Here is a 57,671-nt window from a genome sequence, read left to right on the forward strand (position 1 = left end):
TAAGTTGACGATATCAATACCAAGCTCAGGGTCAATTACATTTTCTAATGCACTTAGCATGCTGTCTTTCATATCTTGATCCATTTGTATTTCTCCTTCCAACATAGTGTTAACTTAATCATAGCAGATGCTTCTTATTATGCCAAATGCTGTGCAAGCCATTCCGTTGCTGCTAGCATACCATCACGTGTCACGGCATGACCAGCATGTTTATCTGCAATAAATTTTAAATTGCTCGGATTTTCTTCATAATATGCACGTAATGAACAATAAAAATCATACGTATCCTGAAATGGTACGGTTTTATCTTGCTCACCATGCCAAAAGAACACAGGTCGTCCAGCAAACTGTTCCGGTGTTAAACTAATATCATACGTTGCGAGAAGTGCGTTTGTTTTTTGTACTTCTTGTTCTGACATCGGCCACTTTACACCACTTTTAGCCAATTGCTGTAATTGATAGGCTCCTAGTTTAATAAAAGTTGGACTACCCATACATATTGCCGCAGTTTGTATCCAATCATAAAGCTTTAAACAGCCAGATGTAACGATGGCTCCCATTGAAGTACCGGCTACACCAATTTTATCGCTAGCTACAAGTTGCTTATTCTTTAATTCTTTATATAATTGTTTTACTTCATGAATAGAATTTAAGACAATGTCCCAAAAATGTAAATTCATTTGAGTCTCTGTTAATCCTTCACTACGTGCACCATGGAATTTTGCATCTGGTAGTAGGACACGCACCCCTTTATTTACCAACTGATAAGCATAATGTAAATTATGTTCTTTTGCACTCATAAAGCCATGTAAGAAAATAACTACTGGGGTTTTTTCATTCATATTGTCTGTATATATATGTAACAAAGGAATCTGTCCCCATATTTCAGTCTTTACAAACATTCTTGTCACTCCCAACTTTTGTCTGACATTTTTATGTTAGCAAACTTTTTTCAATGTGACAAAATTTTGACGAACCGATAACAAAGCGATACTATTCAAACATATAGGAAAGGGGCAACAAGCTATGAAACAGCATTTAATCGTTTTAGATTTAGACGGTACGTTATTAACGGACCAACAACAAATTTCTTCAAAAACTAAAAAAACATTATTGCAGGCTAAGGAACAAGGGCATCAAGTTATGATTGCCACAGGTCGTCCATATCGTGCAAGTGACATCTACTATCATGAGCTTGGTTTAACAACACCGATTGTTAATTTTAATGGAGCCTATGTCCACCACCCTAAAAATGCTGCTTGGCAAACCATGCATACACCGATTGATTTAAGCGTTGTAAAAGAAGTGGTTGGTTCGGTCAATCACTATGAGTATGAAAATATAATTGCTGAAGTGAAGGACGACATCTATGTGCACACGGAGGATGATCGGATTTTAAATATTTTTAACATGGGCAATCCCAAAATTACATTGGGTGATATTTCGACAAATCTATTAGTCAATCCAACGAGTCTACTAATTCAAGCAAACGAAGTAAATTCTATGATTATTCGCGACCATTTACAAGCTGTCCATGCTGAAGTGATTGAACATCGTCGTTGGGGTGCTCCACTTCACATTATTGAAATTGTTCGCCGTGGCTTAAATAAAGCAGTGGGTATTTCACATGTAGCGAAAGATTTAGGTATTCCACGTGAACGTATTATCGCTTTTGGCGATGAGGACAATGATCTAGAAATGATTGATTATGCAGGTATTGGAGTCGCTATGGGGAATGGAATCCCTAGCTTAAAAAACATTGCCAACGAAATTACAACAACAAATAATGAAGATGGCATTGCTAAAATACTTATTGAACGCTTAAAATTATCATAGTTAAAGTATCATTTCCAGTTATTCAAACTTTATTCTGTAGAAGCTTTTCATCTCTAATGCTTGTAAAATTTGATTTTTATTTGTACACTTGAATGCTTATACGTCTAGTAAATAAAGTTATAGCTTTTGGCAAGCTTCTAGATTTAGAAAAGCGAATCTAATGCTATTATTGTAAATCAGGACGAAATAGATAATACCAGCATGTCTAGTAAATACAGTTTTTTAGGAGGTCAAGATGATGAAAATTTTTACTGATAGTGGCTGTGATTTACCAAAGTCATACTACGAAGAGAATGATGTCATTCTACTTCCGCTACGTGTACAAGTAAATAACCATGAATATGATGATGTCTTGTCGATTGATTCGAAAGAAGTTTATGATGCTATTCGCCAAGGGGCTCATCCAAAAACATCGCAAGTTTCACCAGAGCTCTTTCTGCAACAGTTCGAAAGCTTAGCAAAAAGCGGAGAGCCAGGTATCTATATCGCCTTTTCATCTGAATTATCAGGTACGTATAGTACAGCTTTAATGATTCGCAACCAAGTACTTGAACAATATCCAACATTACAGCTCGCAATAGTCGATTCGAAATGTGCCTCATTAGGCTATGGCTTAGTCGTTGAAGAAGCTGTGCAACTTCGAAAAGCAGGTACTTCGCTTGATGAAATCGAAACAAAAATACAATTACTCGCTTCACAGATGGAGCACCTGTTTACAGTGGAAGATTTAGATTACCTTGCAAAAGGAGGTCGTGTTTCGAAAGCGAGTGCCTTTCTTGGTGGACTACTTAGCATAAAGCCTATTTTGAACGTAGAGGACGGTAAACTCGTACCGATTGAAAAATCACGTGGTCGTAAAAAAGCCATTGCGCGTATGTTGGATTTAATGCAAGAGCGTGGTGGCAATTTTGCAGATAAAATTGTCGGAATTAGCCATAGTGATGACTTGGCCTTTGCTAACGAAGTAAAAGCATCCATACAAGAAAGATTTGCACCAAAAGCAGTCCAAATGACAATGATTGGCTCTGTTATCGGCTCCCATGTTGGGCCTGGTACAATTGCAATTTTCTTTACGAATAAAAGTTATCAAGCGTAGTGTGAAGCTGGTAGAAGTCTACTTAGACAAATCGCCATTGCAGGCAACTACGCGCACAGCAAAAAAGTGTTAGATTGATTGCAATCAATCTAACACTTTTTCAATTAGTTATTTTCACTGGCAGCGTCTTGTTGTTGACGACGTTTTTTTCCACGTTTAATAATAATAATAACGAAGCCAATAAATACAACATAGACCAATCCAAGCGCAACCATGTAAGGAACATTTAGCCCCTCATCGTCCTTCACTTGATAAATTTCTACGATTTCACGGTCTAGTATTACTGGATAAACATTTTTTTCATTAATTCGCACCTTTTCTTCTTGTAAAATACCGTTTAGCATTTTACCCTCACCAATTTGATCTGGTGTTAAATCGACACGTTGTGTTTTTCCTGTATTGTTCACCATAATAATCCATTGCTCTTCATCGGATTTTCTCGTAAACACAAGTAAACCATTGTCATTTGTAATAACTTCGAAATCACCTTTTCGTAATGTCGCTGATTGGTTACGTAATGACTGTACGTTTTTAATATAGTCAATTAACTCTTCATCTGTTTTGAAATTGTATAATTGATGCGTGTCAGGTTTCTCTTCCCCATTCATGGCAATTTCGGTACCATACTGAACAACCGGAATACCAGGCAGCATAAATAACGCACCCATCGCCATTTTCAATCGTGTTGGTGGGAACATATTTTCAGAAGCAGAATCAAATGTAAAGCGATATGTTTGTAATGAATCAATCATAATTTGCGTTGGCTTTTCACTAGCAAAAGGCTCCATTAGCTTTGAAGAGTCCTGATCTACATTTTTGAAAATATTACGGTAAATCTCTGCTGTAGCTGGTGAGAAGGATGCATCAAAATTCGCATCACTTTCTTCATTCGAAATCACATATAACGATTTGTTGGTACTTTTTAACGCCTTAATCATGTCATTAATAAATGCTGTGTCAGCATCCGCAATATTCGTTAAACGTAAGCCACCCACATCATATGTAGAAACAAATTCTGTTGCTGATTCGATTAAAGCAGCTTGAACATCTTTATTCGTTAAATCCCATTGAATGTGCCCATTATTTGTTGAGGCAATCCAGTTTTGGTTTGTTGCATCTTTTGCCCACTCATGATTAGGACTTACATTATTTAAAGGAAAGTCCACCATCATTGACATATTTTTTTCTTTATAGGCCTTCACCACACTTTGGAATTCTTCTGCTGTTCCAAAATGCTCTTCGATTGTACTATAGCTCGTTGGCATAGAACCATCGTATACTTCTGTGTCAAAAATTGTCCCAATGGATACGATTGTATAGCCCATTTCGCCAATAAATTTTAGTTTATCTAGTAGACCGGTGAAGTCGCCACCTGCAAATTTCGTTGGGTCTTGCGTATTTGTATCATAATCGTTAGTGCCTGAGCCATTAAAGAAACGGTCAACGAGTAAATCAAAAATGCTTTCTTCAGCAATCGTTCTTTTTTGTACTTCATCCGCGTGTGCAGGTGTTGTGCCTATTAATGAAGTTGCCAGTAAAAGCGATGCAGCTGTCGCGCTTATCCACTTCTTAAATTTCACTTTTATTCCCTCTCTTTCAAACCAATCCAACGTCATTTTACCAAATAAAACAGTAACGTTGCTATCATTTCAAAATATTTTACCGAAATGCAAAATGAATTACGACAAAAAGGTGTCAAATTAAGTTAACCTAAAAATACAGAAATTTCAGAATAGTTATAGTGTCTGGCACTTCAAGAAAATAAAAGAGCCGTGAAGCAACAACTTCACGGCTTTTATTAAACATTATGCAAAGAAATTCATTGGTCCCATTGGTAGCTTGAATCCTAAGAACATTGTAATGAGTAAAAATACTGCAAATAAAATCCAGAACATTGTTGTTGGCTTTTTTTTCTTTTGACGAACTAACACCATTTCCATCATGCCAATAACGAAAATACCGCCTAAAAATTTAAAGCCATAAAGCATTCCTTGGCCGTAATCCATGCCTTTAATAAATAATGCCCCGCCAGTAATAATAATTAAAATGTAGAATAAACGTAATAACATATGTAAGCCTTTGGACTGCTTACCACTAAGTGCTGCAATTAAAAAGATTACGATGCCGACTACCCAAGTTGTAATGTGCAAATGTGTTTGGTTAGTTAAAAAATCCATTTTTGTCCCACCTCATTTTTTTTCTATCAAACTCTATCCTATCATGCAGTGGTAATGGTTTCAAATATTACAAGTTGTGTTCACAAAATTGAATGAATTTACGTCTAAACGTCATGGATTCCAGACTTTCGAACTTGCTTAATAAAAAAATCTATGACAGCTACCAGTGCTTGATTTAAGGGAGCTTTCTGTTAGTTATTTGCTATTCGTCCACCTTAGAAAAGTGATGAGCTGTGCTGAGTCAATTTAAAAAATCCGCGGAGCTTACACTCACGCGGACTAGCTATATTATTCAAAATGATTAACTAACGTTCCGATACCTTGAATGGATACTTTCACGGTATCACCCGCTTTTAAATATTGCGGAGGATTCATCCCTTTACCAACGCCTGCTGGTGTACCCGTTAAAATCACATCACCTGGCTCTAGCGTTACATGTTGCGATAAAATCGATACGAGCGATTCGACCGTAAACATCATATCTTTCGTTGTACCATTTTGACGTACCTCATCATTTACTTTTGTAACAACTGTTAACTCTTGCGGATTTGGAATTTCATCCTTTGTTACAAGGTATGGTCCTAATGGGCATGTGCCTTCTAGGCTTTTACCTAAGAAAAATTGTTTATGTTTATCTTGAAGGTCACGTGCTGTAATATCATTGGCAATTGTGTAGCCAAATACATAGTCAAAGGCTAAGTTTTTCGGAATGTTTTTCCCACGTTTACCAATGACTACTGCAAGTTCCCCTTCATAATCCATTTTTGAAGAAAGATCTGCATGGATTGATAGTGTTTGACCATCAGCCGCAATAGCAGTTGGCGATTTTGTAAATACCATTAAATCGATTGGTGCTGCTTCTGCACCCATTTCTTTTGCATGCTCATCATAGTTTTTGCCAATACACATAATATTTTTTGGTGTGCGCGGAATTGGAGATAACCATTCAATCACTGTAAATTCACGCTTGAAGCTATTCGCACGGTCTGATTTTTCCGCTGCTTCTACTAATTTACGAATTTGTTCAACAAAATCGAAGCCTAAAGCAATGCCATCAACAATTGAACTTGAAAAAGAAGGGAGAACTTGTAATTCGTTTTGAATAGCGAGTACATCCCATACCGCTTCTTCTTTTTTTACTTTTGGTCCAAAACTTACATGTCCACCTAATTTAAATGATAAAATTTTCATGATTTTAAGAGCTCCTTCTTTTTTCTACATGATACAACAATATGATATAAATTACCTTACTTTTACGATAACAATTTTTAATGTTGCTAATTCTCTATTAATTAAGCATGTTACGCACAAAATTTAGCTTGATTCAGTTTTCGTCTTATATGTTAACTTACGCCAAATTGCTTCTAATGGGCCTTGCTTCCATTTTGTAAGCCAAATTTCTGCAAAAATCATTTGCACGACAATAATACCGATAGCAATTAATACACCTGTAGCTACACTTACTTTCCCATACCAACCTAATCCAAATTGATAAAATATAAATGTGCCAATCATGGATTGCAGTATGTACATCGTTAACGACATGCGTCCAATTTTTGCAAAAGGACTAAGTATTTTTGGTATGACTGGAATCAGACAAAGTAAAACAACAAGGCCAATATAGCCAACTGATAAAATCGGCCCACCGATATAGACCTTTATATAATCAAGTAAATACGTACGTGTAAATAGGATGGGTACACTCTTCAAGAATATACCAAGTGCCAACCCAGCTATCGCAAGTGCTAGCCACAGCCATTTCAGCTCTTTTGCACGTTCTACTAAATGCCATTTGGAGGCAGCTGCACCTATTAGCATATACGGTAATATCGTAAATAATGACGCAATCCACATCCCGATTCCCGCTTGAATAGATAAGTCAGATAAACGCTGTAAAAAGGCATCCATCCAACTACCTGTGCCATAGGCTGTGATTGCCTTTTCCACCCCAGTAATATCCAAGTACGTTTCAATCTCCGTATTAAAGTTAATATAACCTACTACAAGCAACATAAAAACATGCATAAATCCATTGATAAGAATACCCGTTACGAATAGCCAGATGGGATGTAAACGTAAAAGCAACAGCAGAAAAACGCCACAGAAGGCATACATCATTAAGATATCTCCCCACCAAATAAGGAGCGCATGCAGCAAACCGAACATAAATAAAACAGTTAACCTTCGGAGTCCTGTTCCATAAAAGTTTTGTTCACGACTTTGAGCTTTTTGCCATTGTAGCGCTAATCCATAACCAAATAATAAGGAAAATAAAGGATAAAAACTACTTTGCACATAAATATCTAAATTTTGTTGCCAAACAATATCTGACGGTGTTGTAAACCATGACGCTAAATCAATGTGTGGCATTGGCAAATAAAAAGCATACATATTGACGACTAGTATACCTAGCAAGCTAATTCCACGTAAAATATCTAATGTTGCGATTCGTTCCTGCAACATCGTCGGTTTCAAATTCACAAAATAGCCTCCTCTTCTTTCTAAGTCGTTAAACTACAATGCGCATCCTTCTGCGCTTTCAGTAAACTTCGAAGAAGCTTACTTTCCACGCAGAAGTTTGCCTATTGTTTTTAACATTGCTGAAAGGAATACTTCATTTTACAGGCAAAGGATAGTGACCCTACGCATAAATCGCCTGCTCAATATCAAATAAGTACAACACTTTCTCATATACTTGTATGTGTAAAATCGACTCAAGTGCCTCGCTATAAACACGTAGTTGCACCCCATAGCGACCTAAAAGTTCCTTCGATAACGCCGGCTCCTCTGCAAATTGCCGCCCAATGCGGTCGGTTTTATAATCGAGTAATATCCAGTGACCGTAGACATCCTCAAACAAGCAATCGACAATCCCTTGCACAATTTGAGCGTCGCCATCCTCATCCACGCGGCTTATCGTAAATGGCATTTCTCTTCGAATTTGCTTCGCATTTTTAAAACGTTGGCCAATATCGGTTGTAAAGAAACGGTAAATTTTCTCACACGGAACAATCTTGCTCTCTGCCTCTGTTAGCAGTTGTTTTACCACTAACTCAGTGACAAATTGCTCCACTTTTTGCACTGTGCTAAAGCCACATTGTGGTACATGCTGCATGACCGTATGAATGGCTGTCCCCATTTCCGCACCTGTAAGCTGCTTATCCTGTAAAAAGGTTGGTCGTGGGGCAATCGTACCCTTATTCTTTTTAGGAGCGGTAAAATAGTATTCTGGCTCCTCTAGACGTTGTAAGCTTTCTAGACGTTTAATTTCACTAACAGATGTTTTCGAACGCTTCTGTGTCGATTTTTGATATGCATATTGAGCTTGGAAGCGAGCTGTAATTTCTGCAAGCAGAGCTGCGTCCTCTGGCGTTGTGAACATCTGTTGCACATCTTCATCTAACGCTTGCGTTTCATACATAAAATGATGTGTTGAAATGGCTCTTACCCACCAATGCGAGAGATCTTGTCTTGCTTTATACGAAGTACTTGTAATAGCTGCAAAATCAGCATGTCTCGCAACAGCTGGCCCAACCCAGTCAAAATAACTATTTGCACGCGCGCGTAAATAATCTTGCAAAGGAGCATCCACAGGCAAGTTTTGCGCGTCCAGCCAGGAATCAAGTGTTTTATCCCAATTTTTTACGGAGCCAATTAAAATAAGTCGTTCCTTTGCACGCGTCATTGCTACGTACAACACCCGCATTTCTTCGGCTCTCATCTCCAGCTCTTTTTTCTCCTTCATCGCTAGAAATGGTAAAGAAGTATAGGTAATCCGATTTTCAGGGTCAATTGCTTTAACTGCAAGCCCATAATCTTGGTCAAATAAATACGGATTGTGGAAGTCCATTTTGTTAAAAGGTCGTCCCATTCCTGCAACAAAAACAACTGGGTACTCTAAACCTTTGGATGAGTGAATTGTTACAAGTCTCACTACATCGTCTTTTTCACCAATCGACTTTGCTGTTCCTAAATCATCCCCACGCGTTCGCATTCTATCTATAAAGCGTAAAAAGCGGAACAACCCTCGAAACGCCGTCTTTTCATACATTAATGCGCGATCGTGTAAAATGCGTAAATTTGCTTGTCGTTGTTTACCATTCGGCATGGCACCAACCATTTCATAATAATGTGTATCCAAGTAAATTTTCCAAATTAAATCCGACAAAGAGCCACGACGTGCTAAATCTCGCCAGTTTTCAAATGCCAACATAAAACGTTGAAGCTTCTCAAATGTTTCGGATTGCACACCATGTCCTTCACTGCGTATAAATTGCCTTAATGCATCATAAAACGGTGTTTTAGTATCTGCTAAACGAATTTTTGCGAGCTCATTTTCTGTTAAGCCAACAAACGGTGCACGTAATACAGAAGCTAATGGTATATCTTGATATGGATTATCGACAACTTTTAGTGTGTTCAGCATAATCATCACTTCTAAGGCATCGAAATAACCTTTAGATGACTCTGCATAAAGAGGAATGCCTGCCAACTTAAATTCCTCGACCAAATCTGTAGACCACGTCATAGAGCGCATTAAAATGACAATATCACTGTATTTTAAAGGACGTTCTGTTTGTGTTTTCGTATCGTATACCGTTGTTTCCTCTTCCATCAATTGTCGAATGCGATCAATTATAAAACGTGCCTCATATTGTGATTTCTTCAGTTCCTCAAGCTCTGATGCTTCACTTATACTTTCTTCCATTTCTTCATCCGCTGCCTCTTCCTCTGGCGGATGTAAAATTACGAGCTCAACAGGTACCTCTTTCGCATCATACGGCGCTGCTGGCTTCAATGAAGCATTGTCATCATATTGTATTTCACCGACACGTTCATCCATAATTTGTGCAAACACAAAATTGGTTGCGTTTAAAACTTCACTACGACTACGGAAATTGGCATTCAAATCGATGCGCATCCCCGTCGTATCAGGATTTTCTACAAACTCCCCATACTTCCGCATAAAAAGTTTGGGTTCCGCTAAACGGAAGCGATAGATACTTTGTTTTACGTCACCAACCATAAAAAGGTTGCCATCGTGCTCATCGCCTAGCTTGACCAATTGTAAAATGGTTTCCTGTAGCATATTCGTATCTTGGTATTCATCCACCAGCACTTCTTTAAAACGTCTTTGTAAATCTAATGCAACGGGCGATGGCTGTAATTCGCCCTCTACCTCTTCCGTTAAGATTTGCAGGGCATAATGCTCTAAGTCGGAGAAATCGATAATACCTCGCTCTAATTTCGCAAGACGGAATTGCTGGCTAAAAATAGACGTCAAGTCAACTAATGTTGCAATCGTTGGCGCCATCAGTCTAATTTCTTCCAGCAAACGTGCAGGTGTACGAACAAAATAAGTATCTTTTAACTTATTCATTATTTTTTTAGCAGCCTCACGCTTTTTCTTCGCTAGCTCTTGAAGCTCCACATCGACTAAAGCATCCTTGGATACCCGTTTTAATGTCGACCACTTGACTGTTGAAAAATAATCAAATAGCTGTTGCCATGTGCCCTCTTGACTGATACGAATCCCTTCCTGAATCACTGCAAAATCAATTTCAGCGGTTTCAGCATATGGAGCCGGTCCATCTGGTTGAAGCGTTATTGCACGCATTTCAGAAATGAGAACGAATGCTTCTTCAAGGCTATGTTTTACAGTTAACTTTACATATTTAGATAAATCTAAATCATCTATTGTCACATCGTCCGCTAGCTGATAGCTTTCTGGTAAGCTCGTTAACCATTTTTGTGGTTCAGCATGGACACGCGACGTATCATAAAGCTTACTTATTAATGTTTCAATCGCTTGATCATCACGATCGGATGTAAAACTATCGACAAGTTGATAGATTGCATGAATTCGCGCTTCGTCATCTGTATCATAGGCAGATTCTAGCACGTCAGCTAATATATCATCTCGGAGCAAGGCGATTTCTGCCTCATTAGCAATTCGGAAACCTGGGTCTATATCGAGCAAATAAGCATACTGCTTAACAATCGCTAAACAAAAAGAATGCAATGTCGAGATTTGCGCTTTATTGACTAGGCTCAACTGACGTCGCAAATGGCTCGACGTCGGATTTGCTGCAATTGCTTTTTCAAGCGCCTCTGCCATACGATGACGCATTTCAGCTGCGGAAGCATTCGTAAACGTTACGACAAGAAGTTCATCCACATTCATTGGATTTTCTGTTGCCACAACCTTTTCAATCATGCGATTAATCAAGACCGCCGTTTTACCAGAGCCTGCAGCTGCTGAAACAAGTGTATCTTGCCCACTTGCATAAATCGCTTTCCACTGATCATCCGTCCAAGTGACATTCGCTGGTTTGACAGGTATTGGCTGCACCATGTTAGTTCATCTCCTTGCGAATTTTTTCGACAACTTCTACTGGCTTTACTTGCTGTAGTTGACGATAACTTTGTTTGCCATCAGATGGGTCAAATTGGCATACTGCTGCAAATTGACAGTAATCACACGCTGTTTTTGCTTTTAGCTTATAAGGGCTTATAGCCGTATCCCCTGCTAAAACGCCGTTGCCAGCCTCTTGATGCTTACGGCGGACAAAATGCTGGAGATTTTTCATATCATTAACGGGCACGATGCGTGATTGTGATTCAGAAGGGGTACCATCCTTTTTCATATAAACTGGAATAATTTGCGAATGCCCGCTCGCTTCCTCTAGCTGCTCATCCATCGAGTAAATAGCCTCAGGATTTTCAGTTAAAAGTCCCTTCATTTTGTATTGCTTTAACCGATCTTCTTCAATCTCACTGTCACTCAAGTCCTTATCCAGTTTTAACATCGGATTATGGACATGGACATAAAGCACACCAGCAGGCTCTGCATCGCCAGATAACCAATAGGATGCATTCTCCATCGCTACATCTAAATATGTTAGCACCTGCAATGATAGGCCATGATACACTTCATTTAAATCTAAGTCACGAGCAGACGATTTATAATCGACTATTCGTAAATACGAGCGATCATCAATCGATGCACTATCCACACGGTCAATACGACCGCGCATGTACATTTTTTTGCCACCTTGCAAATCAATTTCCAATGGCGGTAGCTGTTCATGCTGCCCTGGCCCGAACGATGCTTCAATAGCAATTGGTTTAAAGTGTGACACATTGGCATGCTGTGTCAGTGCCATCATCGTGCGCTCTACAATGCGAATCAGTTTGCGTTGAATATAACGATAACGTGCACTAGATAATAAAATTTGGTGAGAGAAAACGGGCACAATTTGCTCTACTGCCTGTCGTGCAAGTTGTTGAATTTGCTGTTTTGATAAACGAATCCACGACAGTTGTAAACGGTGCGTCTCTTCGGTAATCCATTTCAATGCTTCATGGAACAAATCACCCATTGCAAATGTCTCTAAACGATATTCTGCTCGTTCCTCTAAACGAAGCCCATACGTCGTGAAGTGAGAAAACGGACAACGGAAGTATTTTTCTATACGTGACACACTTGAAGTGAGCTTGCGACCATATAATTCTTGTGTAATATAACCTTCTAGCGGTTCTGCCTCATTTTTATGTGTCATTGGATGCATCAGGCGACGTAAAATTAATGCCCAGTATGGATCTTGTTCATAATATTTTTGTAAAGCAACCCATTCTGGTGCAAGTTCACGACTATGCTCCGCTTGCCTTAATTGCAGCATTAAATGAGCTAACGCTGTACGAGGATGGCGAATATAAGGCAATACATTATCATCAAGTAATTCTATCGGATCAATGACAACACGCTCGACGTTTACCCCACTTAAAAGACCTGCCGTTTTTTCATTTCCTATAATTTTCTTTATATATAACGAGGATAATAAAGCTTTCCCCTCTTCATCCGCCGTTGGATAAGTCATATAAAGCTTGTCAGATGGCGTAGTTATTGCACGATACAATAAAAAGTTTTCCTGTAATAGCCGATTTTTAGATGTCGGTGCTAATTCATAGCCAATATGCGTAAACCATTCACGTTCTACATCAGACAATAGACCTTCATAATCCAGACGTGTAGGATAGACGCCATCGTTCATTCCTAGAACAAAGGCAACCTTTATTTGCGATAGGCGCGCTAAATCGACCGTTGCCACCATCACTTCATCTAAAGTTGGAGGAATACGCGCGAATTCTAATGTATCAAAACCTTCATCTAAAATCTTTGCCGCTTCCTGTACCGACATTTCTTGCTCGCCAAACATGTAAACAAACTGATCGAGTACGGCGATCCATTCTTTCCACGCTTGATCATGCTCACTTGCGGCTAACGCCTCTCCTCTATCCAATTCACGATCTTTCATGATTTGAAGCTTGTCATATACTTGTACTTCTTCTACTAGCTCAAATAACGCTGTTGCCACATCTCTACCCGTTTTCGCCAGTATAAGCTTGTCCTGTAACGCTTTTAATGGTGTGCGAATTTCGTCGCGAATGGCCTCAATTTCTGTCTGCATCGCACGTTCTTCGTCTGTTTGCACACGAGAATGGAATTCAAGCCCGCGATATTTTTTATAAAACCAACGAGATTCGTCAAACCAACGCTCTCCGTAAATTCCTTGCGCTAAACAGTAATTTTCAAGACGGTCAGCACGTTCACGCCAAACACTGTTATCAGCATGTAATGGGAAAAATAAATCTGTTTTCACACTTCTGAAAAGCGGTTCATATTTCCAATTTGAAATAACAACTTCCAATGCAGATCGACTAAATTCAATTAACGGATGGTGAAGCATCGTTTTTTTTGTATTCACAAAAATAGGAATGTCGTATTGCTGAAAAATTGTTGAAATTAGCGGATCGTATACATCTGCTTGCCTATACAGCAACACTATATCTTGATAACGATAGCCCTCCTGCCTCGTCAGCTTCGTTATTTCCCGGGCAATGGCATGGATTTCAGCCCGACGATTTGAGGCTTCAAAAACTTTCACATCACCTGTGGATTTTTCTGTTTGGGGCACCATATCCGCAAATGTTGCTTCTACATGCTGTAAGTCTTTTGACTGAAATCGATGGGTTTTGATAAAATGCAACGGTGCTTCGACTTCAATGCCATTGTCATATGCTATATCATGCAAGCGTTGACTTGTAGTTGCCGCTTCATTGAATAATGCCTGCTCATCTTTAGCTTCTTCCATATGATCATACGGTAGCACAACCGTTACTTGCTTCGTCACCTTTAGTAATTCTTTTACAAGCTCTAGCTCTCTTACAGTAAAAGCAGTAAAGCCATCTATATAAATTGTTGCCTGTTTCATCGTCTCAGAAAATTTTAAGTGCTCGGTTAAAATCGGGTAATAGCCTTCACTATCGACATAAGTTGTACCGAGTCGAGCTTCTAATGCTTGTAAAACAATGTATAAATCATTGATTTTCGCCTGTAGTGTATGAGGTGCATCAATAGCCTTTAAAGAGGTTGTTACATCACTTAAAACTGAACTGTTCACGCTATAACGGCTAAATTCGCGTAACAACGTTTCAATTTCCTCTGTAAAGCCCCGCTTACCAGCAGCTTGTCGAAATAACGAAAAATCACTCTTCTGCTCTTCTAGCAATTTTCGAATAAGCATTCGATAACCATAGCCATTTACTTCTTGGCGAGCAATACCCCCTGTTTCTTGAAGTACAAGCCAAGCTAAGCGTTTAAACGTCATCACTTGTGCACGTATGAGCCCGTGCAAACCATGTCTATTTGTCAGTTCATATTCAGTTGAATAAGACATTTGGTCAGGGACAATGATAAAAATAGGGTGACCTAATGGATCGGTATTTAATTGTTCGACTATTTCTCTATGAATATAAGCCGATTTTCCGGTACCTGCACGTCCTGATACAATTCGTAATGTCATTCATGCTTCCCCCTATTCATTAAAAAATTATATTCTATCTTCAGAAACTTGTAGTGAGCGTTCCCTAGTAATCGCCAATATAAAACGACTAAAGAAATAAAATAAAAAGACCCTCCTACCATTTTACATGATACAAGGGACCGCATGTGCAGATTCAGCCTAGAAGATTATTCATTTTTCGTCATTTTTCGCCCACGTTTCAAATCTCTTTCTACACGAGCATTCAATCGCTTCTCCATTAGCTTGCCAATCCACCATAGTAAGACGATAGCTACACCCGCACTAATTAGTCGTACCGGACTCGTGATAAGCGATTTTAAATCATAGCCCAATACACTCATGCCAAAAATCATGACGAATTTTCCGGCTAATAAAACAATTAGATAGTATTTTTTATGAATATGTGATAAGCCCGCTACTATATTCACTATTACAGAAGGCGTAAACGGAAAGCATAGTAAGACAAACAATGGGCTAATACCATTCATATCCACCCATTTAATAAACTTTTGTACCTTTTTACTGCCTGTTACAAAACGGAGCTTCGGATGCTTTCCAAAGTGACGTACAAGCAAAAAAACAGCATATGAACCAGCTACTGAACCTAACCACGATAACAAAAACCCTATCCATAACCCAAATGCACTCGCATTCGCCACGACGAACACAACCAATGGTAAAAAAGGTAAAAACGCTTCTAAAAAGGGCAGTAATATCCCCATTATTGGTCCAAGTGTTCGATATTGTGCCGCAATATGTTCCATATTTTCTACAGTAAACCATTCATTCACTATTGCCACCTCTATTTATATTGCAAGATTACATGTAAAACCGTAAGTTCTTCTGATATATTTTGATATTCATGTGCTTGATGTCCCGAAAATACCAATGTTTCCCCTTCGGTTATCGTTTCATGCATAACCCCAGCCGAAATAACAGCTTGTCCATGAATCACTGTTACCGTTTCTTCTACCCCTTCTGTATGGGCTTCACTCCTACTCCTTGCACCAGGCTCCATTTCCACTTTATAAAATTCCCAACCTCGTTCAGGATCATAAGGAATAATGGAATAGACCCGATAGCGCCCTTCGTCTTCATCGACATGTGGTGCATTTTTACTGCTAAATTTCATAAAATGGGCAATCGGCGGCTGTAAAAGTGATGAAAAAGAGATGCGTAAACCCGCGGCTATTTTCCAAATCGTTGAAACAGTAGGATTCGCTTCACCTTTTTCAATTTGGGCAAGCTGTGCCTTACTAACCCCCGTTGCTTTCGCTACATCATCTAAACTTACACTACGTTGTTGCCGTATTTTCTTTAATTGGAAAGCTAAATTTCGACTCATTTGTTCCATTACGACTCACCATTTCCTGTTGTTTATTTTATCAGACATATGTATACTTTAATAAACATGTGTGAATGTTCTAACTATTCTATTTTAAGTATACATGGAAACTTTTTTGAAAGGATGACCTTTTTATGACAAGCACAACAGATCTTCATAATGAACCAACAACTGCTTCCGAAGATAGCTTTATACAAGGAGTTAAAGATTGTGTACCTACTTTACTCGGTTATATTAGTATAGGACTGGCATTCGGGGTTGTAGGTTCCGCTTCTGGCCTATCTTTAGTAGAAATTGCATTACTAACAATACTCGTTTATGCAGGCTCTGCACAATTTATTTTTTGTGCACTCTTGTTAACAAGCAGTCCTACCTCTGCTATCATTGTAACCATTTTTGTCGTAAATCTACGTCACTTATTAATGAGTTTAACATTAGCTCCACATTTTACGCGCTATTCGATGCTTCGGAATGTTGGATTCGGTACATTATTAACAGACGAAACGTTTGGTGTGGCCGTAACCAAACAAATGCAAAACGGTAAATTATATGGTCGTTGGATGGATGGTCTAAATATAACAGCGTATGCATTTTGGATTCTATCTTGTATTGCAGGTGCCTTTCTAGGACAATGGGTGGCTAATCCTGAAAAGTGGGGCTTAGACTTTGCACTAATTGCCATGTTTATTGCTCTACTTGTGCTACAACTTAGTAGCGTGGGCAAACATAAAATTATGCATTACCTGATGTTAATTGGCTATATGGTTGTAATTATGTATGGCTTATCATACGTCGTTCCTTCGCATCTAGCAGTGCTTCTTGCCACTGTTATCGTCGCAACGATTGGGGTGGTGACAGACAAATGACGACAACAGCTTCGATGGTGTGGCTAATCATTGGTTGTGCACTAGTGACTTGGTTACCACGCATTATTCCATTTATGTTCGTACGTAGTGTGAAACTACCAGATGTTGTTTTAAAATGGCTAAGCTTCATTCCTGTTTGTATTCTCAGTGCGCTTGTTATTGAAAATTTATTGGATACTGAAAGCAAAAATTTCGTTACATTGGATTGGCCTGTCTTTATTACATTTGTGCCTACCCTTATCATTGCACTTGTCACAAAAAGCTTATCAATTACAGTTGTAGCAGGTGTTATTATCATGGCCTCCGTCAGATTCTTCATGTAAAGAAACTGTTATATGTGTACCTTTTCACTATAAAAAACCCGCTTAGACGCTTGCGAAAATAGCACAAGATGTAAGACGAAACCATCCACTTTAGGAAAGTTACGTCTTACACAGTGCCCGCAAAATCGGAGCGGATTTTAATAGTGAAGGCAGCAACACAGCCCTCCTTATTTTTTGTGCATTTTGCTCGCTAGCCAAAAGCCAAGCGTTAACGAAAAAGCATCAACAACAAAAATAATAGGTGGGGAAGTATAACCTGCATATACTGAAGCGGCAATAAGTGCAATAGCCAAACTTAACGCTACATAGCGGTTATACGTAATACGAGTAAACAATAACACGAGCAATGCTGGTAAAAATAATGCTAGCATCATTTTCCCATATAAATCGATCATAGTTCTTTCGGCTCCGCCAACAATAAACCAATTCGATAATGGTCATTGCTGTAAATAACATGCTGCGTTAGGCGAATTTCATTATTCCGATCCAATACCTCTAAACGGCAATGTGCAGCATTTAATTGTAAAGCTTCATATAATTCAACCTCTGTTGTAATCGTGCGTCCGTTTACTTTACGAATACATTCCCCTGCGAGTAAGCCCATTTTTTCTGCTGGTGAATCAGGCAGCACAGCAGCGATTACCGCACCCTTAGTGCTTGGTGCAACCGCATATGACTCTGTCTTATCTTGCCAAGCATAATAAACTGCCATAATAATCCGAATTAATACCCCTAACGCTAACGTTATAAAGCCAATTAACGGTTCAAAATATGATGCAAGTCCACCTACTAAAATCAGCTGTCCTAATAATAAGACAGAGCGTCCTATTTTCGGCAACTGAACAACAGGCAGTTCTTTCCTTAACAATTTTGAAAATCCGATAACGACTGGGAATAATACGAGTGCAAAGTGACTATCGCCCAATGTAAATTGCGGCCAATAAGGCAATGCCGACGGAATACTATTACCTGGTATGATAAAAAATATAGGTAACACCCAAACATTTCTTGAGCGATATACGATAGCTTGCATTCCGCGCTTCGTATTTTCGATTCTAGGCGTTATTACTTGTTTAGCAGTACGACGAATTAACATACCTTCCACTACTACACTTAGACCTGTTAAAATCGTAATTGTCACAATAGCCCCTTCTAATAAATCGATGCCTTCCAACGAAATCTTCCACCAGGAGAACGACCAGTTGTACTGGTACATCGCCCATAATGCTAACGTTGCCATTGCCATTGTGTAGATGGGTGACAATACATTGATGAAAAACAACAAGAGACCAAGGAAAGATATAGCGGTTAAAATCAATAAGTATGCTTTGGGTACTGTCAGCCCGACACCAAGACTTATTAGTGAAATAACTAAGGCATAAGGCCATCCTCGTTTCCATTGCCCTATCAGCTCGGTCCAACCCCAAATAATACGTCTGTTAAAAAATTTACGCTCTTGCTTTACACGTCTATACCCTAAAAAGATAGCAACTACTATTGCAATATAAACTACTGGGTTCAGTAAAAAGCGGCCAATCGCTGTTACAATTTCTATTAATATATTACTAACCATACGAACACCCGCCGTTTCTATCATGAATACTATGCATTCATTGTATCAAACGACTACTGTCTTGCGTAGTAGTAACTGGTAGAAAGCTTGGTATTTCCCATCATTTTTATTAGTTTGAGTATTTCTATTGTTCGATATTGTGCAGTAGGAAGCTCGTCGCCATTTGGAATTGTAAGTCATTTTGGCGATCTTCTTTATAAGCCTTTAACGTGCCATTTAAACTATTGAAAAAGGTAGAATCGACATACATATCATTATCAGGCTGCGCTAATTTTTGTTGTTCGCGATAGAGTTTTACTGCCTCTTGTGTAGTCTCATCTAAGTAACCATCTAATCGGTCAATCTGATAACCTAGCTTTTGCAAGGCTTTTTGCGTATAAGCAATTTCTTCGCTCATATCACCTACTTTGAATTGTCCTGTTAACGGATGCAATTGGAATGCAAATAATTCATTTTGTTCAATCACTAATCCAGCTTCAATTCCTTTCCCATGGATCCATTCACGTTTTGGCGTCAGCCATTTATTTGTTGATAGCTTCAGTTCTCCCCCATTGGCTAGAGACCAAGATTCCTGTACTGTGCCTTTCCCAAAGCTTTTAACGCCGACAATGGAAGCACGATTCCAGCCCTTTAACGCACCACTCAGCACTTCACTAGCAGAAGCACTACCGCCATTTTGAATAATAACAATCGGAATTTTATTCATCGTACTTAAATAATTTTCATCAAAGCTTTTCGATTCAGTTTTTAATGGTTCCATGGCACCCTCTGCATTTTGCATATAGGCAAATACTTTGCCATTTTCCAATAGTGTACTTAGTAGCGCTGCGACGCTATGTAAATAGCCTCCAGGATTATCACGAACATCAACAACGAGCCCTTCTATATCTTTGCGTAGTAATTTACTCGTTTCTGTCACCCATTCATTTGCTGTCTTCTCTCCAAATAACGAGATTTGAATATAGCCTATTGGCGTATCCTCAATCTTTACTACCTCACTCGTTACTGTTTTATTGGAAATCGCAGCCCGTTCCATCGTCATTTTAATATGTTTATCCTCGCTAGGACGATAGACAACAATTGTAATCTTTGATCCTTTTTCTCCTTGAATCAAATGCATTAATTCACTCATTGTTTTGCCATCTACTTTTACCCCATCAACTTGTACAATTTCATCAAGAGAGCGCATCCCAGCCTTTTCTGCTGGCGACGAACGAACAGGTGATACGACAATGAACTTCCCTTTGTTTTCTGTCAGTTCAATACCAATACCAACACGTTCTTCTGCTAGCATTTGTCGATGTTGCTCGGCTTCTTCCTTCGTGTAATAAGTACTATACGGGTCCTTAATAGCATCAGCCATGCCGCGCAGAGCCCCTTCTACTAATTCTTCCTTTTTAGTACTATACACAGATTTTTTTTCGATTAATTGTAATGCTTCATTAATCGAATCAACCTCAGTCACTTGCACTTTTTTCTCTGCTCCATCTCCATCAAACCAGTCAAAATAAAATCCACTACCTATCAATAAACTGCTGACAAGTACGCCGACTCCTGCCGTAATTTTGCGCAAACCTTCCCTCCTCTGTCTCTTTACTGTATGAATTATATTTTTCAAACATACAAAATAATGTTTTGGTTTTCAGAATTGTTTAGGTGTCTGGCACTAATTGTTTGGGTGTCTGGCACCCAAACAATAAAAAAACACGAAGATTTCAACGGTCACAACGGAAGCCGCAGAATTCTTCGTGGATTTTACTTAGCTATTTTGAATAATCTTCTGACAAAATTCAGAATTGTTTGGGTGTCTGGCACGCACATACTTAATGACTTAATCTAATGCATTTACAGTGTTTTTTAACATCTCTAAATTCATTGGACCCTCTATCGCTTGCTGAATGGTGCCCGTTGAATCAATAAAATACGTTGTTGGAATCGTAATGACTTGATATTCTGAACCAGCTGCATTTTCAGGGTCCAGTAAAATAGGGAATGTCAGTTCAAAGCCATCTCTAAATGTCATAACTGTATCAATTTTAGCATCGGCTGTGACATCTCGTTCAGCTGATGTTAAGTTGACAGCTAATATTTCAACATTATCTTCCTTGGCATATTGGTCGTAATAATTTTGCATATGCGGCATTTCAGCTTTACAAGGTGGACACCATGTTGCCCAAAAATTGAGTACAACTTTTTTTCCACGCAATTCACTTAATGTCACTTCTTCACCATCTAAGTTTGTTAATGTGAAATCTGGCGGTATATCACCTTTATTTAACCCGACTGTCCGTTCTTCTACTTCTTTACCGAGGGATGCAGATTCAATTTCACGTTCTTTATCAATTTGCTGTTTAACATATGTACCAATCATCGCAACTATTAACAACACGACAATAAGTAACCCAATATTTTTTTTCATTCTTTTCCTCCTATTCGTTGAATTCCTATACCTAATAGAAGTAGTAGGAAGCTTACCCCAACAGCCGTTTGCCAAAAACCAAGTGGCTGTAATGCAGCTACGATACAATAGCCAACGGTATACAGGAATAACGCTGTCTTAGTTGTTGGTACTTTCCATAATATGAAAATCGTTAGCACGCTTAGCACTACTAAAGTGATGAGTTCGCTTTGAAGTGGATTGTCATTCAATAATACCACGAACCATTGATAAATGGATTGCGTTAACATAATTGCCCAACCACACGCCATTATACCCTCAGTATCAAACTGTAGCTGTTGACGCTTCCGCCAAAATTGTAACAGTATAGCAGCTACCCCTAGTAACACTCCAACTGTTCCTCCATTAAAGTAAAGAAGCGCTAGCGGTTGATTAATGACCGATTGGAAGTCCGTAATAATAAGACTAAATTTCCAAACGAGTATAAAAGTAAAGATGGCATCTCCATATACCCCTGACCATATTTTCGGAAATTGTATTCGCAAAACAAGCCATACGATGAAAAACGCTAGTAATAAAGCAACAGCTGTTGCTGGTAATGTTAATGCACGAATTGAAAACCACTCAGTATTAATCACCTAAACAAATCCTCCATCAATATAGATACTTTTAGCATAGCATAGATGCTTTTACGAAAACTGTTATTTCACACTGTGTTCAAAAAAACTACTAATGGATATATAGAATGTAAATTTTTTTAGTACTTTATTTTAAAATACCCCATATCGTATTTTATTGCAATGAACAGATGAAATTCCGTCCACTTTTTTTCGAACGAGTTGGCGCAAATAAAAAAAGAGAGCCGCCTTAAACATAAGACGACTCTGTTAATTCTTTATTATAATGGAATATATTTTAGTGGATTCACACTACCAACTGCTTGTCCTTGCCAAGAGCCGATATGAATTTCAAAATGCAAGTGCGGTCCAGTAGAACGACCTGTACTACCCATTGCTGCAATTTGCTGTCCTTGGTTCACTACATCCCCTACACTAACGTTAAAGGCACTAAGATGTGCATAAACCGTTGTATAAATTTGTCCATTGATAGAGTGTGTTAAAATAACAACATTTCCATAAGAACTTAGTGGTGCTGCATAGGATACAACTCCGTCAGCAGATGCCCAAATTGGTGTACCTGTTTTGTTGGCAAGGTCAACACCATAATGGAATTCTGGACCGGCTCCAAGGTTACGCCAGCCGTACGGTGATGTTAAACGACCATTTGTCGGCTTAATCCAAGTACCTTCTGATGCTGGTGCATTCACCGTAGAACCAGAGCTTGAACCCGAGTTCCCAGCCGCCGCAGCAGCTGCCGCTGCAGCTTTACGTTTTGCCTCTTGTTGACGGGCAATTTCCGCTAAACGGTTTTGCTCGGAAATGATTTTTTGCTGTAATTCTGCACTAATTTCCAGTGCCTCTGAATACTCTTTTTCAAGTAATACTTTTTCAGACTTTAGTTTCTCTTGTTCTTTTTCTAGCTGATCAACTAATGTGTTTTTCTCTTTTTTCTGTCCATCTAATGATGCTTTTAAACCTTCTAGCTTTGCTTTCTGTTCTTCAAGCTTTTGGCGTTTGCCTTCTAGAACTTGTTTTTGCTCTTCTAAAGTTTGCTTATCTTGTTTTTGATCGCGAATAATTTGACGATCTGCTTCAAGTAATGAATTGACAGCAGAGAAACGATCGATAAAGTCTACGAAACTATTTGAACCGAGTAGTACATCTAAGTAGCTAACTGAGCCCCCAGCTTGAATTGCTCGTGCACGATCTTGTAACAATAAATCACGCTCTTCAATTTTGCGAAGAAGTTCTTCGATAGTTCCTTCTAATGCTTTTATCTCATCATTTGTAGCATTTATTTCAGCCAATATATTTTTAATATCACTATTTGTTTTGTCAATTTCAGCATTTAACGCTTGAATTTGATCTAATAGTTTTTGTTGCTTTTCTTTATTTTCATTAATGGCGTTTTCTTTACCACTAATAGAAGAATTCAATTGATTTTTCTTTGTTTCTACTTGATTTTTCTCTTCTTTTAAATCCGATAAACTATTTGCATACGCTGATGGAGTTTGGATAAAAAGAAGTAGTGCAGTTGTTGCCGCAAATGCTTTTATAGAGTTTTTCGCTATACTTTTCATCTAATGGACTCCCCTTCGATATTTAATTCCCATAAACTTTGCCGTTTTAAAAGCCTTTAAATTGTGGTGCAAATTTAGCTAAGTTTACGCGTCGGCAGAATCTGCTTTTGAAATCTGTGACATTCTTTGGCACCGTTACTACCTGATTTGGCCCTACAAAACGAATGACTATTGCCACAAAGCAAGTTAAATTTTTAAAAACTTACGTACAGACATGAAACTTCCCCATATACCAATTAACACACCAATAAGAAGTATCAGAGCGCTCACTTGGTAAACAAGTGGTGAGAAATCTAATAGTTGCACGAGCTCACCTTGTAAACGAGGTGCAATAATTTTATAAACATTGTGGTAAAGTGTTGCGACAACCGCAATCGGAATAATAGAGCCTAAAATTCCAAGCCACATACCTTCTAAAAGGAATGGAATACGCACGAATGAATTTGTTGCCCCTACTAGTTTCATAATTTCTATTTCATCACGACGCGCGATAATCGTAATACGAATCGTATTAGAGATTAAGAAAATCGCAGTGAATAATAACCCTAAAATCAGCACAAGCCCCACATTACGACTAATATTTAGGAAGTTGAAAAGTTTTTCTACTTTACCTTCGCCGTACTTAACATCGTATGTATATTCATACTTATTAATTGTCTTTGCAACTTTTGCTGTTTGTTGTGGATCTGCCGCCTTTACATAAATGACATTTCGTAACGGGTTACTTTGCTCAAAAAGCTTAAAGTCATCCCCAAAATCTTTTACTAACTTTGTTAATTCATCCTCTTTTGTGGAATATGTCATTTCCGCAACATCTGGCAATTTTTTAATCTTTGCTAATAACGCTTTTTCAGCAGCTTCATCTGCCGTTTCGTCGATTAACACTTTTATTTCAACGTCGTTCTCTAAATCAGATGCAACTTTGTTTAAGTTCATCATAATGAGTGAGAATACACCTACTAATATTAAAGTCACCGTAACTGCGCTGACAGAAGCAATTGTCATCCAGCTATTACGTCCAAGTGATTTAATACTTTCTCGAAAATGGCGTTTTACCGTATTAAATTTCATAGCCGTAGTCACCTCCGTGCTCATCACGGACAATCATACCGCCTTCAATCGCTATAACCCGTCGACGAATAGTGTTCACTATTTCACGGTTATGGGTTGCCATTACGATTGTTGTACCCCGTGCATTAATCTCTTCAAATAAATTCATAATCTCCCAAGATGTCTCGGGATCTAGATTTCCTGTTGGTTCATCTGCAATCACAACTTTTGGTACATTGACGATGGAACGTGCAATGGAGACACGTTGCTGCTCACCACCAGAAAGTTCATTTGGGAACATTCTTGCCTTATGTTTTAAGCCAACAAGTTCTAAAACTTCCATAACCCGTCTACGAATTTCTACGGGCTCCTCTTCAATTACCTCTAGAGCAAATGCTACGTTCTCATAGACGTTCAACCTTGGTAATAATTTGAAATCTTGGAAAACAACACCAAGTTGACGACGCAAAAAAGGTACCTTTTTATTTTTCAAACTGCCCAAATCAATACCATTAACAGTAATTTCACCTGAAGTTGCTTTTTCCTCGCGGTACATTAACTTGATAAATGTCGATTTACCTGCACCACTTGGACCAACAACATAGACAAACTCACCTTGTTTTATATTAACCGAAATGCCATTTGTCGCAACTACACCATTCGGGTACTTCTTTGTCACATTTTTCATTTCTATCATAATTTTTTAAACCACCTAAACCTCTTATATATGTAAGATGTATTCCTTTTTCTATTATAGCACTCAATCTATGATTTTTTATTACAGTTTTATTTCATTCGTTGGAATATTTTCCTAGTTAATTAATATTTTTTGGAATATTTTATATAAATCTATCAAACACCAACAAAATAAAACAGGAATCGATGGAAAGTTCTAGTCGATTCCTGTTTATTGCTTCATTTGAAAATACAAAAGAGCATTCAAGCTGTTTCATCTCTTTGCTTGAATGCTCCTTATTTTACATTTCTTGCTCGTCAGTCGTTGTATAACGTACTAAAACTGCACCTGTTTTCGACTCGCCTTCAATAAATAGACGGTTGGCATCTTCCACTTCTTTATCAAAACGGACTACTTTAGATAAAAATTGATCTTGTGTCTCAATTTTCGACGCATCTTGAATACCGACATCTACTTTACCAAAATTCGTTACAATTTTACCGCTTAACGACATTGTACGTGGTACATATATTTCTACAGCACCTGCAACAGTATGTGCTTTAATTTTTGAAGATTTACTAGAGCATGTTGTCACTACAACATGTCCATTTATAGATTTTGCTTCTACTTCATCTAATGCACCATCTAAATATACGCGCCCATTCAAAGTTTCAGCTTCTAAATCTTTACCACGAACATCCGTTAGTTCGATGGAGCCATTCGATGAATCCACTTCCGCCTTCGTAAATACTAGCTTCGAGCCCTTAATTGCACCATTCAATGTTTTCAGCTTTAATTGCTCCAGCTCGATATTTTGTAAAGTTACGCCACCATTCATTAAACGGACAGATAATTTATCTAATTTTTCCTTTGGTGCAAGTACTTGTACATTTACTTGTACTAGCTTTAATTGACTTAAAATTCGTAGTGAGTCTTCTTCACTTTTCACAACAAATTGCTCCAAGAAATGATTACGTGTTTCTTCCTCACTATCATTCACTAGAGGTGCTTTGACCTTACAAATAATTTGGAAAGTATCACCTTCACACGGTTCTAATGAAAAATTACCATTCGGTAGCTCAACCATAATATTTTCTATATGCGCTGCTGCAAGTTCTTCGGTATGAGTAAATTCAAACTTATCTCCAAATGGTGAAGAAACATCGAATTCTTTTACTTTTTTTACTGCCGTATTCATCATATCCATAAAGAGTGAGCCAATTTGTGTTAAATCTTTACGAAAATCATGGATTTCATCTTGGAAATGCTTTGTGAAATCTTCCTCTTTCTTTTTTTGTTCTTCTTTAAAGATTGGTTCTTTTTCTGCTGAGGATTGTTGATCCGTATTCGACGTATCGTTCATACTGCTATCAGTGGACTTGCTAGGTTGCTCTAATGCTTCTAATAATGTAATCGCCTCTTGCGCTGAAATAGTTCCTTTTTCCACAAGTTCTAAAATTCGTTGACGTTCATTTTGCATAATGGTATAGCCTCCCACAGATTGTTATATTTATTTATACGTCTCCATATGTGAAAAGTTTCACTGAAAAAAGAAAAAGCATGCACTGTCATACAGTAAAAAAGTTTTCATGCCTGCTATCTAGATGTTTTTTTGATACTGTCATTTAAAAATTCTGCTACATTTCCAGAGTGAAAATAAGACTTATGCTAGCTGTGCTAAATGCTTTAGCGTACAAGGTCTTAAATCTCACCCTCAGAAACAGAGCAGATTTTTATAATTTTTTTCTTTTTGCTGTTTGTAAAAAATTTATTTTGTTGCTTCTGTTAAAGCCGTTTCCATACGTTGTCGATCACGTATTAAAATCGGTTTTAAATATTTACCCGTATAAGAGCCAGCCACTTCCATTACTTCTTCTGGTGTACCCGTTGCAACAATGGTACCTCCTTTGTCGCCACCTTCTGGTCCTAGATCAATAATGTAATCCGCTGTTTTAATAACATCTAAATTATGCTCAATAACGAGCACCGAATCCCCATTTTCTACAAGTCGTTGTAAAACAATTAGTAAACGCGCAATATCATCTGCATGTAAGCCCGTCGTTGGCTCATCTAAAATATAAAATGACTTACCTGTTGAGCGACGATGTAATTCAGATGCCAATTTGACACGTTGCGCCTCACCACCAGACAGTGTTGTCGCAGGTTGACCTAATTTCATATATCCTAAGCCAACATCAACAATCGTTTGTAATTTACGTTGGATTTTAGGGATATTTTCGAAAAACACGACGGCATTTTCAATTGTCATATCTAAAATATCGGCAATACTTTTGTCTTTATATTTTACTTCAAGTGTTTCACGGTTGTAACGTTTTCCATGGCAAACCTCACATGGCACATATACATCTGGTAGGAAATGCATTTCAATTTTAATAATCCCGTCACCCCGACATGCTTCACAACGGCCACCTTTAACGTTAAAGCTAAAACGTCCTTTTTTATAGCCACGTACTTTCGCTTCATTTGTTGTGGCAAACACATCGCGAATATCGTCAAAGACACCCGTATACGTTGCAGGATTGGAGCGAGGGGTTCTTCCTATTGGCGATTGGTCAATATCGATAACCTTTTCCAATTCATCGATCCCTGATACTTCTTTATGTGCGCCTGGCTTTACCTTTGAACGGTTGAGCTTTTGGGCTAATGATTTATATAAAATTTCATTAATTAGTGTTGATTTACCTGATCCAGAAACACCTGTTACTGCTACAAATAAACCTAATGGCACATCTACTTTGACGTTCTGTAGATTGTTTTCCTTTGCCCCCACTATAGATAATTTACGCCCATTTGGTTTACGACGCTCTACTGGTAGTGGTATAAACTTCTTGCCACTTAAATATTGGCCTGTTAACGACTGTGGATTATCCATGACTTCCTGTGGCGTACCTGCTGCTACAATTTGACCACCATGTACACCGGCGCCCGGTCCAACATCAATCAGATAATCTGCCGCTAGCATTGTGTCTTCATCATGCTCGACAACAATCAGTGTATTGCCGATATCTCGCATATTTTGTAGCGTACTAATAAGACGGTCATTGTCTCGCTGATGTAGTCCAATGGATGGTTCATCTAAAATATAGAGTACACCTGTTAAGCGAGAGCCAATTTGTGTTGCTAAACGAATTCGTTGTGCTTCTCCACCTGAAAGTGTTCCAGCTGCACGATTTAATGTTAAATAATCTAACCCTACATTCACTAGGAAGCCAAGTCGTTCCTCGATTTCACGCAATACGAGTCTCGCAATTTGCATATCCTTTTCAGATAAATCGAGCTCTTTGAAAAACGTATCTGCCTCCTGAATCGAATACTCTGTTACTTGTCCAATATGTTGATCGCCAATTTTCACTGCTAATGTTTCGGGCTTTAATCGGTAACCTTTACAAGATGGACAAGCTTGCTGTGCCATATATTTCTCCATTTGCTCTCGTACATAATCAGAAGTTGTTTCTTTAAAACGGCGCTCTACATTACGCACCACACCTTCAAATTCAATCATCTGATCTCGTACATTGCCAAATTCATTTTCATAATAGAAGCGAATTTTATCTTTACCAGAACCATATAAAATCTTATCCATCTTTTCTTTAGGTAAATCTTTGACAGGTACGTCCATCGGAATCGCGTAATGATCACATACTGCCTTTAATAGTTGTGGATAATATTGTGAGCTTGTCGGCTCCCATGGTGCAATGGCGTGCTCTAATAATGAACGTTCCCAATCTGGCACAATCAGTTCTAAATCAACCTCCTGCGTTGTTCCTAACCCGTCACAGCTTGTACATGCTCCAAACGGACTGTTAAATGAAAACATACGAGGCTCTAGCTCCCCTATTGAAAAACCACATAATGGGCAGGCATGATGTTCACTAAATAATAATTCTTCATGTTCCATGACATCAACAAGAACGCGTCCTTCAGCTAATCGAAGGGCTGTTTCTAACGAATCACTAAGACGAGCAGCAATCCCCTCTTTAACAACAACACGATCGACTACAACTTCTATCGAATGCTTTTTATTTTTATCAAGATCAATCGCATCATCTAAATCGCGTAATTCACCATCAATCCGTACGCGTACAAAGCCTTGCTTTTTCAAGTCTTCTAGTAACTTGACATGCGTCCCTTTACGACCTGAAATCATCGGTGCCAGTAATTGCATTTTCGTACGTTCTGGATAAACTAATAAACGATCCACCATCTGCTCAATCGTTTGCGATGTAATTTCTATACCATGATTTGGACATATTGGCTTCCCAATACGAGCGAATAGCAAACGTAAATAATCATAGATTTCCGTAACGGTTCCAACTGTGGAACGTGGATTACGGCTTGTCGTTTTCTGATCGATTGAAATGGCAGGGGATAGCCCCTCAATTGCATCTACATCTGGTTTATCCATTTGGCCGAGAAATTGGCGCGCATAGGCAGATAGCGATTCTACATAACGACGTTGCCCCTCGGCATAAATCGTATCAAACGCTAAGGAAGACTTCCCAGAACCCGATAAACCTGTTAACACGACTAATTGATCACGTGGAATTGTGACATTTATATTTTTTAAATTATGTGCTCGTGCGCCTTGCACGACGATTTCTGTATTTTTCACAAGCCAATCACCCTTCTGCTTTCAATTCAAATATTGTATCTCGTAGTTCAGCTGCTCGTTCGAAATCAAGCGCTTTAGCCGCTTCCTTCATCTCTACTTCAAGAGATGCCAACAATTTCTCTTTTTCTGCCTTCGTCAACTTCTTGCCTTTCGTTGCCTTTGTAACATACGATTCCTCTTCCTCTGCCACTTGTGTCGCACGAATAACATCCGGAATCTTTTTGACAATTGTTTTCGGTGTAATGCCATGTTCCTCATTGTAGGCCATTTGAATTGAACGACGACGTTTCGTTTCATCAATCGCCTTTTTCATCGAATCTGTCATATTATCTGCGTACATGATAACATGTCCATTTGCATTACGTGCCGCACGACCAATTGTTTGAATAAGCGAACGTTCCGAACGTAAAAAGCCTTCCTTATCCGCATCTAAAATCGCCACGAGCGATACTTCAGGAATATCTAAACCTTCACGCAATAAATTAATGCCGATTAGTACATCATATGTACCTTTACGAAGTTCACGAATAATTTCAATCCGCTCTAATGTCTTAATCTCTGAATGTAAGTATTCCACTTTTAAGCCCATTTCCTTCAAATAAGCAGATAAATCTTCCGACATTTTTTTCGTCAATGTTGTAACGAGGACACGTTCATTGCGCGCAATACGGTCATGAATCTCGTCAATTAAATCATCGATTTGCCCTTCAATCGGGCGCACGTCAATTAATGGATCAAGTAACCCTGTCGGACGAATAATTTGTTGCACCATTTCTGGCGTATGTTCAAGTTCATATGGACCAGGCGTTGCTGATACATAAATGGCTTGATGAATGTGTCGTTCAAACTCCTCGAAACGCAAAGGACGATTATCTAGTGCAGAAGGCAAACGGAATCCATGCTCCACTAGTACCCCTTTTCGTGCTTGGTCCCCGTTATACATACCCCGTACCTGTGGTAATGTCACGTGACTCTCATCGACAATAAGCAAAAAGTCTTCTGGGAAGTAATCGAGTAATGTGTATGGTGTTGCACCAGCTTCACGCAATGTTAAATGACGTGAGTAGTTTTCAATACCTGAACAAAAGCCCATTTCACGCATCATTTCTAAATCATAGCGCGTACGCTGCTCTAAACGCTGTGCTTCCAATAGCCTATCTTCTGCTCGCAATAACGCAAGACGTTGTTCTAATTCTTGTTCAATATTGTCAATCGCTTTCAGCATTTTTTCTTCGCGTGTAACGAAGTGGGAAGCTGGGAAAATTGCTACATGGTCGCGATCTGCCAATATTTCTCCTGTCAACGCATCGACTTCTCGAATGCGATCAATCTCATCTCCGAAAAATTCCACACGAACGCAATGTTCATCACGAGAGGCTGGGAAAATTTCGACAACGTCACCTCGCACACGGAACGTCCCGCGTGTAAAACTAATATCATTACGTTCATATTGCACGTCTACTAATTTCCGAAGCAACTGATTGCGTTCAATCTCCATACCTGTTCGAATCGATACAACCAATTCGCGATATTCTTCAGGAGAACCTAAACCATATATACAAGACACTGAAGCAATAATGATGACATCATCCCGTTCGAAAAGAGCCGATGTGGCTGAGTGACGCAGCTTGTCGATTTCATCATTAATACTTGAATCTTTTTCGATATACGTATCTGTTTGTGGAACATACGCTTCAGGCTGAAAGTAATCATAATAACTCACAAAGTATTCAACTGCATTATTTGGGAAGAACTCTTTGAACTCACTATATAATTGACCCGCTAGTGTTTTATTGTGGGCCATAATCAGCGTTGGTTTTTTTACTTGCTGAATAACATTAGAAATCGTAAATGTTTTGCCCGTTCCTGTTGCACCAAGCAAAGTTTGATGTCGTTTCCCTTCCCGTACACCCTCCACTAATTCCGCAATCGCCTGTGGCTGATCCCCGTTAGGCTGATATGGCGCCTGTAAATCAAATGTTTGCACGCATGTTCCCGTCCTTTCCTTCCAATTTGTACATTTATTTTAGCATAGCAGTACTAAAATATCGAACATTTAACGAACGAATGTTTGTTATTTTTCTCAATTTCGAATTTCTCACTTGATTACAACGCATTATTTATTTGTCGTTACTCGTCACTAATTCTAACGCTATCATTCATTTTTCTAGAAGCTAAATACTTTAGCTCCTTGTATCCATGATTAGATATATACCCATTCTTTAATCATACAATTCTATAAATTTACAAATGACAAAGACAATTATCCTTATTGCCCTATTAATGCAATAAGGCACTTTCTATTTCGTTGCAGACAAAAAAATCCGCTCCCCGTTAACGGAGAGCGGTCTTATCGTATTATTCACTTGCTATTTTGTGTAATGCCTCTAGTTCAGCCGCGTATAGATGAAAAGCCTTTTCATCTCGTTCATCGAGTGTTCTATCTATCAGAACCATTAGCTGTTCTTCACGATGCATACGCTGGATATGATTTAAAAATAAATCTAAATAAATCTCGTTCAATAATTTCTCTGCCTCATCAACTTTTTTCGACTGACCAACGGCTTTTAGAAAATCTGTGTACGAATAATATTTATCCAACGATCTCCACCTCGATCCTTTTCTAAATTATAAGAAAATTCAGACCAAATTGCAACGCTAAACAAAATTAAATCAACTATCATTTATTAGAATTATAGCGTATTTTTAAGCAAATTTCTAAAGAAATAGTATCAATTTCTAGATAATTTCGTTTTTTATTTATATTTTCAGTATTCGTCTTTGTCATTTACACTACAAATAAATATTCCCATAAGGAGGCGTTACATATATATGTCAACAAATTATGTAAATGGTTATTTAATGTCTTTCAATACTTATTTATTACAACCTATTCAACATGAATCGAAAATTTTCACAAGGGTCATCGACAAGCATAATGAGTTAATTGTGACACGCAAGCCTTTGCATGTTTTACGAAAGTCATGCATTTCATTGGGCACAACGTATGAAGCAGCAAAATTTTCTGCGAAACGTTTTTTTGGCAATCAACATAAACTGCCAATTGTTGTTGCTTATGATTATGGCTTTCCTTGCATTTTTTTGCCGACCTACTCGCCAAACTCTATACATAATATTTGGATTGGACTTCATGCCATTTCAAATATTTCACCAAGCAACGATGGTTGTATTATTACGTTGAAAAATGATATGAAAATTGAGCTTCCTATTAAATACGGCTCGATTAGTAAACAATTTGTCAATGCCTCTATGCTCTATAAACATTATATGGAAGAGCGCAAGCAACTTAGCCATGATGCCCCCTATCACCCTCCGTTTTGAGTGCCTGACACCTAGAAAATTCAGAATTGTTTGAGTGACTGGCACCTCAAAATAAAACCTCAGAAGCTTATTGCCTCTGAGGTTTTCATTCATTATCCGATTTTAGAACGTAAATAGGCATTGATGAATGGATCTATATCTCCGTCCATTACGGCTCCTACATTCCCTGTTTCTTCACTTGTACGATGATCTTTCACCATTGAGTATGGATGGAACACGTATGAACGAATTTGAGAGCCCCAGCCTATTTCCTTTTGCTCTCCACGAATTTCATCAAGTTGTGCTTGTTGCTTGTCAATTTCTAATTGGTATAACTTACCTTTTAACATCGTCATGGCTTTTTCACGGTTTTTAATTTGTGAACGCTCTGCTTGACATTGAACAACAGTACCTGTTGGAATATGTGTAATACGGACAGCTGAATCGGTTGTATTAATATGCTGACCACCTGCACCTGTTGCACGATACGTATCAATTTTTAAATCCTCGGTACGAATATCCACTTCAATATTGTCATCAAATTCAGGCATGACATCACATGATACGAATGATGTATGTCGACGACCTGATGAATCAAACGGTGAAATACGTACTAAACGGTGTACGCCTTTTTCAGCCTGTAAGTAACCGTAAGCATTATGTCCTTTAATAGATAATGTTACCGATTTAATACCTGCTTCATCACCTGGAAGATAATCGACTGTTTCTACTTTAAAGCCACGTTTTTCAGCCCAACGCGTGTACATACGAAGCAACATCGAACCCCAGTCTTGAGACTCAGTACCACCAGCACCAGGATGCAGCTCTAAAATCGCATTGTTATGATCGTATGGCCCACTTAATAGTAGTTGCAGTTCAAAATCATTCATTTTTTGTTGGAATTCCGCTAGCTCATTGCCTAGCTCCTCTTGCAATTCCTCATCAGGCTCTTCACGTAATAACTCCAGTGTCATATCTAAGTTTTCATGTGTATCGACTAATTCTTTATATTCATTAACAATGGCCTTCAAGCCATTCCCTTCATTAATGACTACTTGTGCTCCTTGTTGATCGTCCCAGAAACCAGGCTCTAACATCATTTCATCTAATTCCTGAATACGTGCCTCCTTGTTTTCTAAGTCAAAGAGACCCCCTAAAGTCCGCCAATTTAGTGGCTGTAGTGTCTAACACATTACGTACATCTGCTAATTCAATCATTGTTAAATCCTCCGAACATTTTTAATGGATATTATAAGTAAAATCCGTATCTTTTTATTATAGCGTTTTTGAGGCGGAAAACATACTATTTTCAATATCTCCATAGGTTGCGCTTAAAAAAGGGAAAGCCTGAACAAAAAAATAGTAGTACAAACTAGCTTAGCTTGTGCTACTACTTTCTTGTGTAATTTCACTAATTTAATTTTCCAAGTAAACTTTTACGCGCTTCCGCATGAATCTTTTGATCACAATGTTCGCAAGTCAAACGTCTATTACGATTCACCTTATAAAGTTGATATTTCCTTGTTCCTTCTAAAAGCTTAAACGGTTTCTTACAACAAATACAAGTCGTTTCGTAATAAATCATCCATTTCCACCCTTTCGTATAAACAAGTATTATTCATTTGTATCCAAATGTAGCCCTTGAACTAAAATAGTCCACTAGAAAATTGCCTGCAATTTTAATAGTTGTTAGCATTTGAAACAGCATGAAGAAAAATAAAGATGCAATCTTACTTCCGAGAGTTATCATGGGGTAATTATGCGTGGTTAATCTCTAACTCTCATCTTGCTTTGGTTCATCCTCCAATTTAGAATGGATAGCCATTCGTTGAAAAACTTTGACTCGATCAAATTGTACAAGTAAATGCTTTGTACGCTTTTCAAGCTTATATTTTAATAGAAACGCCCTTTGAATACGGTATTCAAATGCTTTTGGGCTAACATCCACAATAATCTCTTGGCCGTTCATAAAGAGCACCTTTGTTTGCTTTTTATCAACCGCGATATAGTCGTCGATATGATGCACAGCAAACCAAATGCATTCAGGATGTAAGGGCGACTTACTAGGGAACCATAAAATATTAAAACGCTCATGGACAACAATAGGATTTTTATTCAGCTTACCTAATATCATCTTAGAGCCATCAAATGCCCCTCGTAGGCTAGATCCAAAATAACGAAGATTAAAATCCATTAATCTCGTAGGTGATAATTTAGAAATATATTGAAAGTCTCTTTCAATTACACGTGTACATAAATTTCCAAAGGCATCATACTCAGGCATATACAACATCGTTTCACTACTCATAATGTCTCCACAATTATAATGCAATGATTACTCCTCCTTAAATATCATGTCTATTATCTGAATTAAAAAGGAATGTACATGTATCTTGTTGTAACCTATGTACTTCCTCGAGCATACCCTCGAGAGTTTTGTCTACTGAAGATCTATTCACCTCCCTTTTAGTCAAAAAAGAAAGTTCACGTGGACTTAATGAAATCATTCAGTAATTTGCTATACTATTTACTTTCATTGTACTAAATACCTATTGTTACAATTATTGTATACCCTTAATTATCTATTGTCTATTAATTCTGACTTTTAACTCCATATTTTCTAGGAATAGATAAAAAAAGATCAACTCAACCTCCGTTGAATTGATCTTTTACTATTATTTATTGACCTGTACCATGACAGTTTTTAAATTTCTTCCCACTACCACATGGGCATAAATCATTTCGACCAATATTTTCTGCCTTACGTACAGGTTGTTTTTTCGGTGCTGGAGAACCGTCTTCTTTCGGATTCACAGCCTGACCTTTGGCAACCTCTTCACGTTCTAAGTTACTGCGAATTTCGGCTTTCATCGCATATTTCGCTACATCTTCACGAATGGAAGCGACCATATCCTCAAACATAGCAAAGCCTTCTTGTTGATATTCGCGTAATGGATCATTTTGACCATAAGCACGTAAGTGTATCCCTTGTCGTAATTGATCCATTGCGTCAATATGGTCAATCCACTTCGTATCAATCGAACGCAATAAGATAACTTTTTCAAACTCACGCATACGCTCTGGTGTAAGCTCTGCTTCTTTTTCATCATAGCGTTGATGCACAGCGTCAGAAATAAGTGCAATAATGTCTTCAGCAGATTTACCTTGGAAATCAGCTACTTTTAATGTACCCTCTTCTAATAGATTTGCGGACACATAATCCTCAATTGCTTTTAAGTTCCAATCGTTCTGCTGCTCTCCTTGTGTATAAAGGCCAACAACATTATCAATTGATTCCTGAATCATGGACTCTACAAGTACACGCATATTTTCTGTTTCTAAAACATCATAACGTTCTTTGTAAATAATCTCACGTTGCTGACGTAAAACATCATCATATTGTAGTAAACGTTTACGTGCATCGAAGTTATTCCCCTCAACACGTTTCTGCGCTGATTCTACAGCTCTTGATACTACTTTCGATTGTAATGGTTGAGAATCATCCATTCCTAATCGCATCATCATCGACTTCATATTGTCAGAGCCAAAGCGACGCATTAAATCATCTTCCAACGACAGGTAGAATTGCGTAACCCCTGGATTCCCTTGACGTCCAGAACGACCACGTAGCTGATTATCGATACGACGTGATTCGTGACGCTCTGTACCGATGACTGCTAAACCACCAATTTCTAATACACCTTCACCAGGTTTAATATCAGTACCACGACCAGCCATATTCGTTGCAATCGTAACGGCACCTTTTAAACCAGCATTGGCGATAATTTCCGCTTCGCGTTCATGGTTTTTCGCATTCAATACGTTATGTGGAATTTTATGTTTATTAAGCAACTGCGAAATAATTTCCGATGTTTCAATCGCAACTGTACCGACAAGTACAGGTTGTCCTGCCTTATGACGTTCAGCAATGTCAGCCGCCACCGCTTTATATTTCCCTTCCATCGAAGCAAAAATTAAATCTGGACGGTCATCACGCGCGATAGGCTTATTCGTCGGAATCGCAATAACACTCATATTGTAAATATTACGGAACTCTTCTTCTTCTGTTTTCGCTGTACCTGTCATACCCGCAAGTTTCTGATACATGCGGAAATAGTTTTGGAATGTAATTGTAGCCATTGTCATCGATTCATTTTGAATCTCAACGCCCTCTTTAGCTTCAATTGCTTGATGGAGGCCATCCGAATAGCGACGCCCTTTCATTAAACGTCCCGTAAAGCCGTCAACAATGACAATTTCGCCATCTTGGACTACATAGTCAACATCATTATGCATACTCACATGTGCCTTCAGTGATTGGTTAATAGCATGATTTAATCGTACATGTGTTAAATCAAATAAATTGTCGATACCAAATGCTTTTTCGGCTTTTTCTACACCAGCATCCGTTAACGTAACACCTTTTGTCGACTCTTCATATGTGTAATCTGTATCTGCACTTAACATGCGCACAAATGCATTCGACTGCTTGTACAATTGTGCTGATTTTCCAGCCTGACCCGAGATAATCAATGGCGTACGTGCTTCATCAATTAAAATCGAGTCAACCTCATCGATAACAGCATAGTGTAACGGACGTTGCACACGTTCTTCTTTATAGAGCACCATATTATCACGTAAATAGTCAAACCCTAACTCATTGTTTGTACTATACGTAATATCCGCTTCATATGCAGCGCGCTTCTCTTCTTTTGACAAACTGTTTAAATTTAAACCTACAGTAAGGCCTAAGAAATTATACAGTTGGCCCATCTCAGCAGCGTCACGACTAGCCAAATATTCATTGACTGTTACAACATGCACGCCTTTGCCAGTAATAGCATTTAAATAAACCGCCATCGTCGCAGTTAACGTTTTACCTTCACCGGTTTTCATCTCTGAAATATTACCTTCATCAAGTGAAGCAGCACCCATGATTTGCACGCGGAAAGGATACATGCCTAATACACGTTTGGACGCCTCACGACTCACCGCAAAAGCTTCAGCACGAATAGAATCTAATTTTTCGCCATCTGCATAACGCTTTTTAAATTCTTCTGTCTTCGCTTGTAGTTGGTCATCTGAAAGCTGTTCCATTTGAGAAGCGAATCCCTCAACTTGGTCAGCGATTTTTTCTAATTTTTTTAACTCACGTTTATTGAAATCAAATAATTTATTTAATAGGTTTGCCATGAATATTTTTCACTTCCTATACGAGTCTCAAATTTCATTTTACCATTGTGTAACAGTTTCATGCAAACAGTGTCCTTATAGCACTAACTGAAATGGGATAAAGTAAGTTTAATTCACGAACTTTTCTACCTTTTATGTAATAAGCGTGTTATACAGATCAAAATTTTGCTAGTCGTATCGCAAGATTTAAATAATGAGCAGATGTGACACTCAAAAAAGCCTCCCGCAAAAGCGAGAGGCTTCCATCATATATAATTTAAGTTGTTTCGATTAAACCGTACTTGCCATCTTTACGTTTGTAAACAATGTTTGTACCATTTGATTCAGCATCAGTGAAAATATAGAAATCATGTCCTAACATATTCATCTGTAACACCGCTTCTTCTTGATCCATCGGTTTTAAATCAAATTGTTTTGTACGTACAATAGAATACTCTTCATCCTCTGTTACTGTATCAGCTACAGCTTGTGTTGTAGCAAAATAAAGTCCTGCACCTTCACGCTCACGGAATTTACGGTTTACTTTAGTTTTATGTTTGCGAATTTGTCGTTCTAATTTATCAACAATTAAATCGATTGCAGCATACATATCGTTATGACGTTCTTCTGCACGAAGTGTTAAGTTTTTCATTGGAATTGTAACTTCCACTTTTGTTTGTTTGTCATTGTAAACCTTTAAATTTACGTTAGCATTGGCGTTAACATCTTCGTTAAAATAACGTTCAACTTTTTCGATTTTATTTTCAACATACTCTCGAATAGCTGGAGTTACCTCAATATTTTCACCGCGAATGTTAAAGTTTAACATGTAAACTCCTCCTTTATAACTGCTATACTTTATATTTCTACACAAGTGTGTGAAATTCCTCTAAAATAATTCTTTTTTTCACAAGAAATTTTAAGAATTGATTTTTTTCATCTTAGCTTCGGTTGCCTCTTTTTTACGGCGGGCTTTTAGCTCATCAACAATCAAATCCTCAACAGCACCCTGATTATTGAAAAACACACCATAATGTTTCCCATTGCCATAAGGGCGGCTCCAAATAACCTCTCCATATACGCGAATTTCTCTTGTATCCAAAACAAAACGCAAATCAAGTGGTGCAGGACGTAAACCTAAATCGACCTCGGTAAACATCTTTAATCCCCTCGGACTAATATCTAACAAATCAGCGATTGCCGTTTGTGCATGATTCACTTTGCCATTTTCATATACCGCAAAAGTCATATTAACTGGCTCGTCAAATTTAAACCGGAAGCCTTCTTGACGTTTAAATTTCATTTTCCCCACCCCAATACTTTTCAAACATATCATTAGCTTGATTATGACATGAAAGAATGATTTTCATCTAGAGGGAATTAGTAACATATTTGACCATTTAATGACCTAATTTATAACTAGATGGACTATTTCCCTTGTCGAATTTTGTGTGTTATCGTAATTACACTATCTATTACAAAGAAAAGAGACCATCATCTAGCGATGGTCTCTAATTTTTTTATTAAACTTGTGCATTATTCCCATTACCGAATTGTTGCTGTCGATTAATGCGAATCACTTCTTTCCATGTATCACGGAATTCCGTCACAAATCCTTCAACTTCTTCAATGATACTAACATCATTTTGGATATTTGCTTCTACTAAACGACGATTCATATATTCATAAAGAGCAAACATATTATTCGACACTTCAATGTCCATATTAAGTGTTGCCATAAGCTCACTAATAATCGCTTGTGCTTTTATTAAATTTGTATTTTTGTCTTGAATATTCTTATCTTGAATCGCAAGTTTAGCTTTACTTAAGAACTTTAAACATCCATTATAAAGCATTAATGTAAGCTCTCCAGGTGAAGCAGTTGTGACACTATTTTGCTTATACGCGTTTTGTGCTGTTAAATTTGCTGCCAAGAATGGACAACTCCTTTTAGATGTTACTTATTTACTATTTTAAACCATTCAACGAATAAAAGCTAATGGTGAAATTAATTTTTCTTGTCGTAATACATCCCGTCCATAACACGGACATTGCCATATGGATTGAAGTATTGCGCTTCACTTTTTTTCGTTTTTTGAAGGTTTGCCATATCCTGCTTTACTGCGCTCATTACAGCAGCCAATCGTTCTTTAATACCATTATCTAATTCAAGCAAAGTACGATGAACACGATCTTGTTCATCAAAATGAAAACCTTCTTGTTTTAAAGCATTGATAATTATTCCACGCTTGTCCAACATATTATTAATCTTATCTACATAGTCATCACGATCTTCGCCATTAGGGATATCACCTAATAATTTATATAGATTCGCAGATGCCTGCAATAGTTGATTTGTTAGTTGCATAAACTTCTCCTACCTTGCCTAGTTAAAAACTTGATCATCCTTGCGCGAACAAGCTTGATTGAGAATTTGCTTTATTAATCGCTGTTTCCATTGCAGTGAATTGCTTCCAATAGCGAGACTCAATATCTTCTAATTTTCGCTTCCAAGTACTAATTCGACTTTCTGTATCTACCAAGTTTTTCCCGATAGCATATTGCGCGTCAGTCATTGTAGAGCGACCAGCTTTTTTCTCAATAGTAATTTCAAATGATTTCATAGATTCACGTAATTTATCGATATAACCACGTGTATCGACCGTTTTACCATCTACTATATCTTCTTTTTTACCTTCACTATTTTTAAACAATTTTTCAACTGCATCTGGATCTTCTTCTAAAACTTTGCGCAATTTGATTTCATCGATTTGCAACGAACCGCCATCATTATAGTTTTTAGATGTAGTTATTCCAATACTAAATAACGTATTATATTTAGAATCGATAGCAGGATTAGATTGATACACTAATGAACGCATGTTAGATAGTCCTTCACGGATAAGCGTATCTCCTCGAAGTAAGCCACTCTTAGCTTTTTCTTCCCAAAGTTTAATTTCATTTTCGGACATATTTTCTTTTTGCTCGCTAGTTAATGGCTTATAATCACGGTATTTTGTTTCTTTCGTTTGATCATTTAAATCTTTTATAAAGCCATTATAAGTAGTGACAAATTCTTTAATTTTAGTCATAATATCGTCAACATTTGTTGTTGAAGTCATTGTCACCGCTTGCGCTTTTGGTGCGGCATTGACCTTTGTGTCGTCTACACTACCATCAGGGTTTAAAATACCAGCTGCATTAGCATCTGCTTTTGCTGCAGTTTGCGTACTCGTAGCCTCATTTAAACGTGTAACCGCTGCTTTTTCATCAGCATCTGCAGTTAAGTAATCTTTACGCAAAATATTTTGTTCCGCTAGTGCATTAAATTCAGCCTTTTTCTGCGGTGTTAAATTATTCCAAATCTTTTTTTGTTCTGTCGTTAAATCTTCAACTCTCTTAGAACCATCTTGCAAACCTTTAATTAATGTATCGCCAAATTGACTATACTTTATTTTTAAATCATCTGCTTGCGCTTTTTCAGAATATGTTTTTAATGTTGCAGAATCTGTTGCAATTAAATTAGTTAAATCATCTTTACTTAATGATTTTAAAGCATCTTTCACTTCTTGTGTAAATTCCGTATTATCGTCTATATCTTTATGAATTTTATCAATTGAATCATTGCTGTTATACGAGAAGCGTTTTAGTGCATCAATAGCATTTTGATCAAAATCTTTTAATTTTGTACCATACTGTTCGTATTCAGCTTGCGTTTTAAATGCTTTTAATTGCGTTGTATCAAGTGAAGATAAAGCTTGCAATTCGCTATCTGTTAAAGATTGGAATTTCTCGATTTTCTCTAGACTTAGGCCACTTTCATCAATTGCCTTCCTAATTTGCTCGACTGATTGACCTGCAGATAATTTATCGTTGATGAAACTAGCTTCATCGTCTGCTAAGCCTTTCCAAAAATCGTTTCCTAGTTTATTGTATTGCACTTGTTGTGACAAAGATAATGTATTACCAAAAGCAGTTGTATATGCCGTTTCATGATTAGCTGTGTAACTATTAATATCACTAGCACCATAAGCACTTTTCTTAGTTATAAGATTTGCTTGTTTAGTTGCTAAATTGTCAGTAGCATTTTTAAATTCTTCAACAGCGGCTTTATATTTATCTGAAATCGTTTGAAGACCATTGAATGTATCTTTTAACGTTACATTATAGCCTGAAATCAAAAACGTATTTGTTGTACGTTCTGTTGCTATACCGTTCACAGTGAAAATAGCATTTTTTCCTTCTGTATTTTGAACTTTACTAGGGTCGGCAAATCCTAACTTATTGAAAATATCTACTCCGCCTGTAACTTTGATTTCCTCATCACCTTTAACATCACCAGTGTTTTTGGCAGTAAAGGAGAATCGACCATTTTCAAATACAGCGTCAATCCCTGCATTACTAGAATTCACCTTGCTAATAAACTGATTGACAGTCATATCAGAAGTAATTTCAATTTTTGTTGCCTCACTTGCTAATTGACCGTTCTTTTGAATAGCTTTAAACTCAATAGTCCCTGTTGCCCCTAAATCAGCCATTTTCGTAGAACCTACAGCATTTACTTGCTCCCCTACTTTACGAGCCGCAGTAGCTAATTGTGAAACACCCTCAATTGAAAGTGAGCCAGCAGCACTGCCTGTTGCAGTAGCAGATACTAAATTAGAATTTGAACTTGCCGCAGTTTTAGAAATAAGACTCTTTAATACTAGATTATCTGAAATATACGTATCGAATGTTTTAAGCTTTGTATTCACACCGCGATATGCATCACGTTGCCATTCATAAGTTTGTTTCTTTTGATATAATTTGTTTAATGGTGCTCGTTCCGCATTCATTAATTTTTTTACAATTGAATCTATATCCATTCCTGATGCTAATCCACCGATTCGATTTACCATTTTAATTTCCTCCTAAATATGCTTATATTTTTTCGTCTACAATCATTCCTAATAACTTTTGCATCTCATAAAAAGCATCCAAAAGTTTTTTGGGGGGAATTTCCTTTACAACTTCTTCTGTTTTAGTATCCACAACTTGTACAAAGTAGCGATCTAACCCGTCGTGTAAAACAAATTTAGAAGCATTATGATTGATTTGTAAAAATTCATTTACGATGTCTACTGCATGTTGCAGCTTCTCTTTAGATATTTCTTGTACATCAGCAGTAGGTAGATCTTCACCCTGTGATTGCGTTACTAATTGAGCTTTACTAGTAGTCATCGTAGTTTCCTCTATAACGGTTTTCTTCGCAACTGTAGATGACGCTGCAGTTCCTACATCTGTAGATTGTCCTTGAGCTGCAATACGCATAATATGTAACCTCCTAAACTTTTCTTATTCTTATATTTAATATCGGAAGTTTTTAGGAATGTTTCACTTTTTTACTTTAAACTACTTTTAATGATACTTTTTCAATAAAAAAGGCCTTTAGTTCAAAAAGTATATCTGAACTAAAGACTTCTAATATTTTCGACTAACATAAAATTAAAAATATAACATACTTGTGAATAATATAAATCTCATTTTTACCATAATTTCCAAAGATAATACTCAAATTATTTTTTAAAAATAATTTTATAATAAAAAGCACTTATAATGAAACCACTTCTTTTAATTTCTGCACAATATAATGAATGTCATCATCAGTTAAACCAGGATGTATAGGCAATGTTAACGCTTTTTCATACCATTCCTCCGCCACTGGACATAGTCCCCGCTCATAACCAAGGTTTTGATAATACGGATGCCAATAAACGGGTATATAATGCACGTGGACACCAATATTTGCTGCGCGCATAGCATCAAATACTTGTTTCCGATTTGCTTCATCTAATTGAATCATATACAAATGCCAGCCGGATTCAGTACCCTCTAATTGCTTAGGTATTGTAATTCCAGAAACTTTGTTCAATGCTTCATTGTACTTTGCAACAATTTCTTGTCTCCGCTTAATAAAGTGATTAAGCTTTTTCATTTGTGAAACACCGAGTGCTGCCTGTAAATCTGTCATCCGATAATTATATCCTAATTCTGTCATTTCATAATACCAGTCACCTTGCTCTTTAGCATAAACTGTTGGCTCAATTCCATGGCTTCGGAACTTTAATAATTTTTTATAATAATTTTCGTTATTTGTAACTATTACGCCACCTTCTGCTGTTGTTACAGGCTTTACAGGGTGGAAACTAAACATTGTCATATCTGCCTGTGTTCCAATCTTAAGCCCTTTATAGCTGGCGCCAAAAGAGTGTGCACCATCTTCAATAACAACGAGTTTATGCTCCTTGGCAATTTCCATAATTGCATCTATATCGACAGGTTGGCCAGTAAAATCCACAGGAATAATTGCCTTTGTTTTTGATGTAATCTTTGAACGGATTTGTTCAGGATTTATATTATACGTACGTTCATCAATGTCTGCGAAAACGACTGTGCCTCCAACATAACGCACACTGTTTGCACTTGCAGCAAAAGTAATAGGAGAAGTAATTACCTCATCCCCTTTTCCGATTCCAGCTGCGTAACAAGCACCATGTAAAGCTGCTGTTCCATTGCAAAATGCTACTGCATATTTTGATCCAACATAATCTGCCACATTTTGCTCAAACTGTGCAATTTTCGGTCCTTGAGTTAAGTAAGGCGAACGCAATGTTTCTATAACGGCTTGAATATCCTCTTCATCTATATTTTGACTGCCGTATGAGATAAATCGAGGTGAGTTATTCATAGTAATAACTCCCAACTTAACGGTGTTCCTTTTTTTACGTCCTGCTTAATTGCTTTACCAATGACTAAATCATAGTACTTCGTTGGCAAACCAAGCCCTGGTCGAACGTTGCGAACATTTTGTTCAGTTAATATATCGCCGGCTTTTAAATCTTCACCAATATATAAAGAACGACGGAATTTTGCTGATTCCTTTTCCGCATTTGTTGGTCCATAGCTTACATTCCCTAAACTTTGCCATGCACGCTCTGTTTCTTCCACTAACATTTTTAATTCATGGGGTTCCATCGAAAAGGCAGAATCAACTCCACCTTCAGCACGAGATGTTGTAAAATGTTTTTCAATTACCGTGGCTCCAAGTGCCACTGCGGTAACCGATACACCAACCCCCATTGTATGATCTGATAAACCTATTTCTGTACTAAACATTTCTCTTAAATGCGGTATCGTTACTAAATTCGAATTGGCAGGTGTAGCAGGATATGTACTAGTGCACTTCAGTAAGATGATTTGGTCATTGCCTTCTTCACGAGCAGCACGAACCGCTTCATCTAGTTCAGCAGCTGTCGCCATACCTGTTGAAATAATCATTGGTTTTCCTGTTCGCGCTACTTTTCTAATTAATGGAATATCTACATTTTCAAATGAGGCAATTTTATAAGCTGGTACATTCAATGTTTCCAGAAAATCTACTGCTGTCTCATCAAATGGTGAGCTAAAAGCAAGGAGACCTAGTTCTTGTGCTTTTGCAAAAATCTCCTTATGCCATTCCCAAGGTGTATAAGCCTCTTTATATAAATTATATAAAGAATTACCTTTCCAAAGATTCCCTTCTTCTTGGATAAAAAACTCACCTGTATGAACATCTAATGTAATTGTATCTGGTGTATATGTTTGTAATTTTAGTGCGTCTACACCTGCTTCTGCAGCTAGCTCCACTAAATGTAATGCTCTTTCTAATGATTGATTGTGGTTCCCCGACATCTCAGCAATAATAAATGGTTTTGTATGACGACCTATTTCACGGTCTCCAATTTTAATCATGCTATTCCTCCATCTCAAAAGAAAGAAGTTAAAACATCATTTAACTTCTTTTTGTTCAATATGTGCATTAATTTTCGCCACTTCAGGATTACTATTCAAGAATGCTACAACGTCAGTACTTGAAATATATTTGTCATTAAAATGATTAGCTATCGCATTGCACAAAATGTAATCCTCTTCAGTATCTAATGTAATACGAAATTGTGGGTATTGAAGATTAGGTATTGGCTCATAGGTTTCATAACTAAATTCATCTTTAAACTCATATGCATAATACGTAACATGTTCACGATGACGTTGCTCTGTACTAATATCATGTATACGGCAAAGGGCATCGTAACTAATTACTTCTACAGCTAGTCCACGTGGCAATTCTTTCACTATATTAATAACTTCAACTTTTGTGCTTATGGCCAATGCGACCATTTCACTTGCCATTTCATAATCAACAAAAGGACAATCTGAAGTTACTCGCATTACATAGTCTGGCTTATAAAACTTAGCACATTGTACATAACGGTCCAGTACATCTTCCTCTGAACCTCGATAATACGTTACGAAGTGCTCCTCACACCATGATGCAATAGCATCATCTTGTGGAAGTGAAGATGTAGCTACAATTACCTCAGCTACACCTTCAATTTTACGGCAACGCTCAACAACATAAGTTAGAACATCTGAGTCACCCAGAGGCTTTAACACTTTTCCATGTAGGCGAGTTGAACCCATACGAGCTTGAATAATTGTGATTATTTTCATAACTTAGGCTTCCTAGCAAACAGAATAACATCCCGTCCTAATCCTGATTCCGCAAAAGATTTATATAAATTTTGTTTAATATTGATATTTGCTTCTTCAAATAAATGCATTTCTAAAGTTTTTCTTTTTTTATGGCATAATCTACCTAATTCTGGATTTCCAATAAATTTATCACCCATAAGTAAAAAGAGTTCCATTGGAAAGCTAGTGTACTTTTCCAAAACCTCAAAGTCATTCTGTTCTAATAATTTAGTTAAACTTTCAAAATCAAAATAATTAACATGTTCTAATGGGCTAACCCACCAAGAAGGATAATTTTGATCATGGACTAATATATTTTGAAATGGATTAAAGTCATTAGGGACAGCTACACAAAAAATACCACCAGGCTTTAATTGATTCCAAATTAATTTTAATATTTCGTTGGGATGTGGAACATGTTCCAATACATGATTCATATGAATGACATCATATAAAGGAAGTTCTTGAGTAATTTCTTCTGAAAAAAACTTATTGTATACATTTAATTTCTGATTTTTACTATGGGTATATGCCTGTATCGAAGGTTCAACACCAGTTTCATTCCATCCTTCTAATTTTGCAGCCAATAAAAAATATCCTGGTCCAGATCCAATATCTAAAACGTTTATATCCTGTTTTTCTTCAACATATTTAGAAATCTGTTTTATTCGTTCTTGGTAGACTTCTAGCCACCACACTTTATCTTCTTCTACCTTTTTAATATATTCAGGTTGCGCTTTTTCATAGTACTCTTCGGTATATAGTTTTGTGATAGATTGGTCATTCGGATAGGGATAAACATGTTTAAATCCGCAACTATTACACTCTATAATATTATAGTCATTTTTCTCTACAACAATTTCACCATTACAATTCAACTATAACGCCTCCCTAGGTATGTAAATAAGAAATAACATGATGAACTGCTCGATCAAATGTATTAGGTTTTCTATAAAAAGTAATAAATCCACCTAATTCTGCATTATTCCAATGTGCTTGTCTATTCAAAATCATCTTCAACAATGAGTACTCTAATGTTAGTTTTACAAACGGTTCCTTAAAATTTCCACTATGAATTGTTCTTACCTCTCGACCATCTAAAGGGATTTCATATATATATTCCTGACCTACATCTATATATATAGTTGTATCTATCTTTAAATCATAATAGACTTCTTTCATTTTATAGTTCATTCGTGATTGAGCAATTTTCAATTCATTGATTAGGTTGTGTCTTTCTCCAATAGGAACAAAATATTCTTTCTCATGAAATAGATATTTTTTCTTTCTTAATACATTATTATAGTAATTTTGCCGTTCTGCTTCAGTCAACGGCTTAAAGTCAGCAGATTCTTTACCTGTAGATAAATCAAAAAAATCTTGTGCGTTCAGTTGAACAATAACCGTATTAATATTTTCTTGATTCAATTTACTACTTAAATCTACTTTAACACTCTCCAATGGAGTCACTGCTCGAAAAGCATTTAAGTCAACATTTTCTCCACCAAACACCATTTGTGCAGCGAAAGGCAGTACATATTTAGGTTGTAAGTCCTTGCAATATTTAACAGCTCGATCCAAACATTTTTGACGTATCTTTTCTTTCTCCACAATTTTTTCAGCATCTGTAAAGTTCTCAAATGACTGCGGGTATGGACTAGCTGCATTATAACTTGTCATGAGAAAATCTACTTTTAGATATTGCTTTAAAATATATGGATTCATAGTATGAGATAGTTCATAAGGACAATCGTTCGTGTTAACTACAACATAGTCACCACCTTGAATTACTGCCATTGAATCAATTTGTAATGAATGCTCATAGAGTTGTGATACTTGACAACCAAAAAATTTAAAGCAAATAGCTGGATCGCAATTATCAGCTGCTAATATCTCAATTGTAAATTTAGGAGCTATTTCAAATTTTGTTTTATGTTTAAGTTCGTAAATATTAGTAAACCCTATACTTTTCAATCGATTGTAAACATGTTTTTCTTCGTAGCTATGTATAACAATTGGTATTTCTTTAGAGAAATATTGTAATGTTTCTGCATCTAAATGATCTTCATGAATATGGGAAATATAAATACAATCTACGTCTAAATAATCATTGATATCTATATCTATTGGAGGATAATGATAGAGTCCTCCATAACAAATACTTTCACTCAACCATGGATCACATAATAATTTTTTTCCTCCATACTCAATAACAATACAAGCATCCGTTAAATATCTAACTTTCATTATAAAAACTCCTCCTTTAATTTAGAGAAACCATGATTTGCAATAAAATCAATTGAAGATAGATAGGGAATTACTGGTTTAGCATTATATTGCATATAGATAAAAGGTGCACTTTGTTCATATGAAACTAATATATTAGATTGTTCAAAAAGGCCTTCCTCTTCTATATATTCTTTAGACCCTGCTGCACTAATATATTCAGTAGCACCCAATTCATTGCAAATATTAAGCAAATACGCAGACTTACTGCCATCGGCCTTTAACTCGCTACTTAACATGAATTTTGGCATTATTTCAGCATTTTTAGCAATTTCTTTTATTATAGCTATTGTAAATTCTGAAAGTTTATTAGTTGGGTTATTATAAAGAGCAAGTATACTTTGTAAATCTGAAAAATATGGATAATGACGATAGGCTTGCTCGATCGTTTTTTGATGTTGTGACTTCCAATTGGTACTTTGATCTACAAATACTTGATTAATATTTTGATGCCTTAAACCTTTAGTAACACAGGGTATTGTTAGCATTTTTTCTTTATTATTAAGTGCGATTTTGTTTCGTTGTTGCCAAGACCTCTTCGAAAATTGAATATCGTCTAGAAATACAAATACATCTACCTGATTCATCATTTTAAAATAACCTAACCAAGGTAAATACGTCGGTTGCATGATTGCACATTTCATATTAAGATTCAGCCTTCCATTCCCTACATAGCATAGAATACAAAATTTGATTACGAAAAACTCCATTCATCTTATGCGAGTCTCTTTCAATTCCTTCTTTTATAAATCCTAATTTCACATATAAATTAATTGCAGGTAAATTATCCTCAAATACTTTTAAGTGAACACGATGCATTTGCTTTTCCACAAATATATAATTTAATGCTAACTTCATTGCTGTTACTCCAATGCCTTTACCTCGGCACTGGGAATCACCAATATATATTTGTAAAAATACAGATTCATGAATGACGTTAAAATCTAACACAATATTCCCTACGTGAAGGTCATTGTATAGTATACTTAAAACCTCAATATTAGGATGTTCACTAAGCCAATTAATATGATCTTCTAAATTAACTTCTTTTGTAATACCAAAACTTTGTTGAATTTGTTTATTATTCAACCAGTTAATTGTATCTTTATAGTGACTTGTTTTTTGTTTGCTAATACTCACTTCACCCATATTACTTGCTCCCTTGCAATGTACTAATAATGATATCTGTAATACGTTTGCTTCCTTGTCCATCAATAAGTTTTTTCCCATTTTTCGCTATTTCAGTTTGAAAACTTTTATTTTCTATAAACTTTAAAAAATTTTGTATTTGTTCAAAATACGTCTCTTTATTAGCTTTACCTAAATAAATACCTAACTTATCATTTTGGATATCTCTAAGGATAGGAATTTGATTAATATTTGTAGCCAAATAAGCACATGGTAAACCCATAGCCATACGTTCCCACGTTGTCGTACCTGGAGCACCGATTGCAACATTACAACTGGCCATTCCCTCTGCCATACTTCTAGGTGAAACACTATATTCAAATCTAGTTCCATATTGATCTTTAAGTTTTTTTAATAAATCTTCATAAGCAAAATAATTTGTTACAACTGCATGTACTTTAATTTTTTTTTCACACTCAAGAATTTTATTACTGTACAAGTAAGTATAATTGTTATAATCCGAACCACCAAAGAAAACATGTACTTTATATTCTTTCTTAATATCCATCATCCTATAATTTATAAACTCTGGCCGTACTAATATGTATGAAGCACCTAATAGTTTCTTAATATTAACCATGTTGTCTTGATAAAAAGTGATCATTTCAGCCTTATAATTATTATTTATTAGAATATCAACATCATGAATTCTAGGACTATCATTTATACTAATCAGTAGATCAATGTGGCTCTTAATTAATGTCTCCCATTGAATATCATGTAGATAACTATCAACCACTAAAACTTTATTTTGACAAGGATAATTGTCTAGTACTTCTTTAGTTTTTTCATAGTCTTTTGTTTGAGTATTATCCTTTATAGAATGAACTTCAATATCTCTAGCTTTTATTAACTGTATAGAATTACCCTCTAATTCAGCACAAATAAAAACTATTTTTATGCCTCTTTTTATTAATTCTTCAGATAATGTAAGGCACCTCATTACATGTCCAATACCTATTTTATGGGAAGCATCTACTCTAAAAAAGACTATTATTTCTTTCACAAATCTCCCACCATTTCACTAAGCTGTTCAATTGTAAGCCATTCCGTATTATTATCACTTGTATAAGCAAAACCATCAGGTAAGGATTCCCCACCGTTTAATTGTTCTTTAGCAAACCAAGCCAGCTCTGGTTGGATAACGTAGTAATCATCAAACTCTAATGTATGACGAGCATCATCTTCCATAATCATCGCTTCGTGTAATTTCTCACCAGGGCGAATCCCAATCACTTCTATTTCACATTCTGGACCAATTGCTTTTGCTAAATCTGTAACTTTCATACTCGGAATCTTCGGTACAAAGATTTCTCCACCATACATTCGCTCTAAATTATCTAATACAAATTGCACTCCCTTATCAAGGGTAATCCAAAAACGTGTCATACGTTCATCTGTAATAGGTAACTTGCCTGTATCTTTAATCTTCTTAAAGAATGGTACTACGCTACCACGACTTCCTACTACGTTGCCATAGCGTACAACTGCAAATCGAGTTTTCTTTTCCCCTACATAAGCGTTAGCCGCAACAAATAATTTATCTGATGCAAGTTTTGTTGCACCGTATAAATTTACAGGAGAGCAGGCTTTATCAGTAGATAATGCAATGACCTTTTCTACGCCTCGATCAATTGCTGCTTCGATAATGTTTTGTGCACCATGAATGTTCGTTTTAACCGCTTCAAACGGGTTATATTCACATGCATCGACATGCTTCATAGCCGCTGCGTGAATAACAATATCCACACCATCAAATGCACGATATAAACGGTCCTTATCTCTAACGTCACCAATAAAAAATCGGATGCGTTCATCTTGAAACTCTTGTTTCATTTCATATTGCTTTAGTTCATCACGGCTAAATACGATGACTTTTTTTACTCCTAATGTAAGTGCTTTCCCGATAAATTTTTTACCAAAAGAGCCTGTACCGCCTGTTACTAATACCACTTTATCTGTTAAAACACTCATTGTATTTCCCCTTATCTATGTATCATATAAATATTATATCGGATAAATTTAGCGTATTTCTACATTTGAGAAATAAATATAGTATTTAATATGTTATCCATTCTTATATTGTACTAATTTAATTTTCAACCTATGTTCTTAACCATTCTTTCCATACCAAATAATTTAAATTAATAGGAAATAAGTAAAACACTTTTTGAATTTTAATTATACATTCAAAAAGTGTTCTAATAACCTATCGCTTAATTTCAAGCTACTATTTTTTCAAAATATGGCAAGACTTCATATTCAAAAATATCAGCTACAAGGACAAAATCTTGTTTCTCTAAACCTTCATTAATAAGATTTAAGTAATCTTCCAATTGAAGTTTGTCAAAATTTGTATTGACTCCTTGATCATTTAAAATTTCTTCCATTTGTTTTATCCATGTTATTCCTTCTGAAAAATTTAATATTTCATTTAATGCTATCTGAACATTATCAGTTCTTAAATTATCAGCAATATATTGCAAGCCTGCCGGTATTTTAGCTACATATTTATAATATTCATCCACAATCTCTAATTTATCCAATTTAATAACCCCCAAATTCGTCTAATGCAACTCTTGTATATTTTAAAGATTTTTCAGTTGCCTCTAAAATATTTTCATAAAGATACATATTTTGTTTATATATTTGCTTAAATTTTTCTTTCCCTTCTAATTTTTTGCTATCTAAAGTCATTCGCACCACATCCATAGTAATCGGATCAATAATTCTTTCCATTATTACTTGGGGATAATATTCTTTCAATTTAGAATCGATTTTATCAAGCTTTTTTAAAGTACTAGCGGAAAATACTGTATTATTTCTTTCTTCTTTCAATAAATAAATAGCTTCGACTAGTAATTTTTTTATTTTTAAATAGACTTCTATTTCTTGATTCATAAATTCTTTATAAATTGAACGGTTATTATTTATTTCATTATCAAATTTCAACTTTGGAACATTAATAGAATTGTACATATAGTTTTTGCAAAATGTTGTAAAATCTAATTGTGGCATACCATTAATTTTAACGCCACCTTCTGTACAATTATATATTATATGTTGATTTTGCAACATTACATATAATCTCTCTATACTTTTTCTCATACTATTAAATTGGTGATTAGTTTTAACTGGTTCTCCATAATATCCTTCTATTTCAAAGGCCAGATCTTTCATGAAAAATTCTTCCGTTAACTCACTATAATGGTTATTATTTTCTGCATGGGATTTATTGTTCGTATAAGCTAAATCCTGACCAATAATCGCTATAGGCCCCGTACTAATTTTACTTGCAATCTCTAATGCAGTTATAGCAACTGTACCACCTGTTGATAACATTGGTAAATCTCTACCTAGTCCTTCTTTAATACGTTTTTGTATACTATCTTCTCCATAAAAACAAAAGCTATAGCGATTTCCTTTAAAATCTCTTTCTATTTGCCACGCATTTCCTAAACCATATATTAAATCGAAGTTATAATTTTTAATATTTTTAAAGTGTAAATAGTTACTTTCCCCACCATCCATTGTTACAACATAGTCAGGAATAATGTCTGCGGCCAATAAAGAATTAATTGTAGAACCAGCACTTATTATCAAACATTTATCTTTAATTTCTTTTAACAATGGTAATTGTTTCGTTAAGGATGGTCCGCCTGAAGCTAAGATTACTGGGCAATCATATTTATTGTAAAGTGCTTTTAAACTTTGGTCTTTATGAACATAGTATAAATTCATTATGTAATTTTCCTGCCATAAATCACCAAAGAATCTTATTGTATTTTCATTTACAATATCTTCTATTTGTATATGATGAATAAAATCTAAAAATTCTTTATATTCGCTACTGAAAATTTTGTCGTAATTTGGTGAGATTAGTATATTGACCTTACGATCAAAATCAGCAATATAATCTGCTGAACGCTTACAAAAGTCTTGTAAATCGGAAAAAACACCTTCTATTTCATCTTTATTCTCAATATTTAAACTACTAAATAAAGGATCGTATACTAATATATCAGTATTACCATACTTTTTTGCAATAGCATTAGCTATATACCCTAGACCATAACCAAATAGTATGTTTAAATATCCTTCTTTGTAGTTATTATTTATGTATTTTTCAGCTTCAGCTTCTGGATTGTAATTACTATGCAAATAGTACCCGTTAACTTTTGCATTTGGCTTTTCGTTTTTTGTTTGTAAATAAATTATTTCTAAATCTTCCATAAGATCCTCCTTGCTTCAGATAGTGAGGCCTCTCCTTGTAAGAAGAGTTTATTAAATATCTACTCTTTGTTTATATCGGTGTAAATAAGGATTTTTAAAATTATTATCAAAAAAAGCTTGAACGAAATTTCGTTCAAGCTTTTAATATTTCATGCTAACTAGTCAATTATTGTAATAATTGAAGTACACCTTGTGGTTGTTGGTTAGCTTGAGCTAACATAGATTGAGCAGCTTGCATTAAGATATTGTTCTTAGTGAAGCCCATCATTTCTTTCGCCATATCTGTGTCACGGATACGTGATTCAGCAGCTGTTAAGTTTTCAGATGTTGCACCTAAGTTGTTAATTGTGTGCTCTAAACGGTTTTGAACAGCACCTAGATCTGAACGTTGTGAAGAAACTGATTCTAAAGCATCGTTGAAGTTTTTGATAGCTTTGTCAGCTTTCGATTGAGTATCAATTGAACCAGTAACTTTTAACCCTTTTGTATCCATAGTAGCGATTTTTAATGTAATTGATTGTCCATCATTCGCACCAATATGGAATTTTTTACCAGAGAAAGTACCATCTAATAATTTTTGAGTATTGAACTCTGTATTTTTAGCAATACGGTCGATTTCTGATTTTAATGCTGTAACTTCTTTGTTAAGTGCTGTACGGTCTGCTGATACGTTTGTATCGTTCGCAGATTGTACTGCTAATTCACGCATACGTTGTAGGATTGCGTGAGTTTCGTTAAGAGCACCCTCAGCAGTTTGGATTAAAGAGATTGAGTCTTGAGCGTTTTTAGTTGCCATATCAAGACCACGGATTTGTCCGCGCATTTTTTCAGAAATTGCTAAACCAGCAGCGTCATCGCCAGCACGGTTTACTTTGTAACCTGAAGATAACTTCTCAAGGTTTTTAGAAGCTTGTGTGTTGTTGAAAGTAAGGTTACGGTGTGTGTTTAAAGCTGAAATGTTGTGTTGAATTCTCATTTGGAATTCCTCCTTGAATGTTTGTTTTGTTATCCCACGTCCGTGTGGAATATTGTCGGTTTAGGTTGTATGTATGTACTTCCCTTACCCTACACTCTATATATCGTTAGTAGTTGGAAAAGTTTAATAGTTTTTTAAAAAGTTTTTTATTTTTTTATGTAATAGTTTGAAGGATTTAATTTATCGTAAAAAGTAGGACTATTTTTTCTTTAATTGCTCTAAAAAATTAGCAGAAGAAGAAAGCGCTTCTTTATTTTGCGCTTGAATTGCTTCAAAAACTTCCGAACGATGTACTTTAACTGCTTTTGGGGCAACTATACCAAGTTTAATTTGGTCACCTTCAACTGCTAATATTTTTATTTCGATTTGATCGCCTATCATGATAGACTCATCTTTTTTTCGTGAAAGGACTAGCATTATTTCGCACTTCCTTCCAATGGCTGCATCGGAAAGCGTAATGGATAGATTTTGTTGTCTTGAAGAACGATTTGTTTCCCACATTTCTTTTCTATATTTAAAATAACGGGTGCTAGCAAGTTAATCGTAGAATCTTTAAATGTTTCCTTCATTGTGACAATGGCATATGGAAGAACATCTTCTTCTTTTTCAATTTGTAATTGCGCGCGATCTTCATCGCTAATATCAAAGCTATAATCTTGTTTAAATGCAAAAGGATAGGCTACAACAAAACCAATTTCTTTATGCACAACAGATTGTAGTAATGCGAGGGGAAGGTCTGCATCGATTGGCAACAAAACGAATTCTCTTTCTTCCTCTAAGCCTAATAAGCCATGTTCAAACGTCAAAATATCTTGATTAGCAATTTTCACTTCACCTAAAAATTTTGTAGCAATTTTCATATTATCCGTGCACTCCTTTAAATGATGACATCAATGTCAACATCTGGTCTTTGTATCATTGTACCAGTTACTTTTCCTGGTGTGTATTCATGGATTGGTTTGTTCACTTGCGCGTCAATAATTGGTTCTCTACGTTGAATATTGACGTCGGTTGTACCCGGCGTGTAGTCAATTTTAACAGAACCTACAGAAGGTACAAATTTTATATTAAATTGCACCCGGTGGGGTCCATGATTTTGCTTGGCTATATTTTGAATTGTCGCTCTTCCTTGATCTTTGCCTGCATTCTCCATCATTTGTCGACCTTCTCTAGCTCTGCGTGCCATTCCCTTCAATGCTTCTTGTTTGCCCTTTTGTGCATAATTGGCACTTGATTCTAATGGTCCAATTAACCCTAAGTCACGTCTTGCTTGAGACGAATCAATTTTCAGTACACTGCGTGTTGTATGAATCTCAAGTGTTGCAGCTGGCTGTTCAATATGCTGGGTAGCTCTTGGCTGTTTAATATATTGCTGTGGCTTAGCAATATGAAGATCAATTTGTGCGTCGGTTGTACGGATTTGGATTTGTGGAAGTCTCATCTATGTCTCTCCTTTCAAGAAAAGCGTCTGAACAAAATGTTCAAACGCTTAGATTTTATAGCAGAAAACTAGTGTTAATATATATTATCTAATAAAATCGACTAAAGTTTGCTGAATTATTTTAGAGCCCACAGACAATGATGCCTGATGAATTGCTTCTGATGTTACCATTTGTGTTATAGCTTTTGCATAATCGACATCTTCGTTATTCGATAATTGCTTCGTCACGCTAATTTCACGAATTGATAAGCGATTTTCCATTAATTCCACGCGATTTTGGCGCGCTCCCACATCGGCTTGAGCTTCCAGTATTTTATTATGCATGTTTGTAATATCATCGGATGTACTTGTAGTTGAAACGCCACCTAATGTAGAGCTGATTTCTTCTCCTGTAGCAAGTGGAACTCTATTCGGATCTAACAGCCCAACAATTTTACTCATCATATCATCAACATTTTTAAATAA

Annotated in this window: 52 protein-coding genes (2 of these 52 only partly in view); 5 read left to right on the plus strand and 47 right to left on the minus strand. The window is 36.6% G+C overall.

The genetic code is table 11. From position 1 onward, the window contains the following. Both FC748_RS13835 and FC748_RS13840 read right to left on the minus strand, forming a co-directional pair. Window positions 1-84, minus strand: partial view of a metal-sulfur cluster assembly factor gene (locus FC748_RS13835; RefSeq protein WP_024362519.1) — the 5' portion only. It extends 225 nt beyond the left edge of the window; 84 of the gene's 309 nt are visible here — the first part of the coding sequence; its start codon is at window positions 82-84; its stop codon lies beyond the left edge, outside the window. Window positions 85-137: 53 nt separating this feature from the next. Beyond that, window positions 138-902 (minus strand): serine aminopeptidase domain-containing protein, encoded by a 765-nt coding sequence (locus tag FC748_RS13840; protein ID WP_024362518.1) that lies wholly within the window; start codon window positions 900-902, stop codon window positions 138-140. A gap of 124 nt (window positions 903-1,026) precedes the next feature. Between FC748_RS13840 and FC748_RS13845 the strand changes: the two genes are divergently transcribed. Beyond that, window positions 1,027-1,836, plus strand: coding sequence for a Cof-type HAD-IIB family hydrolase (locus tag FC748_RS13845; RefSeq protein ID WP_024362517.1), 810 nt, complete (start codon window positions 1,027-1,029; stop codon window positions 1,834-1,836). 238 nt (window positions 1,837-2,074) lie between these two features. Further along, window positions 2,075-2,932, plus strand: coding sequence for a fatty acid kinase binding subunit FakB (locus FC748_RS13850; RefSeq protein ID WP_024362516.1), 858 nt, complete (start codon window positions 2,075-2,077; stop codon window positions 2,930-2,932). 104 nt (window positions 2,933-3,036) lie between these two features. Here FC748_RS13850 and FC748_RS13855 read toward each other — a convergent pair whose 3' ends face one another. From FC748_RS13855 to FC748_RS13890, 8 genes are all read right to left on the minus strand, one after another. Beyond that, entirely contained in the window at window positions 3,037-4,512 is a 1,476-nt protein-coding gene (locus FC748_RS13855) for an alpha-amylase family glycosyl hydrolase (RefSeq protein ID WP_108029438.1), read from the minus strand. Window positions 4,513-4,737: 225 nt separating this feature from the next. Then, window positions 4,738-5,109 (minus strand): YisL family protein, encoded by a 372-nt coding sequence (locus FC748_RS13860; RefSeq protein ID WP_108029437.1) that lies wholly within the window; start codon window positions 5,107-5,109, stop codon window positions 4,738-4,740. 288 nt (window positions 5,110-5,397) lie between these two features. Next, complete coding sequence (locus tag FC748_RS13865) at window positions 5,398-6,300, minus strand: fumarylacetoacetate hydrolase family protein (protein ID WP_024362513.1); 903 nt, start codon at window positions 6,298-6,300, stop codon at window positions 5,398-5,400. A 123-nt stretch (window positions 6,301-6,423) separates the two neighbouring features. Next, window positions 6,424-7,590: a DUF418 domain-containing protein gene (locus tag FC748_RS13870; protein ID WP_108029436.1), complete on the minus strand. Its 1,167-nt coding sequence runs from the start codon at window positions 7,588-7,590 to the stop codon at window positions 6,424-6,426. A gap of 160 nt (window positions 7,591-7,750) precedes the next feature. Next, complete coding sequence (gene addA / locus FC748_RS13875; protein ID WP_108029435.1) at window positions 7,751-11,464, minus strand: helicase-exonuclease AddAB subunit AddA; 3,714 nt, start codon at window positions 11,462-11,464, stop codon at window positions 7,751-7,753. Between the two features lies 1 nt (window position 11,465). Then, window positions 11,466-14,975, minus strand: coding sequence for a helicase-exonuclease AddAB subunit AddB (addB, locus tag FC748_RS13880; RefSeq protein ID WP_108029434.1), 3,510 nt, complete (start codon window positions 14,973-14,975; stop codon window positions 11,466-11,468). Window positions 14,976-15,142: 167 nt separating this feature from the next. Beyond that, window positions 15,143-15,766, minus strand: a complete 624-nt coding sequence (locus tag FC748_RS13885; RefSeq protein WP_029747216.1) for a TVP38/TMEM64 family protein — start codon at window positions 15,764-15,766, stop codon at window positions 15,143-15,145. An 11-nt stretch (window positions 15,767-15,777) separates the two neighbouring features. Beyond that, window positions 15,778-16,329, minus strand: coding sequence for a type II toxin-antitoxin system RelB family anti-toxin (locus FC748_RS13890; RefSeq protein WP_024362509.1), 552 nt, complete (start codon window positions 16,327-16,329; stop codon window positions 15,778-15,780). A 125-nt stretch (window positions 16,330-16,454) separates the two neighbouring features. Between FC748_RS13890 and FC748_RS13895 the strand changes: the two genes are divergently transcribed. Then, window positions 16,455-17,186 (plus strand): AzlC family ABC transporter permease, encoded by a 732-nt coding sequence (locus FC748_RS13895; RefSeq protein ID WP_025218664.1) that lies wholly within the window; start codon window positions 16,455-16,457, stop codon window positions 17,184-17,186. Further along, window positions 17,183-17,509: a branched-chain amino acid transport AzlD family protein gene (locus FC748_RS13900; RefSeq protein WP_024362507.1), complete on the plus strand. Its 327-nt coding sequence runs from the start codon at window positions 17,183-17,185 to the stop codon at window positions 17,507-17,509. Before FC748_RS13895 ends, FC748_RS13900 begins: the two co-directional genes overlap by 4 nt. 167 nt (window positions 17,510-17,676) lie before the next feature. Here FC748_RS13900 and FC748_RS13905 read toward each other — a convergent pair whose 3' ends face one another. The 12 genes from FC748_RS13905 to FC748_RS13960 form a co-directional block, all read right to left on the minus strand. Further along, window positions 17,677-17,901, minus strand: coding sequence for a DUF2198 family protein (locus FC748_RS13905; protein WP_024362506.1), 225 nt, complete (start codon window positions 17,899-17,901; stop codon window positions 17,677-17,679). Then, window positions 17,901-19,106 carry a PDZ domain-containing protein gene (locus FC748_RS13910; RefSeq protein ID WP_238600107.1) on the minus strand — a complete coding sequence of 402 codons (1,206 nt, stop codon included), beginning with the start codon at window positions 19,104-19,106 and terminating at the stop codon, window positions 17,901-17,903. The genes FC748_RS13905 and FC748_RS13910 overlap by 1 nt, the downstream gene beginning before the upstream one ends. A 100-nt stretch (window positions 19,107-19,206) precedes the next feature. After that, window positions 19,207-20,655 carry a S41 family peptidase gene (locus FC748_RS13915; protein ID WP_024362504.1) on the minus strand — a complete coding sequence of 483 codons (1,449 nt, stop codon included), beginning with the start codon at window positions 20,653-20,655 and terminating at the stop codon, window positions 19,207-19,209. A gap of 258 nt (window positions 20,656-20,913) precedes the next feature. Next, entirely contained in the window at window positions 20,914-21,501 is a 588-nt protein-coding gene (locus FC748_RS13920; protein ID WP_025218662.1) for a peroxiredoxin family protein, read from the minus strand. Beyond that, entirely contained in the window at window positions 21,498-22,118 is a 621-nt protein-coding gene (locus FC748_RS13925) for a hypothetical protein (protein WP_025218661.1), read from the minus strand. Before FC748_RS13925 ends, FC748_RS13920 begins: the two co-directional genes overlap by 4 nt. A 260-nt stretch (window positions 22,119-22,378) precedes the next feature. After that, complete coding sequence (locus FC748_RS13930) at window positions 22,379-23,680, minus strand: murein hydrolase activator EnvC family protein (RefSeq protein ID WP_108029433.1); 1,302 nt, start codon at window positions 23,678-23,680, stop codon at window positions 22,379-22,381. A gap of 186 nt (window positions 23,681-23,866) precedes the next feature. Continuing rightward, the gene (ftsX, locus tag FC748_RS13935; protein ID WP_108029432.1) at window positions 23,867-24,751 is read right to left on the minus strand and encodes a permease-like cell division protein FtsX; all 885 of its coding nucleotides are present in this window, start codon (window positions 24,749-24,751) and stop codon (window positions 23,867-23,869) included. Further along, window positions 24,741-25,427: a cell division ATP-binding protein FtsE gene (gene ftsE, locus FC748_RS13940; RefSeq protein ID WP_024362499.1), complete on the minus strand. Its 687-nt coding sequence runs from the start codon at window positions 25,425-25,427 to the stop codon at window positions 24,741-24,743. The genes ftsX and ftsE overlap by 11 nt, the downstream gene beginning before the upstream one ends. A 280-nt stretch (window positions 25,428-25,707) precedes the next feature. Next, window positions 25,708-26,886 carry a DUF4097 family beta strand repeat-containing protein gene (locus FC748_RS13945; protein WP_025218658.1) on the minus strand — a complete coding sequence of 393 codons (1,179 nt, stop codon included), beginning with the start codon at window positions 26,884-26,886 and terminating at the stop codon, window positions 25,708-25,710. Window positions 26,887-27,174: 288 nt separating this feature from the next. After that, window positions 27,175-30,039 (minus strand): excinuclease ABC subunit UvrA, encoded by a 2,865-nt coding sequence (uvrA, locus tag FC748_RS13950; protein ID WP_024362497.1) that lies wholly within the window; start codon window positions 30,037-30,039, stop codon window positions 27,175-27,177. Window positions 30,040-30,046: 7 nt separating this feature from the next. Further along, a complete protein-coding gene (uvrB, locus tag FC748_RS13955; protein WP_024362496.1) occupies window positions 30,047-32,026 on the minus strand; it encodes an excinuclease ABC subunit UvrB in 1,980 nt (659 codons plus the stop codon). A gap of 371 nt (window positions 32,027-32,397) precedes the next feature. After that, a complete protein-coding gene (locus FC748_RS13960) occupies window positions 32,398-32,640 on the minus strand; it encodes an IDEAL domain-containing protein (protein ID WP_024362495.1) in 243 nt (80 codons plus the stop codon). 231 nt (window positions 32,641-32,871) lie between these two features. Here FC748_RS13960 and FC748_RS13965 point away from each other — a divergent pair, with 231 nt between their 5' ends. Next, window positions 32,872-33,381 carry a competence protein ComK gene (locus tag FC748_RS13965; protein WP_108029431.1) on the plus strand — a complete coding sequence of 170 codons (510 nt, stop codon included), beginning with the start codon at window positions 32,872-32,874 and terminating at the stop codon, window positions 33,379-33,381. Between the two features lie 92 nt (window positions 33,382-33,473). Here the strand turns inward: FC748_RS13965 and prfB are convergent. The 25 genes from prfB to flgL all read right to left on the minus strand — a co-directional run. Then, a protein-coding gene (gene prfB / locus FC748_RS13970; RefSeq protein ID WP_370510640.1) for a peptide chain release factor 2 occupies window positions 33,474-34,578 on the minus strand; the annotation gives its coding sequence in 2 pieces (ribosomal slippage) (window positions 33,474-34,502 and window positions 34,504-34,578; 1,104 coding nt in all). A 556-nt stretch (window positions 34,579-35,134) separates the two neighbouring features. Next, window positions 35,135-35,692 (minus strand): competence protein ComK, encoded by a 558-nt coding sequence (locus FC748_RS13975; protein ID WP_024362492.1) that lies wholly within the window; start codon window positions 35,690-35,692, stop codon window positions 35,135-35,137. A gap of 347 nt (window positions 35,693-36,039) precedes the next feature. After that, a complete protein-coding gene (gene secA, locus FC748_RS13980) occupies window positions 36,040-38,553 on the minus strand; it encodes a preprotein translocase subunit SecA (protein ID WP_108029430.1) in 2,514 nt (837 codons plus the stop codon). A gap of 256 nt (window positions 38,554-38,809) precedes the next feature. Next, the gene (gene hpf / locus FC748_RS13985) at window positions 38,810-39,361 is read right to left on the minus strand and encodes a ribosome hibernation-promoting factor, HPF/YfiA family (RefSeq protein WP_024362490.1); all 552 of its coding nucleotides are present in this window, start codon (window positions 39,359-39,361) and stop codon (window positions 38,810-38,812) included. Window positions 39,362-39,451: 90 nt separating this feature from the next. Further along, complete coding sequence (locus tag FC748_RS13990) at window positions 39,452-39,835, minus strand: PilZ domain-containing protein (protein WP_108029429.1); 384 nt, start codon at window positions 39,833-39,835, stop codon at window positions 39,452-39,454. A 220-nt stretch (window positions 39,836-40,055) separates the two neighbouring features. After that, a complete protein-coding gene (fliS, locus tag FC748_RS13995) occupies window positions 40,056-40,466 on the minus strand; it encodes a flagellar export chaperone FliS (protein WP_024362488.1) in 411 nt (136 codons plus the stop codon). Between the two features lie 74 nt (window positions 40,467-40,540). After that, window positions 40,541-40,900, minus strand: coding sequence for a flagellar protein FliT (fliT, locus tag FC748_RS14000; RefSeq protein WP_108029428.1), 360 nt, complete (start codon window positions 40,898-40,900; stop codon window positions 40,541-40,543). Between the two features lie 34 nt (window positions 40,901-40,934). Then, on the minus strand, window positions 40,935-43,430 hold the full coding sequence (fliD, locus tag FC748_RS14005) for a flagellar filament capping protein FliD (RefSeq protein ID WP_108029427.1): 2,496 nt from the start codon (window positions 43,428-43,430) through the stop codon (window positions 40,935-40,937). A 22-nt stretch (window positions 43,431-43,452) separates the two neighbouring features. Beyond that, window positions 43,453-43,842: a flagellar protein FlaG gene (locus tag FC748_RS14010; RefSeq protein ID WP_108029426.1), complete on the minus strand. Its 390-nt coding sequence runs from the start codon at window positions 43,840-43,842 to the stop codon at window positions 43,453-43,455. Between the two features lie 280 nt (window positions 43,843-44,122). Then, the gene (pseC, locus tag FC748_RS14015) at window positions 44,123-45,259 is read right to left on the minus strand and encodes a UDP-4-amino-4,6-dideoxy-N-acetyl-beta-L-altrosamine transaminase (RefSeq protein ID WP_108029425.1); all 1,137 of its coding nucleotides are present in this window, start codon (window positions 45,257-45,259) and stop codon (window positions 44,123-44,125) included. Further along, entirely contained in the window at window positions 45,256-46,302 is a 1,047-nt protein-coding gene (gene pseI / locus FC748_RS14020; RefSeq protein ID WP_108029424.1) for a pseudaminic acid synthase, read from the minus strand. Before pseI ends, pseC begins: the two co-directional genes overlap by 4 nt. A gap of 36 nt (window positions 46,303-46,338) precedes the next feature. Further along, window positions 46,339-47,061: a cytidylyltransferase domain-containing protein gene (locus tag FC748_RS14025; protein ID WP_108029423.1), complete on the minus strand. Its 723-nt coding sequence runs from the start codon at window positions 47,059-47,061 to the stop codon at window positions 46,339-46,341. After that, a complete protein-coding gene (locus FC748_RS14030; protein WP_108029422.1) occupies window positions 47,058-47,960 on the minus strand; it encodes a class I SAM-dependent methyltransferase in 903 nt (300 codons plus the stop codon). The genes FC748_RS14025 and FC748_RS14030 overlap by 4 nt, the downstream gene beginning before the upstream one ends. 13 nt (window positions 47,961-47,973) lie before the next feature. Then, complete coding sequence (locus tag FC748_RS14035) at window positions 47,974-49,329, minus strand: MBL fold metallo-hydrolase (protein ID WP_108029421.1); 1,356 nt, start codon at window positions 49,327-49,329, stop codon at window positions 47,974-47,976. Beyond that, complete coding sequence (locus tag FC748_RS14040) at window positions 49,329-50,078, minus strand: WbqC family protein (RefSeq protein ID WP_108029420.1); 750 nt, start codon at window positions 50,076-50,078, stop codon at window positions 49,329-49,331. Before FC748_RS14040 ends, FC748_RS14035 begins: the two co-directional genes overlap by 1 nt. Then, the gene (locus FC748_RS14045; RefSeq protein WP_167492680.1) at window positions 50,014-50,517 is read right to left on the minus strand and encodes a GNAT family N-acetyltransferase; all 504 of its coding nucleotides are present in this window, start codon (window positions 50,515-50,517) and stop codon (window positions 50,014-50,016) included. The genes FC748_RS14040 and FC748_RS14045 overlap by 65 nt, the downstream gene beginning before the upstream one ends. Window position 50,518: 1 nt before the next feature. After that, window positions 50,519-51,562, minus strand: a complete 1,044-nt coding sequence (gene pseG, locus FC748_RS14050) for a UDP-2,4-diacetamido-2,4,6-trideoxy-beta-L-altropyranose hydrolase (RefSeq protein WP_108029418.1) — start codon at window positions 51,560-51,562, stop codon at window positions 50,519-50,521. Continuing rightward, window positions 51,559-52,530 (minus strand): UDP-N-acetylglucosamine 4,6-dehydratase (inverting), encoded by a 972-nt coding sequence (gene pseB, locus FC748_RS14055; protein ID WP_108029417.1) that lies wholly within the window; start codon window positions 52,528-52,530, stop codon window positions 51,559-51,561. Before pseB ends, pseG begins: the two co-directional genes overlap by 4 nt. A gap of 248 nt (window positions 52,531-52,778) precedes the next feature. After that, window positions 52,779-53,102, minus strand: a complete 324-nt coding sequence (locus FC748_RS14060) for a DUF8042 domain-containing protein (protein WP_108029416.1) — start codon at window positions 53,100-53,102, stop codon at window positions 52,779-52,781. Between the two features lies 1 nt (window position 53,103). Further along, entirely contained in the window at window positions 53,104-54,789 is a 1,686-nt protein-coding gene (locus tag FC748_RS14065) for a motility associated factor glycosyltransferase family protein (RefSeq protein WP_108029415.1), read from the minus strand. 166 nt (window positions 54,790-54,955) lie between these two features. Next, on the minus strand, window positions 54,956-55,765 hold the full coding sequence (gene hag, locus FC748_RS14070; protein WP_108029414.1) for a flagellin Hag: 810 nt from the start codon (window positions 55,763-55,765) through the stop codon (window positions 54,956-54,958). Window positions 55,766-55,963: 198 nt separating this feature from the next. Next, window positions 55,964-56,182 (minus strand): carbon storage regulator CsrA, encoded by a 219-nt coding sequence (gene csrA, locus FC748_RS14075; RefSeq protein WP_103977402.1) that lies wholly within the window; start codon window positions 56,180-56,182, stop codon window positions 55,964-55,966. After that, a complete protein-coding gene (gene fliW, locus FC748_RS14080) occupies window positions 56,182-56,625 on the minus strand; it encodes a flagellar assembly protein FliW (RefSeq protein WP_108029413.1) in 444 nt (147 codons plus the stop codon). The genes csrA and fliW overlap by 1 nt, the downstream gene beginning before the upstream one ends. Window positions 56,626-56,642: 17 nt before the next feature. Continuing rightward, complete coding sequence (locus tag FC748_RS14085) at window positions 56,643-57,206, minus strand: DUF6470 family protein (protein ID WP_108029412.1); 564 nt, start codon at window positions 57,204-57,206, stop codon at window positions 56,643-56,645. An 84-nt stretch (window positions 57,207-57,290) separates the two neighbouring features. Beyond that, a protein-coding gene (gene flgL / locus FC748_RS14090) for a flagellar hook-associated protein FlgL (RefSeq protein WP_108029411.1) crosses the window boundary here: on the minus strand, window positions 57,291-57,671 show its end. 534 nt of this gene lie beyond the right edge of the window; 381 of the gene's 915 nt are visible here — the last part of the coding sequence; its start codon lies off the right edge, out of view — the gene reads right to left on this strand; its stop codon occupies window positions 57,291-57,293.

It is taken from the genome of Lysinibacillus sphaericus (assembly GCF_005217585.1).
GTDB lineage: Bacteria > Bacillota > Bacilli > Bacillales_A > Planococcaceae > Lysinibacillus > Lysinibacillus sphaericus.

What these genes read in the sequence shown, in the direction of transcription:
- hpf (WP_024362490.1), bottom strand. Translation starts at nt 39,361, where the DNA reads ATGTTAAACTTTAACATTCGCGGTGAAAATATTGAGGTAACTCCAGCT.
- FC748_RS13890 (WP_024362509.1), bottom strand. Translation starts at nt 16,329, where the DNA reads ATGGAACAAATGAGTCGAAATTTAGCTTTCCAATTAAAGAAAATACGG.
- FC748_RS14035 (WP_108029421.1), bottom strand. Translation starts at nt 49,329, where the DNA reads ATGAAAGTTAGATATTTAACGGATGCTTGTATTGTTATTGAGTATGGA.
- FC748_RS13990 (WP_108029429.1), bottom strand. Translation starts at nt 39,835, where the DNA reads ATGAAATTTAAACGTCAAGAAGGCTTCCGGTTTAAATTTGACGAGCCA.
- FC748_RS13920 (WP_025218662.1), bottom strand. Translation starts at nt 21,501, where the DNA reads ATGAAAAAAAATATTGGGTTACTTATTGTCGTGTTGTTAATAGTTGCG.
- FC748_RS13860 (WP_108029437.1), bottom strand. Translation starts at nt 5,109, where the DNA reads ATGGATTTTTTAACTAACCAAACACATTTGCACATTACAACTTGGGTA.
- FC748_RS14045 (WP_167492680.1), bottom strand. Translation starts at nt 50,517, where the DNA reads ATGGGTGAAGTGAGTATTAGCAAACAAAAAACAAGTCACTATAAAGAT.
- csrA (WP_103977402.1), bottom strand. Translation starts at nt 56,182, where the DNA reads ATGCTAGTCCTTTCACGAAAAAAAGATGAGTCTATCATGATAGGCGAT.
- FC748_RS13930 (WP_108029433.1), bottom strand. Translation starts at nt 23,680, where the DNA reads ATGAAAAGTATAGCGAAAAACTCTATAAAAGCATTTGCGGCAACAACT.
- secA (WP_108029430.1), bottom strand. Translation starts at nt 38,553, where the DNA reads ATGGCAAACCTATTAAATAAATTATTTGATTTCAATAAACGTGAGTTA.
- fliW (WP_108029413.1), bottom strand. Translation starts at nt 56,625, where the DNA reads ATGAAAATTGCTACAAAATTTTTAGGTGAAGTGAAAATTGCTAATCAA.
- FC748_RS13850 (WP_024362516.1), top strand. Translation starts at nt 2,075, where the DNA reads ATGAAAATTTTTACTGATAGTGGCTGTGATTTACCAAAGTCATACTAC.
- FC748_RS14065 (WP_108029415.1), bottom strand. Translation starts at nt 54,789, where the DNA reads ATGGAAGATTTAGAAATAATTTATTTACAAACAAAAAACGAAAAGCCA.
- FC748_RS13865 (WP_024362513.1), bottom strand. Translation starts at nt 6,300, where the DNA reads ATGAAAATTTTATCATTTAAATTAGGTGGACATGTAAGTTTTGGACCA.
- pseB (WP_108029417.1), bottom strand. Translation starts at nt 52,530, where the DNA reads ATGAGTGTTTTAACAGATAAAGTGGTATTAGTAACAGGCGGTACAGGC.
- fliD (WP_108029427.1), bottom strand. Translation starts at nt 43,430, where the DNA reads ATGGTAAATCGAATCGGTGGATTAGCATCAGGAATGGATATAGATTCA.
- FC748_RS14010 (WP_108029426.1), bottom strand. Translation starts at nt 43,842, where the DNA reads ATGCGTATTGCAGCTCAAGGACAATCTACAGATGTAGGAACTGCAGCG.
- FC748_RS14025 (WP_108029423.1), bottom strand. Translation starts at nt 47,061, where the DNA reads ATGAAAATAATCACAATTATTCAAGCTCGTATGGGTTCAACTCGCCTA.
- FC748_RS13945 (WP_025218658.1), bottom strand. Translation starts at nt 26,886, where the DNA reads ATGCAAAATGAACGTCAACGAATTTTAGAACTTGTGGAAAAAGGAACT.
- FC748_RS13840 (WP_024362518.1), bottom strand. Translation starts at nt 902, where the DNA reads ATGTTTGTAAAGACTGAAATATGGGGACAGATTCCTTTGTTACATATA.
- addB (WP_108029434.1), bottom strand. Translation starts at nt 14,975, where the DNA reads ATGACATTACGAATTGTATCAGGACGTGCAGGTACCGGAAAATCGGCT.
- ftsX (WP_108029432.1), bottom strand. Translation starts at nt 24,751, where the DNA reads ATGAAATTTAATACGGTAAAACGCCATTTTCGAGAAAGTATTAAATCA.
- FC748_RS13900 (WP_024362507.1), top strand. Translation starts at nt 17,183, where the DNA reads ATGACGACAACAGCTTCGATGGTGTGGCTAATCATTGGTTGTGCACTA.
- ftsE (WP_024362499.1), bottom strand. Translation starts at nt 25,427, where the DNA reads ATGATAGAAATGAAAAATGTGACAAAGAAGTACCCGAATGGTGTAGTT.
- pseC (WP_108029425.1), bottom strand. Translation starts at nt 45,259, where the DNA reads ATGAATAACTCACCTCGATTTATCTCATACGGCAGTCAAAATATAGAT.
- FC748_RS13845 (WP_024362517.1), top strand. Translation starts at nt 1,027, where the DNA reads ATGAAACAGCATTTAATCGTTTTAGATTTAGACGGTACGTTATTAACG.
- FC748_RS13895 (WP_025218664.1), top strand. Translation starts at nt 16,455, where the DNA reads ATGACAAGCACAACAGATCTTCATAATGAACCAACAACTGCTTCCGAA.
- addA (WP_108029435.1), bottom strand. Translation starts at nt 11,464, where the DNA reads ATGGTGCAGCCAATACCTGTCAAACCAGCGAATGTCACTTGGACGGAT.
- FC748_RS13965 (WP_108029431.1), top strand. Translation starts at nt 32,872, where the DNA reads ATGTCAACAAATTATGTAAATGGTTATTTAATGTCTTTCAATACTTAT.
- FC748_RS13910 (WP_238600107.1), bottom strand. Translation starts at nt 19,106, where the DNA reads ATGATAGAAACGGCGGGTGTTCGTATGGTTAGTAATATATTAATAGAA.
- pseI (WP_108029424.1), bottom strand. Translation starts at nt 46,302, where the DNA reads ATGATTAAAATTGGAGACCGTGAAATAGGTCGTCATACAAAACCATTT.
- fliT (WP_108029428.1), bottom strand. Translation starts at nt 40,900, where the DNA reads ATGCAACTAACAAATCAACTATTGCAGGCATCTGCGAATCTATATAAA.
- FC748_RS14040 (WP_108029420.1), bottom strand. Translation starts at nt 50,078, where the DNA reads ATGGAGTTTTTCGTAATCAAATTTTGTATTCTATGCTATGTAGGGAAT.
- FC748_RS14085 (WP_108029412.1), bottom strand. Translation starts at nt 57,206, where the DNA reads ATGAGACTTCCACAAATCCAAATCCGTACAACCGACGCACAAATTGAT.
- hag (WP_108029414.1), bottom strand. Translation starts at nt 55,765, where the DNA reads ATGAGAATTCAACACAACATTTCAGCTTTAAACACACACCGTAACCTT.